General features: G+C 57.2%; 54 protein-coding genes (2 of these 54 only partly in view). 16 read left to right on the forward strand and 38 right to left on the reverse strand.

Annotated features, from left to right (window positions below; all coding sequences use genetic code 11):
• From ligA to ACYSMN_RS13190, 3 genes are all read right to left on the reverse strand, one after another.
• On the reverse strand, positions 1 to 2099 hold the 5' portion of the coding sequence (gene ligA / locus ACYSMN_RS13180) for an NAD-dependent DNA ligase LigA (RefSeq protein ID WP_488924356.1). The gene continues 40 nt to the left of window position 1, outside the view; only the first 2099 of its 2139 coding nucleotides appear in the window; the start codon lies at positions 2097 to 2099; its stop codon lies beyond the left edge, outside the window.
• A gap of 164 nt (positions 2100 to 2263) precedes the next feature.
• Positions 2264 to 2791 (reverse strand): DUF4920 domain-containing protein, encoded by a 528-nt coding sequence (locus ACYSMN_RS13185; protein ID WP_488924357.1) that lies wholly within the window; start codon positions 2789 to 2791, stop codon positions 2264 to 2266.
• A gap of 40 nt (positions 2792 to 2831) precedes the next feature.
• Complete coding sequence (locus tag ACYSMN_RS13190; protein ID WP_488924358.1) at positions 2832 to 3704, reverse strand: TapB family protein; 873 nt, start codon at positions 3702 to 3704, stop codon at positions 2832 to 2834.
• 231 nt (positions 3705 to 3935) lie between these two features.
• On the opposite strand from ACYSMN_RS13190, the gene ACYSMN_RS13195 reads away from it, so the two are divergent.
• From ACYSMN_RS13195 to ACYSMN_RS13205, 3 genes are all read left to right on the forward strand, one after another.
• The gene (locus tag ACYSMN_RS13195) at positions 3936 to 4193 is read left to right on the forward strand and encodes a hypothetical protein (RefSeq protein ID WP_488924359.1); all 258 of its coding nucleotides are present in this window, start codon (positions 3936 to 3938) and stop codon (positions 4191 to 4193) included.
• Positions 4186 to 4533 (forward strand): hypothetical protein, encoded by a 348-nt coding sequence (locus tag ACYSMN_RS13200; RefSeq protein ID WP_488924360.1) that lies wholly within the window; start codon positions 4186 to 4188, stop codon positions 4531 to 4533. Before ACYSMN_RS13195 ends, ACYSMN_RS13200 begins: the two co-directional genes overlap by 8 nt.
• Before the next feature lie 194 nt (positions 4534 to 4727).
• Complete coding sequence (locus tag ACYSMN_RS13205; RefSeq protein WP_488924361.1) at positions 4728 to 5372, forward strand: cytochrome c oxidase subunit 3; 645 nt, start codon at positions 4728 to 4730, stop codon at positions 5370 to 5372.
• A 159-nt stretch (positions 5373 to 5531) separates the two neighbouring features.
• On the opposite strand, the gene ACYSMN_RS13210 is transcribed toward ACYSMN_RS13205, so the two are convergent.
• Entirely contained in the window at positions 5532 to 7796 is a 2265-nt protein-coding gene (locus tag ACYSMN_RS13210) for a T9SS type B sorting domain-containing protein (RefSeq protein WP_488924362.1), read from the reverse strand.
• A gap of 162 nt (positions 7797 to 7958) precedes the next feature.
• On the opposite strand from ACYSMN_RS13210, the gene ACYSMN_RS13215 reads away from it, so the two are divergent.
• Positions 7959 to 9968, forward strand: a complete 2010-nt coding sequence (locus tag ACYSMN_RS13215; RefSeq protein WP_488924363.1) for a M1 family metallopeptidase — start codon at positions 7959 to 7961, stop codon at positions 9966 to 9968.
• Between the two features lie 77 nt (positions 9969 to 10045).
• Here the strand turns inward: ACYSMN_RS13215 and ACYSMN_RS13220 are convergent, their stop codons facing one another.
• The 5 genes from ACYSMN_RS13220 to ACYSMN_RS13240 form a co-directional block, all read right to left on the reverse strand.
• The gene (locus tag ACYSMN_RS13220; protein ID WP_488924364.1) at positions 10046 to 10675 is read right to left on the reverse strand and encodes a hypothetical protein; all 630 of its coding nucleotides are present in this window, start codon (positions 10673 to 10675) and stop codon (positions 10046 to 10048) included.
• Positions 10676 to 10842: 167 nt separating this feature from the next.
• On the reverse strand, positions 10843 to 11277 hold the full coding sequence (locus tag ACYSMN_RS13225; RefSeq protein WP_488924365.1) for a DUF2147 domain-containing protein: 435 nt from the start codon (positions 11275 to 11277) through the stop codon (positions 10843 to 10845).
• 134 nt (positions 11278 to 11411) lie between these two features.
• Entirely contained in the window at positions 11412 to 11852 is a 441-nt protein-coding gene (locus tag ACYSMN_RS13230; protein WP_488924366.1) for a DUF2147 domain-containing protein, read from the reverse strand.
• 826 nt (positions 11853 to 12678) lie between these two features.
• Positions 12679 to 13230 (reverse strand): C40 family peptidase, encoded by a 552-nt coding sequence (locus tag ACYSMN_RS13235; RefSeq protein ID WP_488924367.1) that lies wholly within the window; start codon positions 13228 to 13230, stop codon positions 12679 to 12681.
• A 189-nt stretch (positions 13231 to 13419) separates the two neighbouring features.
• Positions 13420 to 13635, reverse strand: coding sequence for a hypothetical protein (locus ACYSMN_RS13240; RefSeq protein ID WP_488924368.1), 216 nt, complete (start codon positions 13633 to 13635; stop codon positions 13420 to 13422).
• Positions 13636 to 13699: 64 nt separating this feature from the next.
• Here ACYSMN_RS13240 and ACYSMN_RS13245 point away from each other — a divergent pair, with 64 nt between their 5' ends.
• Complete coding sequence (locus ACYSMN_RS13245; protein ID WP_488924369.1) at positions 13700 to 15502, forward strand: M61 family metallopeptidase; 1803 nt, start codon at positions 13700 to 13702, stop codon at positions 15500 to 15502.
• A 79-nt stretch (positions 15503 to 15581) separates the two neighbouring features.
• Here the strand turns inward: ACYSMN_RS13245 and ACYSMN_RS13250 are convergent, their stop codons facing one another.
• From ACYSMN_RS13250 to ACYSMN_RS13280, 7 genes are all read right to left on the reverse strand, one after another.
• Positions 15582 to 17150: a S8 family peptidase gene (locus ACYSMN_RS13250; RefSeq protein WP_488924370.1), complete on the reverse strand. Its 1569-nt coding sequence runs from the start codon at positions 17148 to 17150 to the stop codon at positions 15582 to 15584.
• Positions 17151 to 17503: 353 nt separating this feature from the next.
• Complete coding sequence (locus ACYSMN_RS13255) at positions 17504 to 19438, reverse strand: KUP/HAK/KT family potassium transporter (RefSeq protein WP_488924371.1); 1935 nt, start codon at positions 19436 to 19438, stop codon at positions 17504 to 17506.
• A 102-nt stretch (positions 19439 to 19540) separates the two neighbouring features.
• Positions 19541 to 20083 (reverse strand): hypothetical protein, encoded by a 543-nt coding sequence (locus tag ACYSMN_RS13260; protein WP_488924372.1) that lies wholly within the window; start codon positions 20081 to 20083, stop codon positions 19541 to 19543.
• A 96-nt stretch (positions 20084 to 20179) separates the two neighbouring features.
• Positions 20180 to 20806, reverse strand: coding sequence for a BamJ family beta-barrel-assembly machinery protein (gene bamJ, locus ACYSMN_RS13265; RefSeq protein WP_488924373.1), 627 nt, complete (start codon positions 20804 to 20806; stop codon positions 20180 to 20182).
• A gap of 270 nt (positions 20807 to 21076) precedes the next feature.
• Positions 21077 to 21214 carry a hypothetical protein gene (locus tag ACYSMN_RS13270; protein WP_488924374.1) on the reverse strand — a complete coding sequence of 46 codons (138 nt, stop codon included), beginning with the start codon at positions 21212 to 21214 and terminating at the stop codon, positions 21077 to 21079.
• 179 nt (positions 21215 to 21393) lie between these two features.
• Complete coding sequence (locus ACYSMN_RS13275) at positions 21394 to 22545, reverse strand: SDR family NAD(P)-dependent oxidoreductase (protein ID WP_488924375.1); 1152 nt, start codon at positions 22543 to 22545, stop codon at positions 21394 to 21396.
• Between the two features lie 49 nt (positions 22546 to 22594).
• A complete protein-coding gene (locus ACYSMN_RS13280; protein WP_488924376.1) occupies positions 22595 to 23200 on the reverse strand; it encodes a TetR/AcrR family transcriptional regulator in 606 nt (201 codons plus the stop codon).
• A gap of 138 nt (positions 23201 to 23338) precedes the next feature.
• Between ACYSMN_RS13280 and ACYSMN_RS13285 the strand changes: the two genes are divergently transcribed.
• A complete protein-coding gene (locus ACYSMN_RS13285; RefSeq protein WP_488924377.1) occupies positions 23339 to 24478 on the forward strand; it encodes an SMP-30/gluconolactonase/LRE family protein in 1140 nt (379 codons plus the stop codon).
• A gap of 92 nt (positions 24479 to 24570) precedes the next feature.
• On the opposite strand, the gene ACYSMN_RS13290 is transcribed toward ACYSMN_RS13285, so the two are convergent.
• Together ACYSMN_RS13290 and ACYSMN_RS13295 are read right to left on the reverse strand one after the other, a co-directional pair.
• Entirely contained in the window at positions 24571 to 25065 is a 495-nt protein-coding gene (locus ACYSMN_RS13290; protein ID WP_488924378.1) for a hypothetical protein, read from the reverse strand.
• A gap of 77 nt (positions 25066 to 25142) precedes the next feature.
• Complete coding sequence (locus ACYSMN_RS13295) at positions 25143 to 25862, reverse strand: class I SAM-dependent methyltransferase (RefSeq protein ID WP_488924379.1); 720 nt, start codon at positions 25860 to 25862, stop codon at positions 25143 to 25145.
• Positions 25863 to 26015: 153 nt separating this feature from the next.
• Between ACYSMN_RS13295 and ACYSMN_RS13300 the strand changes: the two genes are divergently transcribed.
• On the forward strand, positions 26016 to 26375 hold the full coding sequence (locus ACYSMN_RS13300; protein ID WP_488924380.1) for a hypothetical protein: 360 nt from the start codon (positions 26016 to 26018) through the stop codon (positions 26373 to 26375).
• A 59-nt stretch (positions 26376 to 26434) separates the two neighbouring features.
• Here ACYSMN_RS13300 and ACYSMN_RS13305 read toward each other — a convergent pair whose 3' ends face one another.
• The 7 genes from ACYSMN_RS13305 to ACYSMN_RS13335 all read right to left on the reverse strand — a co-directional run bounded on the left by ACYSMN_RS13305 (position 26435) and on the right by ACYSMN_RS13335 (position 33274).
• Complete coding sequence (locus ACYSMN_RS13305) at positions 26435 to 27268, reverse strand: rhomboid family intramembrane serine protease (RefSeq protein ID WP_488924381.1); 834 nt, start codon at positions 27266 to 27268, stop codon at positions 26435 to 26437.
• A gap of 561 nt (positions 27269 to 27829) precedes the next feature.
• Positions 27830 to 28354: a hypothetical protein gene (locus ACYSMN_RS13310; RefSeq protein ID WP_488924382.1), complete on the reverse strand. Its 525-nt coding sequence runs from the start codon at positions 28352 to 28354 to the stop codon at positions 27830 to 27832.
• Between the two features lie 75 nt (positions 28355 to 28429).
• Positions 28430 to 29029, reverse strand: a complete 600-nt coding sequence (locus tag ACYSMN_RS13315) for a hypothetical protein (RefSeq protein WP_488924383.1) — start codon at positions 29027 to 29029, stop codon at positions 28430 to 28432.
• Positions 29030 to 29128: 99 nt separating this feature from the next.
• Complete coding sequence (locus ACYSMN_RS13320) at positions 29129 to 30238, reverse strand: OmpA family protein (protein WP_488924384.1); 1110 nt, start codon at positions 30236 to 30238, stop codon at positions 29129 to 29131.
• 205 nt (positions 30239 to 30443) lie between these two features.
• A complete protein-coding gene (locus ACYSMN_RS13325) occupies positions 30444 to 31133 on the reverse strand; it encodes an XAC2610-related protein (protein WP_488924385.1) in 690 nt (229 codons plus the stop codon).
• Between the two features lie 99 nt (positions 31134 to 31232).
• Positions 31233 to 31679, reverse strand: a complete 447-nt coding sequence (locus ACYSMN_RS13330) for a DinB superfamily protein (RefSeq protein ID WP_488924386.1) — start codon at positions 31677 to 31679, stop codon at positions 31233 to 31235.
• A 149-nt stretch (positions 31680 to 31828) separates the two neighbouring features.
• Entirely contained in the window at positions 31829 to 33274 is a 1446-nt protein-coding gene (locus ACYSMN_RS13335; protein ID WP_488924387.1) for an APC family permease, read from the reverse strand.
• A gap of 18 nt (positions 33275 to 33292) precedes the next feature.
• On the opposite strand from ACYSMN_RS13335, the gene ACYSMN_RS13340 reads away from it, so the two are divergent.
• Together ACYSMN_RS13340 and ACYSMN_RS13345 are read left to right on the forward strand one after the other, a co-directional pair.
• Positions 33293 to 33496, forward strand: a complete 204-nt coding sequence (locus ACYSMN_RS13340) for a hypothetical protein (protein ID WP_488924388.1) — start codon at positions 33293 to 33295, stop codon at positions 33494 to 33496.
• A 527-nt stretch (positions 33497 to 34023) separates the two neighbouring features.
• Positions 34024 to 34713 (forward strand): hypothetical protein, encoded by a 690-nt coding sequence (locus tag ACYSMN_RS13345; protein ID WP_488924389.1) that lies wholly within the window; start codon positions 34024 to 34026, stop codon positions 34711 to 34713.
• Between the two features lie 155 nt (positions 34714 to 34868).
• Here the strand turns inward: ACYSMN_RS13345 and ACYSMN_RS13350 are convergent, their stop codons facing one another.
• Positions 34869 to 35387: a PsbP-related protein gene (locus ACYSMN_RS13350; RefSeq protein ID WP_488924390.1), complete on the reverse strand. Its 519-nt coding sequence runs from the start codon at positions 35385 to 35387 to the stop codon at positions 34869 to 34871.
• 1435 nt (positions 35388 to 36822) lie between these two features.
• On the opposite strand from ACYSMN_RS13350, the gene ACYSMN_RS13355 reads away from it, so the two are divergent.
• A complete protein-coding gene (locus ACYSMN_RS13355) occupies positions 36823 to 37125 on the forward strand; it encodes a nucleotidyltransferase family protein (protein WP_488924391.1) in 303 nt (100 codons plus the stop codon).
• Positions 37115 to 37456 (forward strand): HepT-like ribonuclease domain-containing protein, encoded by a 342-nt coding sequence (locus ACYSMN_RS13360; protein ID WP_488924392.1) that lies wholly within the window; start codon positions 37115 to 37117, stop codon positions 37454 to 37456. Before ACYSMN_RS13355 ends, ACYSMN_RS13360 begins: the two co-directional genes overlap by 11 nt.
• 174 nt (positions 37457 to 37630) lie before the next feature.
• Here the strand turns inward: ACYSMN_RS13360 and ACYSMN_RS13365 are convergent, their stop codons facing one another.
• The 12 genes from ACYSMN_RS13365 to ACYSMN_RS13420 form a co-directional block, all read right to left on the reverse strand.
• Positions 37631 to 38176: a hypothetical protein gene (locus tag ACYSMN_RS13365; protein ID WP_488924393.1), complete on the reverse strand. Its 546-nt coding sequence runs from the start codon at positions 38174 to 38176 to the stop codon at positions 37631 to 37633.
• A gap of 151 nt (positions 38177 to 38327) precedes the next feature.
• A complete protein-coding gene (locus ACYSMN_RS13370; RefSeq protein WP_488924394.1) occupies positions 38328 to 39137 on the reverse strand; it encodes a tetratricopeptide repeat protein in 810 nt (269 codons plus the stop codon).
• A 502-nt stretch (positions 39138 to 39639) separates the two neighbouring features.
• Complete coding sequence (locus ACYSMN_RS13375; protein WP_488924395.1) at positions 39640 to 40236, reverse strand: DUF1579 family protein; 597 nt, start codon at positions 40234 to 40236, stop codon at positions 39640 to 39642.
• 472 nt (positions 40237 to 40708) lie between these two features.
• Positions 40709 to 41749 carry a Fic family protein gene (locus ACYSMN_RS13380; protein WP_488924396.1) on the reverse strand — a complete coding sequence of 347 codons (1041 nt, stop codon included), beginning with the start codon at positions 41747 to 41749 and terminating at the stop codon, positions 40709 to 40711.
• 277 nt (positions 41750 to 42026) lie between these two features.
• On the reverse strand, positions 42027 to 42854 hold the full coding sequence (locus ACYSMN_RS13385) for an Rpn family recombination-promoting nuclease/putative transposase (RefSeq protein ID WP_488924397.1): 828 nt from the start codon (positions 42852 to 42854) through the stop codon (positions 42027 to 42029).
• A 2-nt stretch (positions 42855 to 42856) separates the two neighbouring features.
• Entirely contained in the window at positions 42857 to 46348 is a 3492-nt protein-coding gene (locus tag ACYSMN_RS13390) for a methylmalonyl-CoA mutase family protein (protein WP_488924398.1), read from the reverse strand.
• Positions 46349 to 46684: 336 nt separating this feature from the next.
• Positions 46685 to 47539, reverse strand: a complete 855-nt coding sequence (locus ACYSMN_RS13395) for a carboxypeptidase-like regulatory domain-containing protein (protein WP_488924399.1) — start codon at positions 47537 to 47539, stop codon at positions 46685 to 46687.
• Between the two features lie 116 nt (positions 47540 to 47655).
• Positions 47656 to 48264, reverse strand: coding sequence for a Uma2 family endonuclease (locus tag ACYSMN_RS13400; RefSeq protein WP_488924400.1), 609 nt, complete (start codon positions 48262 to 48264; stop codon positions 47656 to 47658).
• A gap of 29 nt (positions 48265 to 48293) precedes the next feature.
• Positions 48294 to 48893, reverse strand: a complete 600-nt coding sequence (locus ACYSMN_RS13405; RefSeq protein ID WP_488924401.1) for a Uma2 family endonuclease — start codon at positions 48891 to 48893, stop codon at positions 48294 to 48296.
• Positions 48894 to 48989: 96 nt separating this feature from the next.
• Positions 48990 to 49343 (reverse strand): hypothetical protein, encoded by a 354-nt coding sequence (locus ACYSMN_RS13410; RefSeq protein WP_488924402.1) that lies wholly within the window; start codon positions 49341 to 49343, stop codon positions 48990 to 48992.
• Between the two features lie 137 nt (positions 49344 to 49480).
• On the reverse strand, positions 49481 to 49888 hold the full coding sequence (locus tag ACYSMN_RS13415; RefSeq protein ID WP_488924403.1) for a GlcG/HbpS family heme-binding protein: 408 nt from the start codon (positions 49886 to 49888) through the stop codon (positions 49481 to 49483).
• Between the two features lie 203 nt (positions 49889 to 50091).
• Positions 50092 to 50940: a hypothetical protein gene (locus ACYSMN_RS13420; RefSeq protein ID WP_488924404.1), complete on the reverse strand. Its 849-nt coding sequence runs from the start codon at positions 50938 to 50940 to the stop codon at positions 50092 to 50094.
• Positions 50941 to 51083: 143 nt separating this feature from the next.
• On the opposite strand from ACYSMN_RS13420, the gene lepA reads away from it, so the two are divergent.
• The 5 genes from lepA to ACYSMN_RS13445 all read left to right on the forward strand — a co-directional run.
• The gene (lepA, locus tag ACYSMN_RS13425; RefSeq protein WP_488924405.1) at positions 51084 to 52871 is read left to right on the forward strand and encodes a translation elongation factor 4; all 1788 of its coding nucleotides are present in this window, start codon (positions 51084 to 51086) and stop codon (positions 52869 to 52871) included.
• A gap of 109 nt (positions 52872 to 52980) precedes the next feature.
• A complete protein-coding gene (locus ACYSMN_RS13430) occupies positions 52981 to 53163 on the forward strand; it encodes a hypothetical protein (protein WP_488924406.1) in 183 nt (60 codons plus the stop codon).
• Between the two features lie 6 nt (positions 53164 to 53169).
• Positions 53170 to 54081, forward strand: a complete 912-nt coding sequence (locus ACYSMN_RS13435; protein ID WP_488924407.1) for a bifunctional 5,10-methylenetetrahydrofolate dehydrogenase/5,10-methenyltetrahydrofolate cyclohydrolase — start codon at positions 53170 to 53172, stop codon at positions 54079 to 54081.
• Between the two features lie 212 nt (positions 54082 to 54293).
• Positions 54294 to 54875 carry a 7-carboxy-7-deazaguanine synthase QueE gene (locus ACYSMN_RS13440; RefSeq protein WP_488924432.1) on the forward strand — a complete coding sequence of 194 codons (582 nt, stop codon included), beginning with the start codon at positions 54294 to 54296 and terminating at the stop codon, positions 54873 to 54875.
• A gap of 16 nt (positions 54876 to 54891) precedes the next feature.
• Positions 54892 to 56449: the 5' portion of an OmpA family protein gene (locus ACYSMN_RS13445; RefSeq protein WP_488924408.1), read on the forward strand. Its footprint extends 383 nt past the window's final position; 1558 of the gene's 1941 nt are visible here — the first part of the coding sequence; the start codon lies at positions 54892 to 54894; the stop codon falls past the right edge of the window.

Here is a 56449-nt window from a genome sequence, read left to right on the forward strand (position 1 = left end):
GTGGCCGCCGTGGTTGGCGTGTTCTGGGCGGCTTCGGTCAGCGGAGCCATATCTAGTGCTTCTTCGGCGGTATCGGTTTCCGAGGGGAGCATGGCTAGCAGGTCGGTTTCGGAGATGATGGGCACTTTGAACTCGGTGGCTTTTTCGCGCTTGGCGGGGCCCATTTTGTCGCCGGCCACCAGGTAGCTAAGCTTCTTGCTGATGCTGCCCGTCACCTTGCCGCCGTGGGCCTGAATGAGCGCCTGCAATTCGTCGCGCGAGTGCTGCTCAAACACCCCCGACAACACAAAGGTCAGCCCCTCAAACCGGTTGCTGACAGCTTTGGGCGCTTCGCCGGTGAGGGCCAGTTGCAGGCCCGCCGCTTTGAGGCGCTCCACTAGGTCGCGGTTTTCGGGTTCCTGAAACCACGCCGCCACCGATTCGGCAATGACGCCGCCCACTTCCGGCACGGCAGCCAGCTCCGTGGCTGTAGCCTGCGCTAGGCCATCGATAGTGCGGTAGTGCGCGGCCAGCTTCTCAGCCACCGTTTCGCCCACGTAGCGGATGCCCAGCCCGAACAACACTTGGTCGAAAGGCACTTGCTTGCTTTGCTCCAGCCCGGCCACGAGGCGCTGCACCGACTTCTCGCCCAGGCGGTCGAGCTGGGCCAGTTCTTGAGCCTTGCTTGGCAGATCATACAGGCTGGCAGCGTCCGTGACCAGGCCCAGGTCAAAGAAGCGGCCCACGGTTTCGGCCCCCAGCCCATCAATGTTGAGGGCCTTGCGCGACACGTAATGTTCCAGCTTGGCTTTGCGTTGCGGCGGGCAGCCCCGCTCGTTGGGGCAGCGGAAATGCGCCTCGCCCTCGGGCCGGATCAGCGGCGTTCCGCAGGCCGGACACTCAGAAGGGTACACAATGGGCTGACTGTCGGCGGGCCGGGCTGTAAGGTCGACGCCCGTGATTTTGGGAATGATTTCACCGCCTTTCTCCACGAACACCATGTCGCCGAGGCGCAAATCGAGGGCGGCAATCTGGTTGGCGTTGTGCACCGAAGCCCGCTTGACAATGGTGCCGGCCAACGGCACCGGCTCCAGCAGCGCCACCGGCGTCACGGCGCCCGTGCGGCCCACCTGGTACTGAATTTCGCGCAGCCGGGTGCGGCCCGCCTCGGCCGGGTACTTGTACGCAATGGCCCAGCGCGGACTCTTGGAAGTGAAGCCTAGCAACTCCTGCTGCCGGAAATCATCCACCTTAATCACGATGCCATCCGTGGCTACTGGCAACGTGAAACGCTTTTTGTCCCACTCGTGCACGAAATCCAGGACTTCATCCAGGCTATGGCACAGCCGCCAGGTATCCGAAACCGGCAAGCCCCAGGCACTCAGAGCTTCTAGCGAGGCACTGTGCGTGGGCACGGTGCTGCGGCCCGGCATGAGGAAGGAATACGCGTAGAAGCGCAGCCGCCGCGCGGCCACCAGCGCCGAGTCCTGGAGTTTGAGGGCCCCGCTAGCAGCGTTGCGCGGGTTGGCGAGCAGGGCTTCGCCGTTGGCTTCGCGCTCGGCATTCAGCTCCGCGAAGACCGGCAGCGGCATGAATATTTCGCCGCGCACCTCAAACTCGGCGGGCTGCCGGGCATCGGGACGCAGGTGCAGGGGCAGGTTTTTGATGGTGCGCACGTTGTTGGTCACGACGTCGCCGCGGGTGCCATCGCCGCGCGTGACGCCCTGCGTGAGTTGGCCGTTTTCGTAGCTCAAACTCATAGCCACGCCGTCGAACTTCAACTCGCAGACGTAGGCGTAGCTGGCGCCTTCCAGCCCGCGGCGCACCCGCTCATCAAACTCGCGCAGGTCGGCTTCGGAGTACGTATTGCCGAGGCTGAGCATGGGGTAGCGGTGCGCGGCCGTTGGGAACTGCTTGGTGATGGTGCCACCCACGCGCTGGGTGGGGGAGTTGGGGTGCGCAAAGTCAGGGTACTCCTTTTCCAGCCGCGCCAACTCGGCCAGCATCTGGTCGAATTCCTGGTCGGGTACTTCGGAAATGTCGCGCTGGTAATACTGATAGTTGAGGTGGTGAAGCCGCTCGGTGAGGGCGGTGATGCGCTGCTGGATGTCAGTCGTCATAGAAAAAGGGGAAGCATAAACCTTTGCTTGCGCCGTAGGCCGGTGGAAGGATAGTCCGAGAGCCCAGCGGCTCTGCAAGCTACGGTTTTATGAGTAGCTAAAACATAAAAAGCCCGCCTGATTGAGTACAGGCGGGCTTTTCTATTCACTCAACTGACTATGTGCTACAGCTTGTCGGCTACGAGCACGCCGTCGGCTTCAAAGTTGAGCTGCTCCTCGGGCTTGGTAATGGCGGCCACTTCCTTATCCGACTTACCAGCGTCCTTAGCGTAGTGCTGCAAATCGGCCACGGGTACTTCTTCGCGGTGCGCCCAGCCATTGATAACCACCGTTTTGCCGGTAATGTCTTTGGGCACGAAAAACGCGTAATCCTTGAACCGGACGCGCATTTCCTTGCCTTCGGGCGTTTTCATCGTCAGCCAGCAACCCTTCGCTTGGCACACGGCGTCGGCGGTGCCAATGAGCTTCACCTGCGCCGAATCCTGACTGCCCAGCACCTGCTTCAATTCCGACAGTGGCTTGGCACCTTCCGCATTCACACTAGCCCCGTAGGTTTTGCCGGTTAGAGCTACTGGAGCAGCTTCTGCGGCTGGCTTTTCGGTATTGGCCGTGGCGGTTTCAGTGGCGGGAGTGGATTGGCAAGCGGCCAATGAAAGCAACGCTGAAGCCAGGGCAAAGTGCTTGAACGACATAAGAATGAGTGGAAAGTTCGAAAAGAATTCAGCCCGGAAATTACGACTTTTTCGTTTTGTACTTCGCCTTCCCCTGGGTGCCCTCCGGCGTCTGCGTACGGGACGTTAGCTCGCGTACGTAGCTGAGCTTGTCGTTCTTGCCATACACTTCCGTCCGGACGATACCCACACCCGGCGCATAGTAGTCGACCTGCCGCAGGGTGGTGCGCATGGCCATGTCGGGGCGCGGAATGGTGGCTTCTTCCCGCTCGGCTTCCACTTGGTAGCAGGAGAATGTGCCGGCGGGAGTCGTAATTGACTTTGGGCCGGCCGTGATGCGTCGTTTGCGCAACATCGTTGTCACAGAAGCAATACTTACCACCGAGCTGCTCACTTTCACCGTGACGCCCCCATCGGGCAGCTCGGTTCCTACTGTGGGCTGGTTGGGCCAGGCCAGTGGCACTGGTTCGTAGGCTATTTTTCGGTCGCGAAAGGAGCGGAGACCCTCAAAATTCACTTCCGCCATACCATCGGTGAAGCAGGTATCCCGGCGGGTGCGAAAGGTGAGGTCCTGGAGGTGTTCGAGAATATTGCGCTTGTCGTAGGTGCCACTTTTGAGTGATGCGGTGTTTTCGGGCACTATCTGCTTCTTTTTCTCTTCGCGCTCCTCTTGCTTGAGCTGGACTACGCGTTGGTGCACCTCGCCAGTCGGTTTAGCATCGGCGTCGAGCAAGCGGTAGACCAGCTCCATGTTGTCGGCTAGGCCAAACGGCTGCGCGGCATTGAGGCTGGCCTGCGGGTTGGGAGCCAACGGGGCAACAGTGGAAGCTCGGCCGCCGCCCGAATCGGGCGTGGGCAAACTAGTTTGGGCGTAGCCGGGGGTAAGCGTCAACGCCGAGATCAACAAACAGATGGGAAAAGAACGGGGTACCATGCGACGAAGGCTAAGGTAGGGGATGGGCAACATACGCAACCGGACGCGGCAAGTTGGGGTACGGCGGAGGTTGCTAACGGCGGAGGTTAAGAAGAAGTGGATGGAGAAGTGCGCGCGTGTAACTTGCGGCCCAGTTTCTGGTGCTCCAGCACGCAGCCAAGCGGCGGCATTGCGCGTATGGAAGCATCATCAAACCGATTATTTTCAACGCTTCCTTTCTTGTTCTCTCCCATGCCCGATTCCAACCAACAACCCACTTCCTGGGCCGATACGGCCGCTTCCTTGCTGTCTAAACTATCGGGAGGCGTCGAACTGGCCGTGGCCTTCGACCAGATGGAATTGCAGGTGCCCAACCCGCAGAATCCCGCTGGTCCGGCTACCACGTGGCGGCTCAACGGCTCCTTGCGCATCCGCACCCGCGGCGAAAACCCACCGGCTGCCGCGCCGAGCCCAGCCTTGCCACCCGCAACGCCTTCGCCCCTTGGCTAGCGGCCTCGACCTAGAAGCCCAGCTGGTTGTTACTTTCGATGGCGACGATATTCAAATAGCCGCCTCGGGAAGCTACCTCATTCTCAATGTCCCGAGCCAGCGCGTCCTCGATAAGCTGACCAGCGGGCCCCCGAAAGACCCGAACGCCCCACCCAAACCCAAAGGTCCGCGCGGCCCCGACCCTATGCAGCAGCTCAACGATGTGGCGCTGCGGCTGGGGCTGGTGCTCGACCTGCGGGTGGGCGGCAAAACCTACGTCACGTTTGGAGCGGGCCGCAGCCCTAAAATCACGTTGCACGCGGTGCTCGGAAAAATCGGCTCTTTCTTCCGCGGCGACTAAGTACCTGGCAAGGTCGACGGTCGGAGTAGGCAACGAATTTTTCGTTGAAAATCCCCGAATCCTGCGCGTCTGGCAGGGCGGCTTTTGCGTATCTTGCTCAGTGGCCTCAGAGGTGAGTGGCGTGTGGGCGCCTGGAACTAAAGGGCTTCAGATTGGTTTGCAAAAACACTCGTTGCCTACTCCCGTCGCCTAGTATGAATTCCGATAAAGAACGCAAAGACAAGGTCGGGTCCAACCGGCCCGCTTCCGCTTTCCAGCGCATGGAGCGCGTGCCGCCGCTGCTGATGATGCTGTACCTGGGGTTGGTGTGCAGCGGGGTGCTGTTCCTATTCTTGGTGCTGGCCTACGCGCACGCCCACTACAGCGCCCAGCTGCCCGTGGGGTTGCGGCAGTTTCCTAAGTTCTTCTCCATTAGTACCATCGTGCTGCTCATCAGCAGCTACGTGCTCGGCCAAGCTGCCCGGCTCTACCGCACCGACGACGTTGATAACTTGGCCCGCTGCCTGGGCGCGACCTTGCTGCTGGGCTGCATCTTTGCGGGGTTGCAGGTGCTTGGCTGGCGGGAGCTTATGCAGCAAGGCGTATTTTTCAAGGGCCAGGCTAGCGGCACGTACATCTACCTTATTTCGGCGCTGCACGTGGTGCACTTGCTGGGCGGCATGCTGTTTCTGCTGGCTCTGCTGCTGCGCACTCTCCATGCCTCCCGCGATGCCGTGCGTACTCTGGTCTTCATTCGCAACCCGTACCGCCGGCTCCAACTCCGCTTGCTGAGCATCTACTGGCATTTTCTGGATGTACTCTGGGTGGTGCTGTTTGTGGTGTTTGTGTTCTTGTACTAGCAGTCAGACTGAGACACGAGAAGCAAGCGAGATGGAGGTACGCAGATAGTTGAATAATTGTCTTGTACTCGCTGCTTAGAATCATTAGAGCGACAAGAAAGCCCCGATACCAGCTGGTATCGGGGCTTTCTTGTCGCTCTGGGCTATACTTCTGCTAGGTTATTTCGCCAGCGTAATGGGGCCTTTGAACTTGCGGCCGTCGGTGTACTCAATGAGGTAGAAATAGACGCCGGCGGGTTGTTTACCTCCGTCCCAGCGAAAGTTGCGGGCTTTACTTTCGTACACCTGATTGCCCCAGCGAGAGAAAATCTTGACACCGGCGAAACGAGACTCGCAGAAGTCGGCGGGAAGGTCGGGAACGGTGAAGAACTCGTTGAGTTGGTTGGGGTCGTTGTTGGGGGTGAAGATGTTGGGCGGCGTGAAGGCGGCTGTATCGGGGCTGATGAGTTCGAAGCGTACTAGCCGGGTCTGGGGCTCGGGGCGGCAGGTCATTTCCTGAAGTCGGAAGGTCACGTCCAGCGCATTGTTGGGGAATTTGATACTGCTGCAATTGGCGTCCCAGCGGAAGGTGGCGGTGGCCCGGCCGTTACCGTTTTGTGCCTGAAAGCTCATGCCCACATCGGCCAGCTCAAACCCATTGCCCGTCGCCGACAGCACCAGCGGGTCGGTGTCGGGGTCGGTGCCGGTGAAGGTGGCCTCGAATCTGTCGCCTACTAGCCGTCGGACAACTACCGGCAAATCGACGGAGCTAGGCATGAGTAAGGGGCTGGAAACTAGCGTGGGAGCCGTATTAGCGTACTCTATTTGGATAGGAATGCGCAGGCTGACCGTTTGCGTCTCCCCGCAGGAACTGGAACTCACCGCGAAGTTAAACTCGTAGAGTGGACGCCCCACCGCCCGGCAGTCGACGCGCCACGAGAAACGGCCCCGTACCTGGTTGCCGCTCACCACCTGCGTGAGCGTGGCGCCCACATCAGTCGGCTGAAAGCCCTGCCCATTCATGGTGAGTGTAAGTGGGTCGTTGTCGGGGTCGGTGCCCGTTACGTCGAAGCTGATAAGGTCGCCAACGCGGGCGCGCAGGGGCAGGGCGGCGTTGCTAATAATGGTGGGCGCGCTATTAGGGTCGGGGACGGCCGTAAAAGCAATGCGTACCGTGTCGCGCTTGGGTAGGCTGCACCCATCATCGGCCACAATCACATCGAGCAGATAAACTTGGCCCCGCGTGTTGAAACAGTTCGGAAAGCACAGCTGCGACACCAGCGTATCGGGGGCGCCTGGGCTGCGCACCGTGCCCTGCGTAACACTAAACGAAGGCAGCAAGGACGCCGGAAAATTGACGGCCCGCAACGACAAAGACAGGCGCGACGGCACATCGGGGTCGGTGAAGCGCAGGGTGAGGCAGCGGTTGAAACCAGGGCGCAGCCGCAGCGTGTCGCGCCCCGGCTGGTAGGCGCGCGTGGTGCCGGGCATGGCCGCCCGTACGGTAGGCGCGCTGTTGCGCGGGCACGTTATCACCTTGAGTTGAAAGTCCCGTCGGGTTTCCCCAATCTTGCGCCCTTGCCGGTATTCCGAGCATTTGATGCCGAACACAAACAGGCCCTCGTCGGTAGGCAGTACTTGCAGTCGACCGGTGCGAGCATCGATAGTGAGGGTCGGCCGGCCCGGAATTTGGTTTAGCAGGCTCAATCCAGCATTCCAGCGAACTTCCTCGTAGGGCTGCGGCTCGGCTACGCTCGGCTTGGGCAGGCCCGGCGTGGAGTTGCCGTTGAGCGGCGTCGATAACTCATACGCCAGCGAGTCGCCATCGGCATCTTGGCCGCCGAAATCATACGTAAACAACTCGCCTAAGCAGGCATAGTCGCCGAGGGGCGGGAAAATGCGGGGCGTAGAATCGCGGAAGGGCTGGCCGTTGCGCACCACCGCCGGAAACTCCAGGTAAAACGTCTGGCCCGCATTGCCGGGGCTTTCAATGTTGCTGATACCGTTGTTGCGGCAGCAACGCTCAACCGCCGCGTAGTAACCACCGGAGTTAGTGTAAATAGTGGGCAAAAGGTCCAGCGGCGCGGTGTACACGAGCCGGCGCGTAAGCAGCGAGGTGTTCGTCGCGCAGGCCGGGTTGGTGTAGTTGACGAGTGTGTTGGCCGTGAGCGGCAATGTCAGGTTTTGTACGCGCCGGTTGCTGCCCTTTTCAAAAATGCTAACCGTCAAGTCATTGTCGAGAGCCCCGGCGTTACCATTACGAGCGTCGAAATACAGGTTGAGCGTGAATTGGTAGGTGGAGCCCTGCCGGTACTGCAAGTCCATCTCGCCGCCCACAATATGCGTGGCTTGCGCGGCAGAAACCCCGCCTAGCCAAACCAGCAGCAACAGGCAGCCAAACCATTTCCGGGCTGCTGGTATTAAATGAAGTATAGCAGAGTTCATACAAAAAGCTGAAATAATACTCCGGTGCCTGGGCAAGATACGACCTTCGCCCCGTAACCCGTTGGGTAGCCGCCCCTGTTTATGCAGAGGCCTGCGTATCTTGCCCATCTGCTGCTCTGCCAGCCGCTGGCTGGTTATCGTTCCACTACCCCCTTTCCCTTCATGTCTCGTTTCTACTGTTTGCTGGCTGGTTTGCTGCTGGCCGCGCCTAGCCTATGGGCGCAAACGTCCACTGCCGGTTCATCTTCCCTAGATGTGGCCCAGGACGCGGCCGCCACCTGCATCAAGACGCACCTGCGTACAGCGCAACGTGGCCCGGCTACCACCGTGCGCCACCGCCAGAAAATGGACCGCTACGACGTGAAATATTATAAGCTCGACATCGCCCTGGAAAATAATTCGCTGAATGTGGGCGGCAATGTGCGAATGCTAGCCCAGAACCTTGCGCAGCCCCTCGATTCGGTGGCGTTTGAGTTGTACCCAACACTCATCATCGACTCGATAGTAGTAAACGGCCGCCGCTCGCCGGGCCTGCGCCGCGCCGGCTCCGACGCTACGGCCGCGCTGCCCCAGACGGTACCCGCCAACACGCTGTTCAGCACCGTGATATACTACCGCGGTACTGCTCCGAGCGGTAACTCCGCCGCCATCGGCAATGCCCTCAGTACAAAGTTCGAAAACAACTTTGGCGTCAATGTCACGTGGAGCCTTTCCGAGCCTTTTTCGGCCCACGAGTGGTGGCCTTGCAAGCAAGTCCTGACCGACAAAGCCGACTCGCTGGACGTGTGGGTGACGACGAGCAGCGTCAACAAAGTAGGCTCCAACGGGGTGCTGGAGCGCGTTACGCCGCGGCCCGGCAACAAGAACCGCTACGAATGGAAGCACCGCGCCAAACCAATAGACTACTACTTGGTGTCAGTAGCGGTGGCGCCGTATCTCGAGTACGTGAATTACGCCAACCCTGCGGGCGGACCGCGCATTCCCATCGTCAACTACGTTTACAATCAGGCGGCGCTGAATTTTTACCGCACGGAAATTGACCGCACGCCGGGCTTCATCGAAAACTACTCCAGCCTGGTGGGCCTTTATCCGTTTGCTACCGAGAAGTACGGCCACAGCATGGCCCCCATCGGCGGCGGCATGGAACACCAGACCATGACCACGCAGGACGGCTTCAACTTCACGCTCACGGCCCACGAACTGTTTCACCAATGGTTCGGCGATAACGTGACCTGCGCTTCTTGGGAGGATATCTGGCTCAACGAAGGGTTTGCTTCCTACGGCGAATATCTCTCGCTTGCCCGGTTCCCGTTGTCCAACTTCACGGCCCGGCAGTGGATGGATAACGCTCATACCAGTGCCATGCGAAACCCCGGTGGCAGCGTCCGGGTGCCCGATACCACCGATGTAAGGCGCATCTTCAGCGGCAACTTGTCCTACAAGAAAGGCGCGACGGTAATACACATGCTGCGCTACCTGCTCAACGACGACAACAAGTTCTTCCGGGCCTTGCGCACCTATCAAACCACTTACAGTGGCCGCACCGCCCGTACCCGCGACTTGCAGCGCATTTTCGAAGCCGAAGCCGGCCGGCCGCTGCAATACTTCTTCGACCAGTGGTACAGCGGCCAAGGCTACCCCACGTTTAATGTGCGCTGGAACCAAGTGGGCCAGACTTTCTACCTCCGCACCACCGAAACGGTATCCATGCCCGCCATCACGCCCTTCTTCGATACGGAGGTGAACTACACGCTAAGCTTCAGCGATGGCACGGCGCAAACCGTGCGCTTGCGTCAGAGTCAGCCGGTTTCCTCGTTCACGGTGCCCGTAAGCAAAACGGTGGATTCCGTCGGCGTAGATGTTGAGCAATGGATACTGAACGGTAACGGCACCACGCTGCGCGATAATGCGCTGGTATTAAGCACCCATGCCTCTCGCACCGCCCGGTTCACCGTGTATCCTAATCCCTGCCGCGAAACGCTACTTCTGCCCGACCTGACCACGCGCGCTACCGCCGAAGTCACGGATGCTACTGGCCGGGTCCTGCTGCGCCAAACTGTCGACCCGCTGCACAAGCAATTGGATACTCGCGCGTTGGCGGCTGGCCTCTACCATCTGCGCCTCACGGCTGCTAATGGCGAGGTATCCCTGGCTCGTTTCGTACGGGAGTAAGGTAGCGAGGAATAAAAAAGCCTACTTCTCCAGAAGCAGGCTTTTTTTATATGAAGGAATGGTAGGTTTTCTCTACTTTACCCTCGCGCGTATTCTTTAATAAGGGCCTGCACTTCGGCGGGAGCGGCTGGCATGTCGAGCACGTCCGCCATCAGCTCATCAAAGGAGTGGGCTGGCGTGAAGATGGCATCTTGGTAGGGGTTGCTCACGAAGCGAATAAAGCCGGGCTGCCCATTTATGCGCACTAGGTCCACGGTAATGGTGCCGTAGCGTTGGTTGCAACGGCCGGTGGTGGTGCAGTCGTAGGGGCGGGGTTTAAGAAAATGCTTCTCGATGCTTTCGGTGTACCGCTCGTGGTGCAGCGTGCGGTGGTCGGAAGTGGAGACGTTGTAGCCCAGCGCCACTACTCGGTCGCGCAATAAATCGAAGAAATGGCGGAAGTTACCGGGCCCGATGCTGGGGTCGTAGAGCAGGATAACGCCGCGGCGGCCCGCCTCTTCCAGTAGCTGTACCCGCAGTCCCTGCCCCTGTATGCCGGCTTTACTGAAATGGTAGGCTTTAAAATACGGCCCGGCCCAGTTGAGGTATACCTGCTGCTCCACCCAACGGGCGTGGGCGCGCTCTTCCGCGGCCGTGCGGTGCAGCGGCCGCCACTCCGCATTCGGCTGGGGAGTAGAGGAAAAAAGGCGTTTAAAAAATTCGCGCAAGGTAATGGAGACTGTATGAGGGGACAACACCCGCCATGACAAATGGTTTGGTGGCTTGAATAGATACGAGGCTTCAAACAAAAGGCTCAAGCACCCGAATAAACGGCGAAAGGCAAGCTCCGTACCGAACTTGCCTTTCAATAGCCCCCGCAACAAAAGAATTGCTCTTATTTCACCCGTTGCCAGTAGTGCGAATTGCCGATCATGGAGAAGCCAATGTAGCCTTTCACCTCCAGCCGGTCTTTGCCGGCGGCCGCGAGGTAGCAAGAGTAGGTTTTGCCGTTTTCGGGGTCGTAGATTTCGCCGCCTTCCCACCGGTCCTTCTCGGCATTGTAGCTCAGGTTTTGCAGCACGGTCAGGTTGAGCAGGGGGCGGGTCCGGCGCTCGGGCTCGGGGTGGTGCTGGTCGAGGCGGGGCTTACCGTTGTCGTCGGTAGGGGTGCGCAGCCACACAATTCGGCCGCAGAGCTGCTCCCCGCAACGGTATAGTTCGATGTGCGAGTCGCCGGAATCATCGGCCCAGACGCCGAGCGGGGGCGCTTGGGAGTAGGCTGGCCCAAAGGCCAGGAACCAAAGTAATAGGCTTAGTAGAAGAGGTTTCAAGGAGTTGGTGGCTGGTGGAAAGGAAGAGTAGGTAGCCCATCTGGGCAGCGAGCAGAGGGGGTAAGATAGCAAAAAAGCGACGCCCCCGCCGGAGCAGGAGCGTCGCTGGTACGCTAGCAAAACAGTAGTGTGGCTTACTTAATGCGGGTCCAGGTCTGCGATTTACCAATCATAGAGAAGCCGATATAGCCTTTCACCTCCATGGTATTGGCGTTAATCATCTTCATGTAGCAAGAGTAGGTTTTGCCACTCTCCGGGTCGTAGATCTTGCCATCGTCCCACTTGTTGTCATCGTCGTACTCAAAGCCCTGCATAAATACCAGGCCCAGGCGGGGGCGGCTGCGCAGCTTGGGGTCGGGGTTCTGCGAGTCGGTTTTGGGTTTGCCCGTGGCCGGGTCGTTGGGCACGGTTAGCGTCACGATTTTGCCGCACAGCTTGGTGTCGCACTTGTAGATTTCGAACGTGGCTTTCTTTTCTGCATTCGTCCACACGCCCAGGGGAGAAAGAGTTTGGGCCGAAGCAAAGCCAGCGAAGGCGAGCAAGAAGGCAATGGAGAGAAAGAGGGTTTTTTTCATGATGAAAGAGAGTGGGGTACGATAAGTGCGGAAAAGATAGGAGAAAACTCCAAAAACCGCACGGTAACGGCCAAATAACCGCTGGTAGCGCAGTGGCAAGTTTGGGGCCAGACCCAGAACGGTTAAAATTGTAAAAAGAAAGAAACTGATCCTCAAGTGTATGGAGGCGAAAGAGGCTTTCTGCGCTAAAAAAAGCCCTTTTTATTTTGAACCATCCCATCGGCTTTTAACTTTACCAACCGTAGCGAGTGCTACAGCCCCGCCCAAGCAGCCCTAAGGTGCTGGGAAGCGCGGCCGGGGTTATGTGGAACTTAAAGAAAGGAGGTACAAAATGTCTAGTAGTCCCAAACAAATCCTGCCAAGCCTGTCGAATGTAGTCCGCTTCACCGCCGGACGCGCTTAACAACAGCTTTCGCGCGGAAAAACGCCCCATTTGGCTTTTTCCCGCATTCTGGCAAGGTCTTACACAAAGGATGACGGGGCTGTACCCCAGACTCGTCGCTTGGTAAGATTTGAAGGATTAGATGCCCGGCCCGCCCAGCAGCCTCTCAATTGAGGTTCTGCATAGGCGGCCGGGCATCGCTCTTTTTAATTAGGAATGAAGAATAAGGAGTTGGTCGGTGGTTCCGGTCTGCCCGCTTTTTCGGCGGGCTGACCGGTCGAAGGGTGCGCCGCATAGTCAATGAACAATTGTGGTAACTGAGCAGACAAACACCGTCAGCTAACGGCGACCGGTCAGCCCGCCGAAAAAGCGGGCAGACCGGCAGGTGATTGAATGAGGAATTGGCGCAACCCGGCCAGTGGTAGGTCGCGTCTTCATTCTTCATCACAGCACCCGCCGTACTTGCATGAAGCGCCGCTCGTAGTCGGTGCCTGCTACCTGGCTGAGCTTGACGCCGGACTCGCGGCGGGCCGAGGAGGAGTGGATAAAGCGCAACGGCTGGCCCGGCCCCGACACAATAATGCCCGCGTGGCCGGGCGTGGTGGCGTCGGCGGCGGTGCCCGTAAACACGATAATGTCGCCGCGGCGGGCCTGCTCGCGGGGCACGGGCTGCCCCACAGCAATGAGCAGGGCCGTGGAGTGGGGCACGGCTACTTTGAAGTTGCTGAACACGTATTGCACGAAACCGGAGCAGTCGAAACCAGTGGCGGGCGTGTTGCCGGCGTAGCAATAGTTGGTGCCTAGCTGGCGCATCGCGAAGCTGACGACGCTGTCAGGCAGAGAAGTTGAACGCGTGCTGGTGACCCAGGCGGTCGGGCGTACGGGGGCCTCGGGTGTGGGGGGCTTTGCGGGAACTCGGTTGGCGAGCTTGGGCCAGGCAAAAACGCCAAGCAGCAGCCCAACCAAGGCAATAAAGGTTATCCAGACGTAGCGCATGAGGCAGCAGGGTAGACCAGCAAACACGTAAACGGTCGGCTTTTCTAACGGCGGAGCTAGGAGCTGGGTTCTGGCGGCTGTAGCGTAAGAAACCGGGGGCGCCACAGCCGTAGCCGGAGTTTTGGCCACTGTTTGCAGCCCTGCTCGCTTTTTCCCGTTCTTTGCGCCAACAGGTTTTTGAATGAAGAATTATCTAACGGAAAGTTCTTCATGCCTCATTTCCCATTGTTGTGCGGGCCGGTCTGCTCGCTTTTCGCGGGCTGAACGGTTAAAGTATGCGCCGCTGGCAAGACCAGACAAAACAACGTCAGCTAACGGCGACCGTTCAGCTCGCCAAAAAGCGAGCAGACCGGAGCGTACGGCAATGAACAATTGGCAATGAGCAATGAACAGTTGCTGGGTCATGTGTTCAGGAAATTCCTCATTCCAAACTCCTCATTCTTCATTCCAAACTCCCTATTCCCCTTTCATGACCCATTCCCGTACTCGCCTGCTGGTGGCGGTGGTGCTGATGTTGCTGCTGAGCCAGTTTAAGGCGGCGCTGGCGGCTCCAGTGCTGCGCTACACGCTGGCCATGCCCGCGCCCCAAACGCACTATTTCGAAGTCGAAACCAGCCTCAGCGGCTTCGGCAAGACCTACACCGACCTGAAGATGCCGGTGTGGGCGCCGGGCTCGTACCTGGTGCGGGAGTTTTCGCGGCACGTGGAAGGCTTCACGGCGCAGGCGGGCAGCGAGAAGCTGCGCACTGAGAAGGTAGCTAAGAATACCTGGCGCGTGTATCACCCGAAAGCCAAGGATTTCGTGGTGCGCTACCGGGTGTACGCCTACGAGCTGAGCGTGCGCACGAGCTTCGTGGACGCGGCGCACGGCTACGTGAACGGCAGCAGCGTGTTCATGTACCCAGCCGAGAGCAAGCAGCTGGCCAGCACCCTCGAAGTGAAGCCCGCGCCGGGCTGGACGCAGGTTTCCACCAGCCTCAAGCCGGCCGGCGCCACCTTCACGTTCCGCTCCGGCAGCTATGATGAGCTGGCCGACTCGCCCATCGAGATTGGGACGCACAAGGTGCTCAGCTTCGAGGCTAACGGCACGCCGCACACCATTGCCATGTTTGGGCAGACGCAGTACGACGAAGCCAAGCTGCTGGCCGACATGAAGCGGGTGTGCGAAGAGGCGCACCGCGTGGTGGGCCGCAATCCGCTGGACCGCTACGTGTTCATCATTCACAACATCGACCGGGGCACGGGCGGGCTGGAGCACTTATTTTCCACTACGCTGTCGGTGTCGCGGAACGCGTACAGCGCCGATGGGGGCTACAAGGGCTTTCTGGGGCTGGTGGCGCACGAGTATTTCCACCTCTGGAACGTGAAGCGCATCCGGCCCATCGCGCTGGGGCCGTTCAACTATGATGAGGAAAATTACACGCGCATGCTGTGGCTGAGCGAGGGCGGCACCGAGTATTTCTCTAACCTGATTGTGCAGCGGGCCGGCTTCCTGACGCCCGACACGTATTTGTCGGATATCAGCAACGGCATCACGCGGGTGGAGAATACGCCCGGCAACAAGCAGCAGTCGGCGGCGGAATCGAGCTTCGATGCGTGGATTAAGTATTACCGGCCCAATGAGAATTCGGCCAACACCGGCATCAGCTACTACGATAAAGGCGAGGTGATTGGGGCCGTGCTGGACCTGATGGTGATCCAGGAAACCAAGGGCCAGAAGAGCCTCGACGACGTGATGCGCTACCTCTACGACGAGTACTACGTGAAAAAGCAGCGTGGCTTCACCGACGAAGAATACCAGGCCGCCGTAGCCCGCATTGCCGGCCGCCGCTTCGACGACTTCTTCCGCCGCCACGTGTACGGCACCGAAACCCTGCCCTACAACACGGCCCTGGGCTATGCCGGCCTGAAACTGACAACGACGCCCGTATCGGAAGATGCCTCGCTTGGCGCTACCGTGAGCACCAGCGGCGGCAAATACACCGTGACGAGCACCCTGCGCGAGGGCAGCGCCTGGCAGGGCGGCCTCAACGTGAACGACGAGGTATTGGCCCTCAATGGCGTGCGCCTCACCGACGACCCGAACAAGCTGCTGGCCGGCGCCCCCGCGGGCACGGAAGTGAAGCTGCTCGTCTCGCGCGATGGGCTGCTGAAGGAGCTGAGCTTCCCGCTGCTGGCCGGCACCGCCCAGCGCTACCGCATCGAGCGGCTCCCCACTCCCACGGCGGAGCAGCAAACGGTGCTCAATAAGTGGCTGGTGGTACGGAAGTAATTCGCTGGATATTCTCATGAAAAGCCCCGTCTGGATTCCAGGCGGGGCTTTTTTAATAGTGTAATGTTGACATCAACTTCTACAGCGGCTGCGCGCCCACAGCCGCCGCCGCGTTCACGCGGCCCCAGCCGAAGCTGCTGCTGCGGGCGTTGCGGTTGGAACTGGCGGCCACGAGGCGGCTCAGGATCTGGGCGCGGGTTTCGGCGGGGTACTTGGCCCACACCAGCGCCGTGAGGCCCGCCATGCTAGCCGTGGCTACCGACGAGCCACCCACGGTGCTGGGTACATCGCCGTCTTGGGCTAGCGTAAGCGGACGACGGTCGTTGGCGCCGCGCTGCATCACCACCGTAAAGTCCACTTTGGAGCCCACGTGGCACTCGTCGCAGCGGCTGGTGAGGTTGTCTTTCACGCCCGTTACGGCCACGGCTTCCGCCATCGTGGCCGGGAAGATGACGCCCACGAAGCCGGCCGTGAAGCTAAATGAGGTGCCAGCGGCGCAGAAGATGAGCTTGCCCCGGCCGTAGGCAAACCGGATGGCATCGGCAATCTGCGAAGAGTTGGTGAGGCGGCCCAGGCTCATGCTAATCACGCGCACGTCGGGGCGGTTGCCGGCCAGCAGATAGGCATCGGCTACGCCTTTGACCTCGCGGCTCTCATCCAGGAACACATCGGTAGTGGCGTGCACGGTTATCAGGTTGGCGTTGTAGGCAATGCCGACCGAGGCGCCATCGGTGCCACGCGGGGCGGCAGCAGCGCCGGCCATGCTGGTGCCGTGGCCGCAGCCATCGTTAGGTGTTTCAGCGTCGCCATACGGAATGCCGAGAATACTAGGGCGCGGCAGCGTGACGAGGCGCTCTACGGTGCGGCCGCTGCTCTGGCCTTGGTTGATGGCGGCGCCCAGGTTTTCCTGCGCGTCGGAGGAGCCGGAGTCGATGATGAGGATTTTGACTCCCTGGCCGGTGCTTTGGCTCCAGGCGGCCCGAATGCCGTGGAATTGGTCGGCCTGGTTCCACGACGATTTAGCGCCGCCGGGCAGGGTCACGTAGTCGGTGCCAGCTACTAGGCCCGCGTCGGCGTCGTTGCTGCCGCAGCCGAAGTCGAGCAGGGAGGAAGCCCCTTTGTTGGCGGTTTTCTCAGGCTGGTTGGGCTCGTAGCCCATCGGCTCAGCGTAGCGGACCAGGCCGCTGGCGCGGAGTGCTTTGATGGTGCTTAGCTCGCGCACGGTCACGTCGAGCACGGGCAGCACGTTTTCGTCGTAGGCCACCAACTGGGCCGCCGTCAGGTCGGGGCGCGACTGGCGCTCCTGGGCCAGAATCAGGTCCAGCACCTGCTGGCGGGCGGCTTGCCAGGCGGGGTTGCTGGCGGCATCGTCGGGCAGGGCGCCGGTGTGGCCCGCCGGCCGGTAGCCCACCGACAGCACGTAGTCGGAGCGGGTAAGGGCACTCCAGACGAAGTGAGCCGAAGCCTGGTTCCAGTCGAACTGCCCGGACTCCTGCAAACGGCTCATAATCTGCTCGTCGAGCTGCTGGCTGCTGAGGGCTTCGGTGGGGTCGGTCTGGGGCTGGGGGGCTTGCTGCTCATCGGCTTGGTGCTGGCAACTAGCCAAGAGCAGCGCCAGTAGCGCCGCGGAAAGGGTAGGGGTACGCATGGGGTTGTGGGGGTTTGGGTTGTGGAAAAGAACAAGGCCCCAAGGGAGAAAAAAACAGGCTTACATCCTAACTAAGATTTTGGCGTAAGCCCAAGCATACAAGTAATTTATTCGCCAATGAAACGCAAAAAAAGCCCCGCGGCGAACCAGCGGGGCTTTTCGGCATGCCGAATAAATCGGCAGATACTACAATTTCTTAACTGCTGGCGCGCATCGGCGGCCGGGCCGTAGCGCGAAGCTCCGGCTTCGCGTATCGTTGCTGACTCCCGCGCCAGAACAACGAGCATCGTTGCACGATGCCGTTGTGAGAGTCGGCAAGCGGCGCGGACGATGCGCGAAGCTAGAGCTTCGCGCTACTTCACCCGCTTCAGCGCTACTTCACGCACGGGCGTAATCACGAGCGGTACTTTCTCCACTTTCACGGAGCTGGTGTCGAGGCCAAAGTATTTGTCTTCGGAGGCGATGAACTGCTTGATGTAGAAGTAGGCCTGCATCACCAGCTTCTCCACCCACGGAAACTCGTTTTCCACCGACAGGAACTTCTCCAGAACCACAAAGCGGAAATCGCCGGTTACGTGCTGCTTGCTCAAGGATTCGTAGCGGGAGGTGATGTCCACTTCCTTGTTGCGCACGAGGTCCTCGACCACCTTGCGGAAGTACAGGTTGATGCGCTGCTCCACGCGGAAACCCAATCGGAACGTGATGCGGAAAGCATCATCGGGGGCCAGCTCGTGCACCTTGTACTCCATCGTGTACGGCTCGTCGGTGGTATCGACGTGCACGAACCAGTAGATGTCGGCTCGTTTGGGGCGCTTCTGAAAGATGGAGTAAATAATCTTCGACTCGATTTCCGAAGCCCGTTCCGCCGACGTCATGAACACGAGGTGGGTGGAGTATTTGGGCACGGTTTCATCGTTGGAAAGCTCCTTCAGGGCTTCCATGTACGGGTCAATCTTCACGAACTCCGTGAGGCGGCGCTTGATATAGAAGGCCCGCAGCCACACGTACATCACCCCCACCAGCGTAATACCAATAGCCAGCGACACCCAGCCACCGTGCGGGAACTTGATGAGGTTGGCTACTAAGAAAGAACCCTCAATAGCCCCGTACACCAGCGCGAACAGTACAATGGCCACCAAGGGCACGCGCCTGGCCCGCAGCCACATCGTGAGCAGCAGCGTGGTCATGAGCATGGTGAGCGTGATGGCCAGGCCGTACGCCGCTTCCATGTTTTCGGAGCGTTGGAAGTACAGCACCACGCCCACGCAGCCGAAGAGCAGCAGCCGGTTCATGCTGGGCACGTAGAGCTGGCCTTTCACGTCGGTGGGGTAATTGAGCCGCACTTTGGGCCACATATTGAGGCGGATAGCCTCGGCCACCAACGTAAACGAACCCGTGATGAGAGCCTGCGAGGCAATAATGGCCGCGATGGTCGCAATGCCAATGCCGATGAGCAGGAACCACTCGGGCATCAGCTCATAGAAGGGGTTGCGCTTGTTGAGCAGCTGGCCTTCGTGCGCCATCAGCCAAGCCCCTTGCCCAAAGTAATTGAGTAGCAGGCAGGTTTTTACGAAGATCCAGCTGATGCGAATGTTGCCTTTGCCGCAGTGGCCAAGGTCGGAATACAGCGCCTCGGCACCAGTGGTACACAGAAACACGGCGCCCAGCAGCCAGAATCCGCCGGGATAGTTCACCAGCAGATCATAGGCGTAGTAGGGGTTGATGGCTTTGAGAATATCGGGGTGCTGCAAGATCCAGGAGACGCCCAGCACGGCCAGCATCGAAAACCAGATGAACATGATGGGTCCGAAAGCCTTGCCCACAATCTGCGTACCGAAGCTTTGCAGCAGGAACAGCGCCGCGATAATGCCAATGACAATGGGCACCGTCGGAATGCCCGGATACACCGCCTCCAGCCCTTCGATGGCCGAGGATACCGAAATCGGGGGCGTAATCACGCCATCAGCAAGCAGGGCCGAGCCACCAATAATAGCCACGGCCGAAAGCCAGGCGCCGCGCCGCCGCACCAAAGCGTAGAGCGAAAAAATACCGCCCTCGCCGTTGTTGTCCGCGTTGAGCGTCAGGAGCACGTACTTGATAGTGGTTTGCAGCGTGAGCGTCCAGAAAACGCAGGAAATACCCCCGTACACCAGCATTGGCGTGATACGCTCCGGCACAATGGCCTTCATCACGTACAGCGGCGAGGTCCCGATATCCCCGTAGATAATGCCTAGGGCAATGAGCAAGCCAGCCGTTGAAATGGCGGTATGCGAGTGTTTGGCGTCCATAAGAGGAATTGAAGAAAAGGAGATGCCCTAAAATGCGCCCAAAGGTAGGGCGTGGCACACAAACGGAGCCGGCAACAGGAAGATGCCTGGGAGCAGTTGGTTTTATTCGGTCGAAGGCGACTCCGGCGCGTTGGCAGCATTAATATCTGCGGCCAGCAGAGCCGCAGCGGCGGCTTCGGCGGCCTCGTCGTGGCGGCGGTGAATGCGGCGGTTGGTTTCGGCCATCAGCTTTTGCCACGGCGCCAGCTCGCCGGGCAAGGCAAAATGCACCGATTCGCGGCCTAGTCGGTGCAGGCGCAGGCGGTTGGTGCCGCGCTGCCCCCAGGCCAGCAGCAACGCCCCGATCATGATGCCTAGGGCGGCGGGCATGGTGCGCAGCCAGTTTTGTAGAAAGCCCAGCAGGAAGCCCGCCAGCGTGAACCCGCCGAGCAGCAGCCACAGCAGCCAGCGCACCCGCTGCACTTCTACGGCCTCCAATTCCAGCAGCGCAAACCGCTGCCCGTTCACTTCCAGGGCATCAGCAGTAAGCATAACGCGGCCATCGTCGCTGCGCAGGGTGGGCAGGGGCGGGCGGGGCGGCAGCTGGGACGCCGGGGTTTCGGCGGGTGGCCCCGCTTCGGGCAAAAGTTCTTCGGAAGCAGCCACAACAGGCACAGACGAAGTTCGCCCGGCTGCTGTGCTGCTGCGCACCCACTACGGGGCGGCAACGGCCAAAGCAACCGGGCGGACGACCGGGTTTCCTCAGTTATTTACTTTCAGCAGCTCCACGTCGAAGATGAGCGCGCTGTCGGGGCCAATGTCGCGGCCGGCACCGCGCCGGCCATAGGCCAGGTCCGAGGGGATGTAGAGGCGCCATTTCGAGCCTTCGGGCATGAGTTGGAGAGCTTCTGTCCAGCCCGCAATAACTTGGTTGACGCCAAACGTAGCCGGCTGGCCGCGCTGGTACGAGCTGTCGAACACGTTGCCATTGATGAGCGTGCCGTGGTAGTGCGTGGTTACCTGCGAGGTAGGGCCGGGCTTGCGGCCTGAGCCTTCGGTCAGGACTTCGTACTGCAAGCCGCTGGGCAGCGTGGTTACGCCCGACTTGTTTTTGTTTTCGGCCAGAAATGCTTCGCCTTCTTGCTTGTTGTTGTTCATGGCATCGGAGTCTTGGGTTTCTTCTTCAGGGCCGCCCATTTGCTGCTGCAACAGGCTCATTACCTCATTTACTTGCGCCTGGCTCATGCGGCTGGGCTGGCCGGTCAGAAATTCTTTCATGCTGGCCGCCACGATATCGGTGTCAAGATCGAGGCCCTGCTGGGCGAAATTCTGGGCCAGGTCGCGGCCGATGATGTAGCTGACTTGTTCCTTGAGGCTACTCAGGTTCATAAATCACTGGTTTATGCTGCCGCCGGTGTACTTTGATGGTGGACGCCGCCCGGCCAGACAGCAAGTGGAAAGATGGGCCAGCCGCCCCGCCCGGGCTGCTGCTAGCGCGAAGTACCGAAAACCGCCGCGAATGGATGTAGTTTTTTTCTCGGCTCCGCGGTAACTAGCTGATTGCTAACCACGGTTTCTTCAACTGCCGGCAAACAAAACGGACTCCACTACCGAGCGGAGTCCGTTTAAAAGGGGAAGCGACCTAATAGGCTCTGCTGCTTAGCAGTAGTGCATTTCTTCCTCATCGCGGAGGTCAAAATACAGGTTTAGGTCCATCACTTGAGCGGCGAGGTAGCTCAGCGAGCCTAGGCCTCCAAGAACCAAAAGAGAAGAAACGGCGGCAGTGCGCTTTTTCATGTCGAAATATGTATGTGAATGCAAGTCAGTTTGTTGCCTGCAAAGATAATACGTAATGATTAGAGAAATGTTATGCAAGCATCATTTATTTATGAAGCAAAACCCCGTTTTCCTGAGCAGCTTGGCCGCAAAGGCTAAATTTATTTTCGCATCGAGCCAAGTAGTACAGACCCGAGAAGTTAAGCAGGCATGATGGTGTTGCGTAAGGCTGCCCAGGTCCAGAGGGCCGTGCCGGCTTCGAACAAGGCAAAAGGCACCATAATGGGCGCGGCCAGCTTTAGGAGCACGAACAGGCACAAGCCCCCGGCGAACACCAAACGCCCGGCCACGGAGGCGCGGAAAAAGGGCACCAACTGCTGGCGGGCCGCTACCATATAATAGCCCGCAGCGACGGTCGTAAACAGCCCTAGTACCTGAATCCAGATTTCTTGGGGCGCGGGCAAGCCTAGCAGCGGCAGCAGGCGGCCGGGCAGCAGCAAGAAGCCCAGACCCATGCCTAGCATGTAGAAGCTGTGCACTAGCACGGAAAGAGCGACGTTTCGCATAATGGCAACGCTTAGTGGGTACGTTCCGACATACTGCGCACCAAGGCCGTAACCATCTTGCGCGGCGTGAAGCGCACCGATTGAGCCATGAGCCAGTTCATGGTGCCGTGCACGGCTACGGTTTGTCCGCTCAGCAGGGCGCGGTAGCCATAAGCCGCTTTCAGCAGAAGTCGGCAGCTTTTTGCCTTTCACGAGCTTGGAGTCGTGGAGGGCGGCGGCATCCTGGAAGCCGGAGGCGGTAGGACCGGGGCAGAGGGCCGTAACCGTGACGCCAGTGCCTTGCAGCTCGTTGGCAATGGCTTCGGAAAAACTCAGCACGTAGGCTTTGGTGGCGTAATACACGGCCATGAGCGGACCGGGCTGGAAAGCGGCGGTGCTGGCGAGCTGCATAATTCGGCCCCGTCCGCGGCTTATCATGCCGGGCAGGAACAGCTTGGTGAGCTGCGTGAGGGCCCGGATGTTGAGGTCCAGCATCTGGTTTTCCTTGGTCCAGTCGGTTTCCGCGAAAAAGCCGAAGTTGCCGAAGCCGGCATTATTGACCAGGAAATCCACTTCCAAGCCGCGGGCCTGCACTTGCTCGAACAGCTGTTGAGCGGCTTCGGGGCGGCTGAGGTCCAGGGCTACTACCACGGCTTCGGCGCCCTGCTGCGCCAATTCGTGTTGGAGCTGCAGGAGGGCTTTTTCGCTGCGGGCAACCAGGACCACGCGGTGTTTGTCGCGGGCAAAAAGGCGCGCGAGTTCCAGGCCGATGCCGCTACTGGCACCGGTAATGAGGGCGGTTTGCATAAAAAACCAGAAGAAGAGGTTGGAAAAAGCCCCGCCGGGGCAGCCTGGGTTACTTTAGGCCGTTGAGCAGCAGAGTGAGGGTGAACGTCATTTTTTCCCGCACCGGCCCCGAGTAATCGACCTCGAAGGCGAAGGCGGTGCGAGCTTGCTGCACGGCTTCGTGCTTGACGGCATCAGCTACCGTGAGTAGCGCGTCGGCGGTGCGGGGCGCGTCGAGAGGAGCAAACTCATCGGCTTGCTGACCTTCCTGGAGCAACTGACCCAGAAAAGCCAATTCCCGGGCGCGTACCGACTGGTATACATCATCAAACATCGGTTCTAAGCGGTGTAGGTTTTCGATGGTAAGCTGGTGTAGGTTGAGCACCTGATGGTAATAGCCGAGGCGGCCGCCAAGGTAGTCCAGGATTTTGCGCGCGGCGCCGGGTAGCGGCGCCACTTGCGCCTGAAGGTCGGTGAGGTAGCGCTCCGCTTCGCGCAGTACTACCTGAATGAAAAGGTCTTCCTTGTTTTTGTAGTAGTAGTAGAGCGACGCTTTGTTGAGTCGGGCCGCATCGCCGATGTCTTGGAGCGTGGTCTTCTCGTAGCCAAAGCGGCTGAAACACTGGCCAGCTGCTTGCAGGATGTGCTCCCGCTTGTCGTCTCGTTTTGCTGCCATGATGAGGCAAAGGTAGGGGTAAAATTTATTTTTCAAACGAATTGACAAATTGTTTGAAAATGATGGAGCTTTGCGGCGACTTACGGCTTGAACTCACCGAAGAATCCGCTTGGAGCAACAAGCTACCACCTCATCACCATGAAACGTTTTTTACCCCGCTTTTTCTTGGTCCTAGCCCTGCTACTCGTTGTAGGCGCCATTTTTCTGTACCAGCGGTACGGCGGCGTGCGGCCCTACGTCGGGCCCGCATCAACCACCCCGATACTGCCGAAGGCGGCGTTAGAGTCGTTTTATGAGAGCCAAGAACCCATCGGCAACGTGGCCGCTACGCCCGACTCGGCCAGTGGCCCGCAACGAGTATTCTTCACCATTCACCCTGAAAGCCGCCCCGAAACCAACAAGCTGCTCGAAATCCGGGCGGGGGTGGCGGTGCCGTATCCCGACGCGGCCAGCCAAAGCATGCTCCGCACCCCGTTGGGCGTATTTGTGGATCGGCAGCAGCGACTCTGGGTAATCGACCACGGCAACCATGCGCTGCAAGGAGCGCGGCTGCTGGCCTTCGACCTGCGCACCAACCGCTTGGTGCACGAGTATGAGTTTCCGGTGGAAGTGGCGGAGCGAGGCTCGTTTTTCAATGACCTGACCGTGACGCCTGACGGGTGCTACGTGCTGGTGGCCGACGTGAGCTTCTTCGGCAAAAAGCCTTCGTTGGTGGTATACGACGTGGCCCGGCGCCGCTCCCGCAGTCTGCTCGACGGCCACCTGTCGGTGAAAAATCAGGGTTTCGTGCCCGTGACGCCCGCCAAGAAGATGCGCTTTTTTGGGGGCTTGGTCGACCTCATGCCGGGCATTGATGGGCTGGACGTGGACCCTACGGGGCGCTACGTGTACTATGCCGCCATGAGCCATGGCCAGCTTTACCGCGTACCGGTACAAGCCTGCGTAGACACTACGTTGTCGGCGGCGCAGGTGGCCGCGCAGGTACAGGAGGCGTCGCGTAAGCCGCTCAGTGACGGTATTCGGGTGGATGCGCAACAGAACGTGTACATCACCGACGTGGAGCACCAAGGTATTGCGGTGGTGACGCCCAGCGGGCAGCTGCGCACCTTACTTCAGGACGCGCGTATCCGGTGGGCCGATGGGTTGAGCTTTGGCGGAGACGGGTACTGCTACCTCGCCGACAGCGACATCCCGGACCAGATGCTTCAGTCCAAGACGCATATGGCGGAGCACAAGCCCTACTACATCTTCCGTTTCCGGCCGCAGCCGGCGTATTAAGAGCGGGAGATGAGACAGTAGGACATAAGAAGCGAGACAGACGTATTCTACCCCAGCCGGAAGCCACCCTGGCTGGGGTAGGGATAACCTAGTTATTTCTTCAGCACTAGTTCGGCCTTCTTGATTTGCAGCGTGGGGTTGTTGCCGGCTATCAGGCGGGCTTTGAAGGTGTATGCGGCGTTGGCGGGAATCACCACCTCCTTATTCTTGCCCGAGAAGCGCCAGTTGACTTTGCTATTGAGGGAGGTTTTGACTTCGCCGACGCTGATGTTCTTGTCGGTGGGGTCTATTTCGAGTTGCTCGAAGGGAGCACCGTCTTTCAGCACCACCATCTGAAACCAGACCGGTGCGTCGCCGTCGTAGGCCATGTCCATCTCCGACCACACGGCAATTTTATCATCCTTCTTCAGGTTGAGCGTGGCCTCCTTCATCACCTCCTGCTCCGCGGTGCTGACGGTGTTGATGGGGAGGCGGGCTACTTCTTTCCCAAATAGGCTGTCGCAGGCCCCAAGCGGAGCGAGCAGTAGCAGGGCCCAGAACGTGTTCTTTAGGCCTAGTAGTGGTAGGTTTTGCTTCATGGATTTCATACGATTATGGTTGAGGTAGCAAGCTTACGGTTTTTTCGAGAGAAATAATCTAACTATATATAAAATAAAGCTATTTGTTAGCTGCTGACAGCTAACTGATTTTCGGTAAGGACCATAATAGAATAACCCCCGAGGGTTTTGGTGCAGAACTTTGGACTGAGGCGGAATAGCGCGCGGCGGGCCGCATCGATGACGTGCTCTTTACGCGTTTTTTGCTTGTATACTGGCTCCGTGTACAGCGTGTCGAGGATGCGGAAGCCGGAGTCGGCGAGCACGCTCAGAATGAAGTCCTCGGTGAAATTATGAATGTGGCCTACGCGAGCCTTGGATTCCAGCAGCATTTGTTCGCGCAGTAAGGACCACACACTCATGTCGAGCGGAATGTGGAAGATGGTGTAGCGAGCTTTCGTGACGATGCCGCGCAGAAATTCGAAGTAGTTGTCGAGGTGCTCGATGACGTCGATGACTAGTAGCAGGTCGTAGACTTGGGTTTCGGTGGGGCTGGTGAGGTCTTTGTAGGCAAACTGAATTTGTGAGGTCTGTTTGCGGCTAGCAATAGCAAGAGCGTCCTGGGAAATATCGTAGCCAAAAAAGCGCGTAGCTGGCGGCAACTGACGGGCTAGCTGCACTAGAATTTCGCCGCTGCCGCAGCCTACCTCGCACACGGTCTGGAAATCGGAGGTGAAAGGATAGCGGCGCAGGAGTTTTAGGATCCGCTCAGTTTTAAACGGGGCATCCTCTTCATGCCAGGTGGGGTTGTTGGCGAGGTAGGTGGCGTCGTTGTAAATGTCTTTCATGCCGGGCAGTTGAGAAAGGCAAAGAACGGTGAAGCGCCGCACAATTCTGTTGGTGGTTTGAGAAGCAGGCCCGCATCGGGTAGTCCTACACAGGGGCCGTGGTACAGAGTTTGTGCATCAAGTATTTATCCCCAATTCTTATTCCTCCTCAGCATGATGAAGTCACTGCTCCTCGTCGTTTTGCTCACGGGTGCTGCCCTCCAGGGGCAGGCTCAGCAGCTGCCCACCGCCTCTGCCGGTAGCGTACGTACTGAGGAATACTGCCAACTCAAAGTCACTAAGCATAAGTCTAATGGAAAAGTGGTGATAGCAATAGACTACGGCCAGCAGCAGAAGTCATTCTCCAAGACTGTCCTTCGAGATGAGGTAGGCGAGCCAGTGGAGTTCAATTCGGTCATTGATGCCTTGAATTGGCTTAATACTCAAGGGTGGGAATTCGTGACGACCTACGTGCTGGTTGACAACGACGACAGTACTTCGCACTACGTAATGCGGCGCCGGATTACTTCTTGAAGAAGCATGAGGGGAGCGACTTTGCTGGCTCGATGCTACTAATCAAATGACTAATCAGCCTAGCGGGAAAGTTCTTCCAGCTCTTTTTTCTCGCGCGGGGTTAGGCTATCTAGGCCTTTGCGGTTGATTTTATCCAGCAGCTCATCTAGGTCGGCTTCCTGCTGCTTTTTAAGGGCTAGGTGTCGGTCTTCTAGGGTTTGATACGTAGGGGCGGCTGAAAAGAGATTACCGAGCACCAAGGCTTCGGGCTTCTTGAGCAGCAGGTAAATAAAACCTAAGGCAGGCAGTAGGATGGCCGCAATGGCGAGATAGTTCGTAGTGAGAAGCTCCGGCCGCATGACGACTACCACGCCTAGACCCACCAAACCGCCGCCCAGGTGGGCATCGTGCCCGATATTGTCGCGGCGGGCGCTGATGCCGTAGGCGGAGAGCAACACATAGAGCAGCCCGTACAGCCAGCCGGCCATAGAATACGGAATGCCAATCATGCCCACGCGCATATCGGGGTACAAAGCAATGGCCGCAAAAACGAGGCCGCTGATGGCCCCCGACGCGCCCACGGCCGAATACCTGGAGTCGTTGCGGTGCAGGAAGAGGGAGAACAAGTTGCCGCCGAGCAAGCTGGCGAAATACAGAAGCAGGAAGTTGCGGATGCCTATTGTTTCTTCGATGCTGCCGCTGAAACAGTAGAACGTGATTACGTTGAACAGCAGGTGCACCCAGCCGGTGTGCAGAAAACCAGAAGTGAGCAGCCGGTAGTATTGCTTGCCGTAGCGAATATCCTCGACCCGAAACAAATGCCGCTCGAAGTAGGCCGAGTCTTTAAACCCTTGGTAGGAAACGAGAAACGTAACCGCCAGAATAGCGAGGCCAATAATGCCTAAATCATCCATTGAATGCAAAAAAGTAAAGCGTAAGTATTAAGCGGAAAGCGGGGGGTGTGATGGAAATAACAGATTGCGGAGCGCCGAAGCGGATTACCTAGGAAAGGTAAAGCAAGTCTGGTTATTTTCAATATATAGAAAGAAACTAGAGCTTTAGCTGTGCCCAGCTTCCCAGGTCTGCAACTATGCGCAAACTCAAAAATCGTTTGAGAACGACTATTATATACAAGGCGGCGCGGTGAGCTACAGTCTTGAAGCAGAGGCTATTTTCGTTTGTATTTGATGAGCTAGACTAGGCCGCATGGAGCGTCACGGAAAAGCTGTAGTTCAGTGCGGATAAATAAGAGCTGCATCGCGCAGAAAAAAGAGCACACCCAATATGTAAGCAGTTGAGCCCTAGCGGGGCGGCATATCGGTAACAAGAATAACTAAGACCCTATTGCAAGCCCCATCGGGGCGACAATCGGCCAGGCATGTGTCGCCCCGATGGGGCTTAATAATTTTATCAGCAATGATTTTACCGATATGTCGCCTCGCTAGAGGTCGACTGCTTACACCGAAATGGAGATATTAGATATCCAGGACGATGAAAAGGAGGCTTAGGATAAACCCGCTTATGGTAGCAATTCCTGAAAATACGATAGCCAGGATAAGCAGTACGCCTTGACCTCCCGTGCGGGGCATAATAACCAGACGATCCTTGGGTCTGAATTTGTTGGCTTCGAGATTATATATTTCCAGCTCGGTGGTAGTGGCAGTGCTAAATTCCGCAACGGTAATTGTTCGTTCTCCTGCTAGGTTGGTCCTTTTGTTATAACCTAGTGGGGAGAATAAGCTCTGGGTAGCAATAGCTCTTTGCGTGTGCTTTTCCACTACCTTGAAGCGCCCATCGGTTGGTGGGAACCCCGCGAACTGCTTGCGTTTGACGGCAATTTCATAGTCGCCGGGCTTGCTCAGGCTCACCACGAAGGACTCCTGGGTGGCGTCTACCTCAACTTGGTTGTTGCTGTACAGGGCAATTAGTTTCCCAATGCTTTTAATTAAGCAAAAGAGCCCGACAAGAAAGAGCAGCGGAAAGGCAATTTTGTACAGCATAGTTTTCTGGTCTTCCGACTGAAAAATTCTAGAAGTGCATTACCTCGTGAAGCTAGGCGGAAATATGTGAGGCTGTTATGCGTGAGTTATTTTGTTCTCGAGGTAATTACGCGCAATAACTAAAAACTCCTCTTTGGTTAAATACCTGTTGAAAAAATCTTCCAGATTTCCTTCCACGGATATCTCCTGGAAATACACTTCGTGGTCGGTGCCGTAGACGGTGGGATTTTGTTGTTCTTTATCGGATAGACACACGAAATAGTGGTCGGGGAAGCCGTAGGAGGAGCAAATGCAGATAAATTCCAGGGTGTCGTAGGGGATGGTTTGCTTGATTTCTTCTGGCGTGACTAGGCCGTCTAATTCGCCGTAGTCCGGGGTGTTTTCAGTTAAGGGAGTGAATAAAAAACTTCGGTAGAAATCCTGGCCGTAGGCTAGCTCATGGTCGGAGAAGAAGTGGTTTGTGAGCTCACTATAGAAAGCCTCTTTGTTGCTGGCGTATTCGGCGCTGTGTTGCTGGTAGAACTCGTCGAGGCCGTAGGAGGCTTCCTGGTAGGTCTTGGGGTAGAGCGGGTGCGGGAAAACAATGGCTTGCAGATCTTCTTGCAGCGAGGTGCCTTTCACCGCCTCAACACTCCCGCCTAGGCGTTTGATCTGCTCCAAAATGACTGCATTCATAATTGCTATTCGTTTGCTGATGACGCGGCAAAGCTAGCAGTTGAGGCGCCACGCGTCGGGCATTCTGTCTCGCCGGAGTTACTAGCAAGCCCCGTTAGGCTACTTCACTTCTTCCACTTCCACGCGGCGGTTGCGGGCATCGGGGGAGGGGTGGAGGGGGCGGGAGTCGCCGTAGCCGATGGTGCTGATGCGCGCGGCTTCGATGCCGGCTTTCACTAAGTAGGCCTTCGCGGCTTCGGCCCGCTGCTCGGATAGGGTTTGGTTTTTTTGAGGTTCGCCAATTCGGTCGGTGTGGCCGGCTACGCGGATTTTCAGCGTGGAGCGAGTCTTGAGCTCGGTGGCTAGCTGGTCGAGGGCGGGCAGGCCTTCGGGCAGCAGCTCGGGCGTGCCGAGGCGGAACAAGACCGTGGGTAGCACCACCGGAGTGGCCGTTACGAGGGGAGCGGGGGCGGGGCGCGCGGTGTCCGCAGCGGCGGGAGCAGGAGCAGCCTGGGCTGGTTTGGGCGCGGCGCCGGCGCCCGTCACCTGAATGGTGATGGGCACTACCGGGCTTTGGCGGGTAGGGTAGTAGCTCTGGGTGAGGTAGAAAGTGGTGGTTTTGGCGAGCTTGGTGCGGTAGGTATTGCCAGTGGCTACGGGCTGCTTCAGCTCCGCATCGGCAAACCAGAGCACGTTGCGGCCCGAAACGCGCAGCGTGCTTTCCGCGTTGGCCCGCACCTTGGCGGCCGATTTCAGCTTGACGCGGTAGAGCGTAAACGTGCCGATGCTACAGTCGCCGTCGGGGCGGTAGGTGGCGCGGCCGGTCAGCTTTTCCAGTTTGGGGTCGTAGGTGAACGTGATGGAGCCTTCGCACCAGTAGGAGAGGGGCGTGCGGCCGGTTTCGTTGAGTTTGCGCACGTGGTCGAGACGCGCGCCGTCGGCCGTCCGTTCGCCTTGCATCTGGAACGTGGCCGAAACGTGGGGTTGCCCGCCTAGCTCCTGGTAGAGCACGCCAAACACATTGGTTCCTTTGCTCTTCTGTAAACGGAGCACCGCCGGCCACACGGCATCCGGCTCGTTGGTGTCACTCTCCACGCCTTGCCAAACACCCGATAGGGATTGTTGGGCCTGCACGGGGCCGGCTGCTAGCAATAGGCCCACCAGACTGTACCAAAAGCTGCGGCTCAGGTAGCGTAGGTGGAAACGGGTGTGGTTGAATAGTATGCTCATAAAGTAAGGCGATGGGGCGGTAGCTACTCCCGATACGCTATGGCGTTTGGGTTCGGGCGAATATCGGGCGCTTTGCGGTTTTGGCGCAAGAGCGCCGAACCTGCTTGTGCGGGCTCGGTGCTCTTATGCAGCATGGAAGGGAAAGTCGGCGAGACCTTGATGCCTACGTTACGTTATAGGCCAAAGAGGCTCAGATAAGCCAAGCTTACTCCTTGTAGTACTCTTTGACGCTGTACTTCTTGCTACTAGTAACCCAGCTGCCGTTCACCTTTTTGCGGGTCTTCACTAGTACGTGCTCGTCGTTGCCGGTGGCGTCTTCTTCCACAATCAGCATGGCTACCAGGCCCTGGCCGGGCAGTACGGCGTATTCGGTGGTTTGGTGCCAGCAGCAGCCACTTTTCTCGAAGGTGATGAGCCGCTGCCGCTTCTTATCAACCTGAAACATGCCGAGATTTTTGCTGGCCAGCGTTGTGAGCTCCCGGCTGCGAACGAAACGGCCGGAGCGGCTGAGGCACACGTACACGTCGTAGGAGGGGCCGTCGTAGCTGCTGTTGTTGCCGTTGCGGATGGCCAGGTCTTCGGTGCCGTCGAAGTTGAAGTCGGCGAAGATGAGGGGACTTTGCTCGTTGTAGAGTTGCACCACGTTTACGGTGGGCTGGCTCTTTTGGTCCAGGAAGAACGTCAGGTTCTCGGATGTAAAGGTTTGGGCTACGCGCTTGGTTTGCTTGTCGATGAGTTGAATGGTACCGCGGCCCTGGCACCGGTCAGCTTCACAACCGGCTACGGTGATGGTGGCCGAGTAGCGGGCCGAGCCATTGGGGACGGAAAACTTGCGTTGGCCGGCGCAAAGCGTAGCGCAGCACAACAAGGACAGCAGCAGGAGTAGACAACGCATGCGGCTAAGATAGAATCAGCGCCGCAGGTTTGGATGTGAAACCCATTTCCTGGCCCCTATTCGCGGTCCGACCCTACTATTCCCAATTGGCTATCACAGCTACGAACCGAGTAAGCGGCGGTGGTAGTTGATCTGGCCCAGGTGATAGGCAAGGTGAGTGGCCAGATGAACCAGCAAATACTCCGTGGACGTTTTGTGGTCGAAAACCAGCACGGGGTACTCCTGGGCCAGCACCTCCGGCCGCACGCGGCCCAGTGCCTCATCCACGATAGTGGTGGTTTCCGCAAGCTTATCCAGCAGCTCGCGGCGCGGAACATCTTTCAAAGAAAATTCCAGTTCCCGGTGCCAGGTGTAAACCAGGCCACCGAGCTCCACTCCAATATAGGTGTTGAGATTACCGACGAGATGCAAACACAGATTGCCGGCTGAACTGGCAATGCCTGGCGCAACCTGCCAGATTCGCTGCTCGTGCTGGTAGAGCGTGAGTTCCTGCTGTAACCGGTTCAGGTCGCGCCGGAAGAGTGAGCGTAGCGTGTCGGTCAGCATAAGGTGCACATGATGTTCGCCGGGCAAAGGTGAGCCGGTTATCCCGAATATGGCATTCCATTCTCGAAGGCTCGCCGCACTCTGGCGGATTTCCCCGGGCTGAAGCCCGGGGCTACGTAGCGGAAAGATAAGAGCGACTAGGCTTTGGTTTAAGAACCTCGCTGGGCGTCCGCAGGAGTTTCGCTCGTCAGTGGGGGACGGGCTTGCCGCCGGAAGTACGCGTAGAACGGGAGGCCAGTCAGAATCAGGGCCAAGCCCAGCAGGGACTGGGTGGGTTGGGTAAACAAGGTGTGGCCGGTGAAGGTGAGGGCGAACAGAATGACCAGAATCTGCACGTAGGGGTAGCCCGGTACCAGGCCGGGGATGCGGCCCTGGCGCTTCATTTTCAGGACTGCCACGGCCAGCAAGCCATAGAATAGGAAGGTGGCGAAGATGACCAGATCGGTGAGGCGCTCGAAGGTACCGGAAACGATGAGCAGGCTGCTCCAGGCCAGGGTGTAGAGCAGGGCGCGGTGGGGCGTGCGGTAGCGGGGATGCACCGCCGCGGCCGACGGTAAGAAAAATCCTTCCTGGGCCATGCGGAAATGCACGCGGGTGTGCGAGAGCAGCACCGAGTTCAGCGTGCCGAATACGCTCAGCAGAATCAGCACCGTGACGCCCGTTTTGCCCCACTTGCCCAGCAAGGCTTCGGCCACCACCGCCGCCCCGATTTCGTTGGGCCCCACGGCCGCCAGCTGGGCCAGGGGCAAGGTGCGCAGGTAAACGTAGTTGACCAGCACGTACAGCACAATGGCCACGGACACGCCCCCGACGATGGCCCGGGGCACGTTGCGCCGCGGATTCTTGATTTCGCCCGTCACGAAGGAAAGGTCCACCCAGCCGTCGTAGGCCCAGAACACGCTGAGCAGGGCACCGAAAAAGGCACTGGCCAGGGATACGTTCGGGGCGGGAGCAACTGCCGCCGTTTGGCTTCCTGAGCTTGGGGAAGCCAGCAGTACGCCCGCGAGAATGAGCAGGAGAATGCCTCCGATTTTGGCCGCCGTAAAGACGTTGCTAAGGCGGCCGCTGCCGCTCACGCCGCGGTAGTTTACGGCGGTGAGGGCGGCCGCGGTGCCGATGGCCAGGAGCTTGATGCCGGAGTCGGCGAAGGGGTAAATGAGCCCGCCAATGGAGAGGTGGCCCAGGTGCTGGGCGGGGTTGGGCAGCGGCAGCAGGGCGTTGACGGACTGGGCAAAAATGAAGGCTAGCGCGGCCACCGAAGCGGAGCCGATGATGGCAAAATCCGTCCACCCGAACAGGAAGGAGGCGAAATTGCCAAACGAGAGGCGCAGGTACTCGTAGACGCCGCCGGACTCTTCGGTGAGGGACGCCATGCCGGCCAAGTTCAGAGCGCCGCAGATGGTAACCAGGCCGGCCACCACCCAGGCGGCCAGAATCCATTCCGCGCTCAAGCCACTTTGCGCCAGGGGCACAATCTTTTTGAAAACGCCGGACCCAATCACGATGCCCGCCACCAGCAAGGTCCCACTGACGACGCCAAAAGCCCGAATCAGGGTTGCGGGAGCCGCGGCCGGGGGCTTTTGAGGAACGTTCATGCTCCAAGGTAACCGGTTTTGCCACCAAGCTGCGCGGGGCCGGCTTGCCGCTGGCACGGCACAGAAGGCGTGGTGCCTACTTGCGGTAAGCAGGTAGTGGGTTTGCTCGCCGCTTGCGCTGCCCAAACCAAGCAAGGAGCCGACGGTGCTACCCTGGGTTCGGCAGCAGCCTCCTTCACGGCTACGACGCCGGGCCGGATGAAGCGTTGGGTGCGCGGGTAGCGCAACGTCTGCCCACGAGAGACTTCGGCCCCGGGCTTGATGCGCCACATGCTTCGGCAGGACCAGCTGGTTGCTGACTGCCCGTACCTGCTAGTGGGGCACAGCGGCTAACGGGCGAATAGGCCGCAGCTTGAGGTTGAGGCAAGGTGTTGCGCTTCAGCCAAGGGGTGTTTCGCCTCGGTCGAATGGTGTTTTCAATTGCTCGAATCGTGTTTCGCCTCGGTCAAGGGGTGTTTTCAATCAGCCGAATGGTGTTTTCAATCAGCCGAATGGTGTTTCGCATTGGTCAAGGGGTGTTTTCGATTAGTCGAATGGTGTTTTGCGATAGTCAAGGGGTGTTTTCGATTCGTCGAGGGGTGTTTTGTCTGGGTCGAAGGGTGTTTTCGATTGGTCAAGGGGTGTTTTCGGCGGGGATATAAGAATATAACGATGGGTTGCTATTGTTGCGCTTGGCCGTTACTTTGGCGGCGGTGGGCAAGGGCTTACCACGCCGGGCGGAGCGGTTTCGCCGTGTATACAATAACAGTATGGATCAGTTCAAGGAAGACCAATTAACGATGTGCGGGCAGGTAGTGGACTATCTACGAGAACACGCCGACGAGGTAGCGGTGAGTGAGGTGGCCGCCGAGCAGGCGACGGAGGTAGCCGACTTCTACGCGCTGGTGCAGGGGGCGCGGGGCGGCACGGCCAAGCGCACCAAGAAGCTGACGAAAGAGGCCAAAAAAGTCAAAAACACGCTGCTGGAGCTGCTGCCGGCGCTGCTCGGGCCGCTGAGCCGCATTGCCACCCGCTTGCAGGACAACGACCTGCTGGCCTCGGTTACGCTCACGAGCAAGCAGCTGCGCAAGCTTCGGCCGCTGGGGTTTGTGGGCGTGGTGGAGTCGGTATTGGGCAGCGCTGCCCGCCCCGCGGTGGTGCCGAAGCTGGCCCGGCAGGGCCTCACGGCCGCGGCCTTGCAGCCCCTGCGCGACGCGCTGGCCGCCTACAAAGCCGCCCAACCGGCCACGCGTAAAACCATCAACGAGCGGGTGCTGGCCGGCGACGCCCTGGAAGATCTGGTGGACGAGCTGATGGAGGAAGTACGCCAGCTCGACTCCGACATGAAAGCCTTCAAGCTGCTCAACCGCTCAATCTTCGACGGCTACGAGCAGGCCCGCCAGCTAATCACGACCGGCGGCAAAGGCAACGGCGGCGACGAGGAGCCCCCGCAGCAATAGCTGCCCTAAGGTGCTCATGAACCGGCCCGCTCCTGACGTTCAGGGGCGGGCCGGTTTTTAGGGGTTGGAGGGGATGATGTTATGGAGACGACAGCGCAGTACTAGTTTACTATAATAGTAGGGCGTAAGTTATTATGTTGTGCCACTCTAAGTAACTAATTGTATTTGAATGATTTAAAAAATCTCATAAATTTAGCATTCATCATTTCTATATCTTCTATGGAACAGCTAGCGTGAAGTAGGTATAAATTTCCATGATTTATAAAAATATACATGATGTGATATAAATTAAATTTATTCGTGAAGCTAGTGCTAGTATAATGAATATAATAGGGGCTTTTAGGAATATTTAGGCTTACTCCTCTCTTGATAAGAGCGCCGTTGCCTGATGATTCTGTGAAGGCTGACAGTATAGTTGCATCCGAGATTTTACTCATTTCATCAGCTAAAGTACTGGGCGTTGCGCTGAGAGATACAGGCTTCACATTAACTAAAATGGAGTTTCCAAATTCATCTATGGCCTTTATATCAACTGTTTTGAACGTAGCACTTGTTTTTGAGAAGCCGGATGGTATTTCTATTGAATATTTATGTCTGGAACTACTGTATAAAGTTTGCGATTTGGCTGAATATGATACTAGTACTATGAACAGAAGAGAGACTATCTTATGCATGTTTATTGTTTTTATTTCGGTTTAGTCTTGGTTCTTAATATAAAACTTATAGGCAATCGAATAAAGATAAATTTATTACTGTTTCCGAATTCTACATGAAATTGTTTCATTATTTTTCGTCTATATTCAATCTGAATACAAAGGATTTTATTATTATATGTTTTGTCGATAAGCTAAATGTTTTAAAAATAAATTGTGATCAAAAATTTGCTAGGACTTTGTTTTAACCATATTATATAAATAATATATAATTCCACATGGTATTATAATATACACTATCAATCTGATTGCTATTTGATAAACTGTTTGTTGAATAATTCCTATTGCGCATATAGCTAAGCATGTAAATGTCATCATGGCAATTACTGTAATAAAGTCTTTCATTTTCTGACAGTATTAAAATTATCTAAAATAGAGAGGACGCGAGTACCCTAAGTGATCCGGTAAAAGGGTAAAAAATTAGCAAGATTGCTCGTTTACCCCAGTTAGAGCATTTGTGATCTACCCAAGTGAGCAGAGTCTACCATCTCCACTAACTTCTTGGAGAGGATGCTGTTTGGATAGCTACTTGTTGCCGCTTCAAGTCTTGCTCGACGGTATCAGCGTTGCTGAAGTCTAATTCAGTTTATTCGCCTTCATCCGATTTCAGGGGCAAGTTACTTACCTGATGGACCAAGTATAGCTTGCTGCACGCCTAGTAATATATTCTCTTCGGTGAGCAAGTAACATTTCTCGCCCAATATCATCTTTTCGTCTTCCAACTTTTAGTAGCGTCATTCATCTCACCAGCCCAAACCACGCTTCTTCGCGCTTCACGAAGTGGCTGGCGGCTGCGGAAGCTACGAAGTCTCCAAGCCTGAGTGCTTCTGTTAGATTCTTGGACCGGCGTTGGGGTGGCAGGGGCGGCGCAGGCGGCGCTGTATCATGGCTGGACACGAGTTGTGCGGTGATACATACGCGCTAGTACGGTGTGTTATGCGAGTTGAATGCGGAATAAACTCTACTAGCTTTGCCGCGCTGTGCGGTAGTCTCCCGCCAACCACGGCGCTTGATTCGGCCTCGGACGGAAAGAGCGAAGCCCGTGGTCGGCAAACCACGGGCTTCGAGTAAGTGGGTGATTTGTTCTACAACCTTGAAACCCATGGAGAACAAACCAAACGGTGACGATGATTACGTGGTAATCGTCGTCAGGCTCCCGGTCAAGCTGTTAACGCAGCTTAGTCGGTGGCTAGTGGTAGCTAGTAGCATTTATGTGCTGTTAAACCACTAATCTCAGCCGGGCAGGAAGGGTACAAGCCCTTCCTGCTTAGGGTTGTAACTCTGCTAGGCCGCCGGAAGTTGCGTAAAGATGCGAAAGCCTAACGAATATATTCGATAGGATTGAAGTCCAACGAAATATATTCGTTGGGCTAGGATAGCACCTATCTTCGCTCCCATGCAACTGCTAAACCTATACCTGACCGACATTAGGGCCTTGTGCCAACAGCACCGGGTGAGTCGGCTGTTGGTCTTTGGGTCGGTGCTGACCCCGGCGTTTCGCCCGGATAGCGACGTGGACTTGGTGGTCGAGTTCGAGCCAATGCCTTTAGAGGAGTACGCCGACAATTACTTTCATTTCAAATTTGCGCTGGAAGAGCTGCTTGGTCGTCCGGTGGATTTGTTGGAAGCCCAGGCCGTGCGCAATCCTTACTTCCGCCAGCAGCTGCAAGCCACTCAGCAACTCGTTTATGCTGCCTGAAATCCGCGCTTGCCTGCATGATGTGTTGCAGGCCATTGAAGAAACAGAAGACTTCTTTGCCGGGCAGCCGCTGGATTTCAGCCGTTATCAACAGGACGTGCGTACCCGCCGCGCCACGGAGCGTAACCTGGAAATCATGGGCGAAGCGGTGGGGCGGATTCTGAAGCTAGACCCCACGTTTGCCCTCGCCAATGCCCGCCAGATAGTTGCTACCCGTAACCGCATCATTCACGGATATGATACCGTGTCGGATGAACTGGTTTGGAGCATCGTAGTGCGTCATTTGCCGCAACTGAAACGGGAAGTGGCGGGGTTGTTGGCGGAGGAGTAATTGAGTCTCTTGGCCCTTGCACTGGCGCAAGAGGTATTCAACGTACCAGTTCAAACCGCACTTCTTCGCGCTTTACAAAGTGGCCTGTTACTGCGGAAGCTACGAAGTCTCCAATCCTGAGTGCTTGGGTGGTGGGGGTGGGTTTTGGAGATAATCGGAGTTGGATGCAGGAGGCTAAGCTTCCAACAGACCTTGGTCAATGAGTTTCCTCTTCTGCCTTCTCTCACGTAACGTTCTGTCCGTCTTTTCCCATTTGCCAGGCTTGCTACGATCAGTATGAAAGTGAATCTCTCCTACATAGGAATCAGCACCTTTTCTGACCATTATTCCATTGAGAGGGCAGGTGTCATAGCCACAGATATGCTTGGAGTAAGTCCCAAAACTTCGGTGTCTGATATTCTTTCTTCTGAGAATCTTCTGCTGGTTTAATTTGACTGTTTCCCATAGCTGGTGTTCGTCAGCAATAGTCAAGGTCTGACCAAGTGTTGATACAGCAATGAAAGTGTATGGGTCCTTGAGTTGCAGAAACTCAAAGCTTTTGCCGAACAATACGTGAGCGTATCCTCTTAACTCTATTTTCTCATCTATACTTAATCGTTCGTTCTCAACAATAGATCGGTACAAACCTAGCGTATTGAAGTCGGTATACTTTTTACGGTTGTCAATATAAAGGAAGTAATCATTGAGAGACATGGTGTTGAATTTCCTTCCGACTTTCATGATGTCTATAGAATTGGGGGCTTAAAAAAGCGCGCTATCTGAGCAAGATAGCGCTTCTGCAAGATCTCAAACCAGCCTGTTTGACCAATAATAATCAGATTGCCTTTGTCAAAAAAGATGAAGATGTCTTTGCCGGCTTATACACGGATTTTCACTGGCAGTATTTCCGCTGCAACTCCGCAGCTTCCTCAACTCCAGCAGAAACTGCCTTAGCTAAATCGACACAACCAATAGTTGGCTTGTTCCGAGTTTCAATAAAGTACAGGGCTTTAGCTAAGTAGCCGTAACCAATTTCTTCGCGCAGCTTACGAATGCTATCCTGCTGCAACCAATCATGTTGTGCGGATTGCTCAACACGGGCAAGCTTCCTTTGTAGTTCTGCTAAACGCAAGTCACTGGTTTGAGTGAAGCGTTCATCATCATACATCACCGCATAGGTGTTGGCCAGCTCCTGGTAAACGTCTGAACGATCGTGGTATAGCTCCACCGCCTTCTGCCCATCACGGATGGCCGCTGCATAATTGTGCTGAAGCTGGTATAGGCCAGCGCGCTGTCGGTAATAGTACCCAACTTGCTTATTTAGGGCAATGGCTCTTGACAACGATGCAACAGCTTGCGCGCTATTCTTTTGCGAACTAGCTAACCACGCCCACCCTAAATCCAGATTTGGGTGCTCGCGCAGTAATGACCGTAACCGAGTCAGCTGAGCTGCTGTGTCCTTGGCTGTACCTAACGCCAATGGACCAAAAGGAGCTATTTCGGCTAGATTATTTAATGCATCGGGTGATTCTTGTACGAGCTTTGTGGCCTCCGCTAGTGGATTGCTTCCACTTGGTTCAAGCTTGTCAACAATATAGTGAATCGCTGCCGGCTTAATCACTGGAGACAGTACCGTCAGCTGTTCCGTAAACCTCACCAAAGCGGCCTCTTTCGTAGTTGGCGCGGTTAAAGACAAGGGCATAGGGGAGGAGCATGTTGAGCACAGCAGAACCGCAAAAAGCAGACGGTAAGATTTCATTTAAATTCGGCTAAAATAAAACGGGCGCTACCTGAGCAAGGTAGCACCCGTTTGCAAGCAATTAAGCAGGTCGATTACATATTCCTTCTATACTGCCCGCCCACTTCAAACAGGGCGTTGGTAATTTGTCCAAGCGAGCAGAATTTCACCGTTTCCATCAGTTCCTCGAAGAGGTATGTCGTTAGCAACAACGGCCACTTGCTGCTGAAGCTTCAGAGCAGCCGCGGCCTCTGCCCCCTTGGCCCTCTAGTGTCTTGAAACTGTCTTGCCGCTTTTAACGGCAGTGGAGGCACAGCTTACCTGCCATAGCTGGGCACGAGTTAAGCTGCTCTAAACTCGTACTAGTTGGAGCAGATGATGTATAACTACAATAAGAATTTTAAAAACACTATTTTTCTGTCACTGTCTACCAACCCTAGTTGGAAACTAAGTTAGGGCCTGTGCGCTACTGGTTTCTCGTCCACTTCACGTTTAGGATCTTAAATTCTTGGCTGGTCTTCGGGTCCAACCGGAAGATTTCAAGAACCTCAGTATTCTCGTCTACGATGGTGTAAACTTCCTTCATATCATTGATGCGACCCGAGGAGCCCGCCTGCTTGTAGCGGAAGGTCATAGTCTTGGCGGTGGCATCCCAGGGGCCTTCCATGGCTACGCCGTTACCCCCGTCCTGAATCATGGCGCGGGTAAAGATTTTTTTGTTGGCGTCGTAGCCGGTCACGCGAATCCCGGTAATACGCTTGCCCATGATGTTGTAGTTAATTTCCGAAACCTGATAGAGCCCATCCATGGCCATGTGGTTCATCAAAGTAGACGTACTGGTCACGGGAGCAGCACCCGGGACAAAGGTCATGGTTGCCTGGCCGGTCCAGGCGCCGTTTGAGCGCGCCAGCATCTGGTGGGACACATCGTCGGTGGGGGTGGGCTGCTCCTTAGCGGCCGTAGCGGGAGCCGGGGCTTGGGCTTTGGCGGCGAGTGGTTGTTGACCCAGCGCCCCGTGGGCGAGGAAGATGCCCGAAAGGGCGGCAAGTACAGTGGTTTTCATGTTGGGGCATGGAGATATGGTGGTAGAGCTGCTGATGAGGGTCCGGGATATGGCACCTTGCTGGGGACTAGCTCAGCGGATCCGAAACCCGCCAGGCGGTTTAGCCGCACGGCGCCGAGATAGGTCCCGGCCATTCGGGTAAAGAACGGCGCCTCACTGGAGAGTGTCAATGACATAAAGATGTGATAAACAATAAATTGATTTTGTGCCTTCCAGCAGTCGCCCGAAAGGCTCATGGGCTTGAGTTGATATTGGACTACATATTCCTTCGATACTATCCGCCCACTTCAAACGGGGCATTCGTAATCTGCCCGAGCGAGCAGTATTTGACGATTTCCATCAGTTCCTCGAAGAGGTGGCCGTTATTAAGGGCTACTTGTTGCAGCTGTTTCAGGCGTTGCTCGGTGGTGCCTTCGTGGCGGGCGCGCAGGTGCTGTATAGTGATGTGGTACTGCTTGGATAGACGAAGATGTTAAACTAAGTAATAAGCCGTAGCTGGTCCTTTTCCTTGCTTTTCAAGGAGTTTTCGGGCCACCATATCAGCCAGAATACGCTTCACGGTAGGAGCCGGAATAGCCAGTTTTTCGGCAATTTCACCGGATTTACAGCCGGAATAGTTACCTATGAAGGCCAGAATAGACTTTTCACGAGGGGAATATTGCTTATCAGCTTCCTGCACGGTCAGTTTTTGTAACAGCTGTTGCTGCACATTATGCAGAGCATCGAAAAAGAAGTGTAGCCACGAGGAAATATTTTCTCCTGGCCGTTGCGACTGGCGCTTTTGTAGCTCACGGTAATATTCCGTTTTACGATTTTCGATTTCGTGTTCTAAGCTCACATATTGAATCCAGACGTAGCCGTGCCGCAGAAGTAGTAAGCTGGCAAGCAGGCGGCTCAGGCGGCCGTTACCGTCCTGGAACGGGTGGATACTCACAAAATCGTAAGCAAACAGGGCACACTTGACCAGCGGGTGCGTGGTCTTGTCTTGGTGGTACCATGCTACCAACTCGCGCATGGCATCCTCGGTGGCAAAGCCGGGCGCGGTGGTCTGGAAAATGAGCTGTTTAGTGCCGTCGGGCAAAGACGCCTCTACGGCGTTACTGTGCTGCTTGTAGTTGCCGCGGTGCCACTCGTCTTTGCGGCTAAAGTGCAGGAGGTGGTTGTGCAGTCCTTTGAGGCTGTTTTCGGTGATATCAATGTCGGTGTATGATTCCGAAATCAAATCCAGCACCTGAAAGTAACCCACTACTTCCTGTGCGTCCCGGTCTTCGAGCTTGCTGATGTCAGTGTTCCGTAGCAGTACGTCCACTTCCTCGTCGCTCATGCGGGAACCTTCGATGCGAGTGGACGCCCCCACGCTACGCACCGTGGCAATAGCTTTAAGTTGTTTCAGTGTTTGACCCTCGCGCCGTTCAATAGCCGACCAGGACGCGTCGAAGCGGTCCAGTTTGCTGATAATGCCCAACAAGGCCCAATCTAGCGTTACCTGAACAGTGTGTACTTGTTCTTCCATCTCGTAAAACTAGAGATTGATACGATTCGATACGATTTGATACGATTTGATACGGTATCGAGTCGATCCATATTAATGAGCATGTGATGAGCAGAATCAGAGAGCTGACTCTATTCGCTTTACTGGGAATGGTATAGAAAACAAAAAGCGCGCTACCTCAACAAGGTAGCGCGCTTTGGTAGGAGCCTAGATAGGGCGGTTACATATTCCTTCTATACTGCCCGCCCACTTCAAACAGGGCGTTGGTGATTACCTCGGCCGGCACGACCGTGAGCTACTAGTCGTTTAGTTTCTGTTGCAGTTCCCGCACGTAGTCTACGCTCACTTCATTGATTTCAGCGATTTGCTCCGCGGTTAAGCCTTGTTGCAGACTGCGCCGGATGATGCCGCTGAGCCGGGCTCTTTCGGCAATAACGGTTTCGGCGTTGATGGCGGTGTAGCGGGCAAACTGGGACCGTTCTTCCGGAGTCATTTTGCGGGTGTTCAGCTCGTCGATGGCACGCTGTAGCCATTCCTCGTTCCAGAACGCGGGGTACTCGGCGGGGTCAGTGGCTTCGTGTAGCGTTTTCATGGTGTAAATCAATTTGTCGAGGTCGGTATGAATGGCCGCTACTGGCTTATCGAATTTAGCGAGTTCCACCGTGATAAACGTTAGCTGATCGTCGATGGGTTCGCCCTGCTCGCTACGTAGCGTGGCTAGCGTGTGGTAGTGCGAGGTGGGCAAAATGCTTTTTTCGAGAAACGCAATGCAATAAATGCGCGGCAAGTTGGCGTAGTCGAACCGGCCACGCTCCACCACCGTGTTGAATTTGTGCAGCGCATAGAACTTCATGCGCTGCACAAAGTGGGGCATATGGCCCAGCTGCATTTCTACAATGAAGTGGTTACCGTGTACGTCGGTACAAGCCAAATCAAAAATGCCGCTGCGGCTGTCCTGGGTGAGGGCTTCAAAAGCATTCTTTTCGAGCTGCACCTGCTGAATGGGCACGGGCGACTTGATGAGTGCCTGCAAGGCCGTGCGCAGAAACAGGTCGTTGGTTTCATTGCCGAAGGTTGCCTTGAAGCCGTAGTCGGAAATCAGCGGGATAAATTGGCTTAGCCCCATCCCTACATATTCCTTCTATACTGCCCGCCCACTTCAAACAGCGCGTTCGTAATCTGCCCAAGGGAGCAGTACTTCACCGTTTCCATCAGTTCCTCGAAGAGGTTGCCGTTTTGCACGGCCACTTGTTGCAACTGTTTCAGGGCCGCATCGGCCTTGTCGCGGTTGCGGGCGTGCAGGTTTTCGAGCATCGTGATTTGGTACTGCTTCTCTTCCTCCGTGGCGCGGATAACTTCGGCGGGCACGACGGTGGGGGAGCCTTTCGAGGAGAGGAAGGTGTTCACGCCGATGATGGGGTACTCGCCGGTGTGCTTGAGCGTCTCGTAGTAGAGGCTTTCCTCCTGAATCTTGCCGCGCTGGTACATGGTTTCCATGGCGCCTAGCACGCCCCCGCGCTCCGTAATCCGGTCGAACTCGGCCAGTACGGCTTCCTCCACCAGGTCGGTCAACTCCTCGATGATGAAGGAGCCTTGCAGCGGGTTTTCGTTCTTAGCCAGACCCAGCTCCCGGTTGATGATGAGCTGAATGGCCATGGCCCGGCGCACCGACTCCTCGGTGGGGGTGGTAATGGCCTCGTCGTAGGCGTTGGTGTGCAGCGAGTTGCAGTTGTCGTAGATGGCGTAGAGGGCCTGCAACGTGGTGCGGATGTCGTTGAAGTCGATTTCCTGAGCGTGCAGGCTCCGGCCGCTGGTCTGGATGTGGTACTTGAGCATCTGCGAGCGGGCGTCGGCGCCATACTTTAGCTTCATGGCCTTGGCCCAGATGCGGCGCGCCACGCGGCCAATCACGGCGTACTCCGGGTCGATGCCGTTGGAGAAGAAGAAGCTCAGGTTGGGCGCGAAGTCGTTGACGCTCATGCCCCGGCTCACGTAGTACTCCACGAACGTGAAGCCGTTGGAGAGAGTGAGAGCCAGCTGCGTGATGGGGTTGGCGCCGGCCTCGGCAATGTGGTAGCCGGAAATCGACACCGAGTAGAAGTTGCGGACCTTATTCGTGATAAAGTACTGCTGCACGTCGCCCATAAGGCGCAGGCTGAACTCGGTGCTGAAAATGCAGGTGTTCTGGGCCTGGTCTTCCTTCAGGATGTCGGCCTGCACAGTGCCGCGCACCTGCGTGAGGGTGCGGGTTTTGATAGTCTGGTAAACGTCGGCGGGCAGTACCTGGTCGCCGGTTACGCCGAGCAGCAGCAGGCCCAGGCCATCGTTGCCGGCCGGCAGCTCGCCTTGGTAGCGCGGGCGCGCCACGCCTTTCTCCTTATAGATGGCGTCAATCTTGTCGTTGATCTCCGCTTCCAGGCCGTGCTCCTTTATATATAGCTCGCACTGCTGGTCGATGGCGGCGTTCATGAAGAAGGCGGCCAGCTGAGCGGCAGGGCCGTTGATGGTCATGGATACCGACGTCAGGGGGTCGGCGAGGTTGAAGCCGGAGTAGAGCTTCTTGGCGTCGTCGAGGCAGCACACGCTCACACCGGAGTTGCCGATTTTGCCGTAGATGTCGGGCCGATGGTCGGGGTCTTCGCCGTAGAGCGTCACCGAGTCGAAGGCCGTGCTCAGGCGCTTGGCCGGCAGGCCCGCCGATACATAGTGAAAGCGGCGGTTGGTACGCTCCGGCCCACCTTCGCCCGCAAACATGCGGGTGGGGTCTTCGCCTTCGCGCTTGAAGGGGAACACGCCGGCCGTGTAGGGAAACTCGCCGGGCACGTTCTCCTGGAGCTGCCACTTCAGCAGGTCGCCCCAGGCGGTGTAGCGCGGCAGGCTCACCTTTGGAATCTGGAGGTGGGAGAGGCTTTCGGTGTGCGTTTTGAGGCGCAGCTCCTTGTCGCGCACCTTAAACACGAACTCCGGGGCCTTGTAGGCGGCTACCTTCTGCGGCCAGGTCTCCAGAAGCTTCCAGTTCTGGCCGTCCAGCCGAAGCTTGACCTCTTCGAAGGTGCTCTCCAGGCCGGAAATGAGGTTTCTTCCTCCGTCGCCATTATTTCCGGCGTTATTTCCGGTTGCAGGCTGCCCGTTTCCGAGGCTTTCGACGGCTCCGATGGCTTGTCGGATGCCGAAGAGCTGTTGGGCCACGGCCGCTTGTTTCTCAACCCACTGGTCATACTGATGAATGGTTTCGGTGATTTCGGAAAGGTAACGGGTGCGGTGCGGCGGAATGATGTAGATTTTCTCGGAGTCCTCTTTACTGGTTTCGAGCTGGGAGGCGAAGGCCACGCCGGTTTTGGCTTCCACGGTGGCCAGCACGGCGCGGTAGAGGCGGTTCATGCCGGGGTCGTTGAACTGCGAGGCGATGGTACCGAACACGGGCATCTCCTCCAGCGGCTGGTCCCAGAGCTGGTGGTTGCGCTGGTACTGCTTGCGCACGTCGCGCAGGGCGTCGAGCGCGCCGCGCTTGTCGAACTTGTTGAGGGCAATGACGTCGGCGAAGTCGAGCATGTCGATCTTCTCGAGCTGAGTGGCGGCGCCGTATTCGGGCGTCATCACGTAGAGGCTGGCGTCGGAGTGCTCAATGATTTCGGTGTCGGACTGGCCGATGCCGGACGTTTCGAGGATGATGAGGTCGAAGTCGGCGGCGCGCACCACGTCCACGGCGTCCTGCACATACTTGCTCAGGGCGAGGTTGCTCTGGCGCGTAGCCAGGCTGCGCATGTACACTCGGGGGCTATTGATGGCGTTCATGCGAATCCGGTCGCCGAGCAGAGCCCCGCCGGTTTTGCGCTTGCTCGGGTCGACGGAGATAATGGCGATGGTCTTGTCGGGGAAGTCGAGCAAAAACCGCCGCACCAGCTCATCCACCAACGACGACTTACCCGCGCCCCCCGTGCCCGTGATGCCGAGGATGGGAGCGGTTTTAGTTGTTGGTTGTTGGTTGTCAGTTGTCAGGTCGTTCTGACGGGCGTTGTTTTCGCCCTTTTCTGACAACTGATAACTATCAACTAACAACTTCTTCACCCGCTCAAACTCCTGGGGGAAGTTTTCGGCGGCGGAGATGAGGCGGCCGATGCTGCGGGCGTCTTTTTCCTTGACATGGCGGACTTCGCCGTTGAGCTGCTGGCCGGTGGGGAAGTCGGCTTGCTGGAGCAGGTCGTTGATCATGCCCTGCAAGCCCATGGCGCGGCCGTCGTCGGGGGAGTAGATGCGGGTGATGCCGTAGCTGTGTAGCTCCTCGATTTCAGTAGGCAGAATGACGCCGCCGCCGCCGCCGAAGATCTTGATGTGGCCCGCGCCACGCTCCTTCAGCAGGTCGTGCATGTACTTGAAGTACTCGTTGTGGCCGCCCTGGTAGGAGGTGATAGCAATGGCCTGGGCATCTTCCTGAATGGCGCAGTCCACTATTTCCTGCACCGAGCGGTTGTGGCCGAGGTGAATAACCTCGGCGCCGCTGCTCTGGATGATGCGGCGCATGATGTTAATGGCGGCGTCGTGCCCATCGAAGAGGGCGGCGGCCGTGACGATGCGGACGTGGTTCTGAGGCTTATACGGAGCTACGGGAGCTGCTTGCATAGCACGGGGGAGTTGGGTGGAAATTGGGGTAGCGAAGGTACGAAAAAAGCCCCGCCGGGCTAAGCTGGGGCTTTTCAGAATGTAGCGCGGAAATCTGTTCCGCGACGAGCCGCAGGCGAGTTCCTACGCAGCCGAGCCGTAGCGCGAAGCTCCAGCTTCGCGCATCGTTGAACGATACTCGGTAGGGCCGCGCGGCTGTCAGCAACGATGCGCGAAGCCAGAGCTTCTCGCGCTACATGCGCACTAGCCGGCGGCGAGTTTCTTCGCGCTGGAATCAGGTGGCGCGGTATCCACTACTCGCTTCGCTCGTGCGCGGAACGGATTTTCGCGCTACGGTTATTCCGTCATTACGGTGAAATAGAGGCTGGGCTGCATGTTGTGGATAGTCCAGGAGGCGTGGCCGTTTTCCCGCTCCACCATCCCGCGCTTTGACTGGCGAATGACGGGGATGGAGAAGAACTTCAGCTCGGGAGCCGTTTTTTCGCTTTGTATCCACTGAATGGTGGCGGCTACCGGTTGCGCATCCAAGATGATGTTGTAGGGACGTAGATCGATGGTAAACCAGCCCTTGCTATTGGTTGGGCAAATGAGCTGAATGTCCTGCGAGAGTAAAGGCTCGGCCGGTAAATTGTTTTCTACCGTGTACAGATTTAGCCGAAAACGCAGCTGTTCGTACTTGTTGTCGGAGAGGTAGATGTGAAACTCCTCCAGATACGTCCGGCGCGCGGGTTCCAGCAAAGCACCTACTTCCCAGCCCCATTCATCATCGACGGTGGTTTTGCCACTGGAGCCGCCCACCCAGCGAAGCGAATATTTCTCGTTGGTGCGGCCCAGCAAGCTAGGGTGCAGGCGCCGGTGCTCCACCCGAACATCCTGCAACACGTGGTCCTGCGGAGCGAGCCGAAACACGCGTTGCCCGGCAGTGAGTGAGGCCGGTGGTATGAGCTGGCGTTGAAACCCCACGCAAGAAACAATCAGCGTATCGCTCAAGTCAGCGAGGCGCAGTACGTAGCGGCCCTGTTCATCGGCGGCCGTACCGATGGATTTACCCCGAATACCCAGGATGGCAAATGGGACTGGCTCGTTGGTGCGCGCGTTCAGCACCTGTCCTTCAATGGGCAGCCCTTGGGCCAGGGCTGCGGACGAATAGGAGAGGAGCAGCGCTAGGCTGAATAATAACCGATAAAGCATCAGACGGAATAGACGAAAACGCAGATAAGCACTGCTAAATAAGGAAAATTCGTCACTTAACGAATTCTCGGTAGCTTCAGAAAAGAAGAGTCAATAGTATTATGTGAAGGCCAGCGCTATTTCAACTCAGCCAGGAGCAATGTAAATCCAGGTAGCACGGCTTCACCGGACAGCTCCTTGTCGAAACCTTGTACTACTTCCGGCTCCGGTTGGCCGGCGCGGTAGATATAGGCCGTTTCCGTCTCGGGGTCGAGTAGCCAGGCTAGCTGCGCGCCGTTGCGGAGCCAGTCGAGCATCTTGGCTTTAAGATCTTTGATGGAGTCAGTAGCGGACTTCAACTCGACAACAAACTCAGGGCACACGGGTGCAAATTGCTCCTGTTGCTTTACCGTGAGTGCGCACCACTGCGAGGCAGATACCCAAGCCGCGTCTGGAGCGCGCATGGACCCGTCGGGCAGGGCAAAGCCGCCATTTGACTCGAATATCTCACCTAATTCCCTGTGCTGGCTCCACCATATATACAACTGGCCATTGAGCCGTGAATTACGTTTACTGGAGCGGCTGCCGGTAGGCGACATAATTAAGATTTCGTGATTGGCAGTCCGTTCAATGCGTAGTTCTGGGTGGTGCTGGCAGAAGTCGAAGAACTCCTCATCAGACATTAGCGCTAAGCCTGGACCACTTAGTAGGAGGGGCGCTTCTTTGGGAAGGATGCTGATATGCATGGCAGTAAAAAACGACGCTTTGGTGCGTACTACTTTAGCTCGGCCAGCTGTAACTTAAACTCAGGCAGCACGGCTTCACCCGACAGTTGCTTGTCGAAACCCTGCACTACTTCTGGCTCCGGTTGGCCAGCGCGGTAGATGTAGGCGGTTTCCGTCTCGGGGTTGAGCAGCCAGGCTAGCTTTGCGCCATTGCGGAGCCAGTCGAGCATTTTCGCTTGCAACGTATTGAGACGGTCGCTAGGCGATTTTACTTCCACCACTAACTCGGGGCAGAGGGGCAGAAATTTGCGACGCTGTTCTTCGGGCACCTGTTCCCACTTCCCAAAGGAGAACCACGAGGCATCGGGCGAAAGCACTGAGGTATCAGGCAATATGTAGCCCGCCGACGATTCACCCACTTTACCTAATCGGGTGCGCTTGTTCCAGGTTGAAAGCTGATAGTATACTTCCCCGCTGACGGAACTGGACTCAAAGCCGGCTGGTGACATAAGTAAAATCTCGTGTTCAGCCGTGCGCTCTATTCGCACGTTGCTATTGAGTTGGCAGAAATCAAAAAACTCCTCATTCGACATTTCTGCTAAATAAGGGCTACGCAGGGTAATAACATCTTCAGTGAGAGTAGGCCGCATGATGGTGAAGATTGACAGCATTTCAAGGTACGCAAAAACCAACAGCCGATCCGCTAGAAAAGCAGCCCGACCGTTGGCATTTGTCAAATCTTAGCATTACGCTGCTGCCTTCTTCTCCAGCGCTTGGAGCAGCTCGTCGGCGGCCTGCTCAATATCGGTGTAGCCTTGCTGGGCGGCACGCTCTTTGGCGGCAATCAGACCATCGCGGTGCACGGTTTTGAAGTCGCCATAGGGGAAATGATAGCGGCCCTTGGTGTCTTCGCCCTTGGCTGGGTCGAGGCCCAGGTGCCAGTTGGCGTACTCGCTTATTTCGTGACTTTCGAGAAACTTGTTTTCGGCGCCGGAGTCGGGGTTGTGTTGGCCCCAGTGACCCTGGTCGTTTTGGAGCTTGCCGTCCTGGATGAGCTGGTGGGCAAACTTGACGGCGGCCGGATTTAGGTGCATGTTCATGGAAGTAAGGAGTTAGACCAATAAAAAAGTCCAGCCGCTCGGCCGGACTTTACTTTACGCGCGTGGCTTCTCCTTCGTTGGAACGCCGCTAACCGGGCACTGAAGCCAAGCGAAAAGTGAGCTGCGAAGCAGAAGTGTTAGTGCCCTTCCACCGCGCGTACCCCGGCTTCCGCTACGGCGTGGTCATCGTCTACAGTGCTACCCGATACGCCGATGGCGCCAATAACGCGGCCGTTGTCGTCCTTGATGGGAATGCCACCGGGGAAGGTGATGAGCCCGCCGTTGGAGTGCTCGATGTTATACAATGGGCCACCAGGGTGGGAGAGTTTGCCAATTTCGCCGGTGGGAAAATCGAAGTAGCGGGCCGTTTTCGCCTTGCGAATGGAAATGTCGAGCGAGCCTAGCCAGGCATCGTCCATGCGGGCAAAGGCGGTGAGGTTGGCGCCGGCGTCTACCACGGCAATGTTCATTTTTACGCCCATTTCAAGGGCTTTTTCGTGCGCGGCTTGTATGGCCGCTTGGGCCTGCTGTAGGGTGATACCCATAAAAGTGTTGGGGTTGGTGAAAAAGCTATACCTCGACAACGTAATTTCTCCGACTTCGGCCAATCCTCACCAACAGGTTAAGACGATACAATACCGTATTTGCGACGATAGTACAGTGGAGTCCCCTTTTGCCAGCGTCATTAGCCCGCTGCCCGCAGTCCAGATAAACGCAAGACCTGCTGTTCCACCAGCTTGAATCTTGCTCAGAAGGTGATTCCCTTACTCAGTATAACCCGCCAGCTCACCAGAACTCCAGCCAACAGCACCAACAGGCCCACCGCCAGCCGGGTCCGGCCGGGCTGCCGAATCGTACCTTCGAAAGACTCTTGCATGCTGGCCAGATACATAGGGCCGAGTAGGAGCAGCATGACCACGGCGTGCAACTGCTCATTCACGCTCTGACGGGGCCAGTACAGCAACGCTAGCAGTAGGCTGCCCGCCAGCCAGGGCGCCAGCACCGCCGCCAGCAACAGGCGCCGCCGGTTCCGAAAACGCATCAGCGTAATAGAGTCGTGGCTTTGCAGAAAGGCAATAGAGGTGAGGTAGCCGAGGCCAACCTGCACTATTCCCGCCAGCAGGGCCACCAGCACATTCAGTGCGTTGCCGGCCAGAAACAGCCAGCTCGGCACGTACCACGCCCCCGATTGCGTCAGCGTATCGGCCACGAATACGCCCAGGGAAAGGTTGCCGGCGTGCAGCATCACCCACAGCAAAAACTGCTTGAACAGGCCCCGCCGATGTCGGGCCCGCTGCCAGAACCACCACCCGGCCACCAGCCCCACCATCCCGCACACCAACGGCCCAATTCCGTACACGGCCAGGACCGCCGTGCGCCACCATTCAGCGTCGGCGATGCGAAACTGCACCCGGCCTAGGTGCCACACGCCCGGAATGCCAAGTCGGGCCGCCATGCGCAAGGTCGCTACCTGATACAGGCCCTGCACCAGAAAATACGCCAGCAGGTACAACACCGTGGCATTTATTGCTACGATGGTTGTTTTACTGGAGTCGGAAGGCGAAACAGAAGAAGAGGCAGGTAAAGGTGAGTCCATGCAGGCGCGGGCTGATGCTGGCTAAGAAGGGCGTTAAAGATAGAAACGATGCCGGCTAGTTGCGTGTGGGTAGGTTGTGGGCCCGCGACCTAGCTTTTCCGGGCGGCTTTGCCTACCTTTGGAATTGCAAAAAACCGCCTCTAGTGAAGAACATCCGCAATTTCTGCATCATTGCCCACATCGACCACGGGAAAAGCACACTGGCCGACCGCCTGCTGGAATTCACCCAGACCGTGGCCAAGCGCGATATGCAAGCCCAGCTGCTCGACAACATGGATTTGGAGCGGGAGCGGGGCATTACCATTAAAAGCCACGCCATTCAGATGCAGTATCAATACAAGGGCGAGCAATACACGCTCAACCTGATTGATACGCCCGGCCACGTCGATTTCAGCTACGAAGTATCCCGCTCCATTGCGGCCTGCGAAGGTGCTTTGCTCATCGTCGACTCCTCGCAGGGCATCGAAGCGCAGACCATCAGCAACCTCTACCTGGCTATTGGCTCGGACCTGACCATCATTCCAGTCCTCAACAAAATCGACTTGCCCCACTCCATGCCGGAGGAGGTCAGCGACGAAATCGTGGACCTCATCGGCTGCGACCGGGACGAAATTATTCCTGCTTCGGGCAAGGCGGGCATTGGCATCGAGGACATTCTCAATGCTATTTGTGAGCGTATTCCAGCCCCACAAGGCGACCCGGAAGGGCCGTTGCAAGCCCTCATCTTCGACTCCGTTTTCAATTCTTATCGCGGCATTGAAGTCCTGTTCCGCATCAAGAATGGCACCATGTGCAAAGGCGACAAGCTGCGCTTCATGGCTACCGGCAAGGAGTACGGTGCCGACGAAATCGGGATTCTGGGCCTCAACCAGGAGCCCCGCCCCGAAATGGGCGCTGGCAACGTGGGCTACCTCATCTCAGGCATCAAAGAAGCCCGCGAAGTAAAGGTCGGTGACACGATTACGCACGTGGCGCGGCCTACTGCGGAGCCTATTCATGGCTTCGAGGACGTGAAGCCCATGGTATTTGCCGGTATCTACCCCGTAGAAACCAGCGAGTACGAAGAGTTGCGCGGCGCCATGGAAAAGCTGCAACTCAACGATGCAGCCCTGGTGTGGGAGCCGGAGACGTCGGCGGCCTTGGGTTTCGGCTTCCGCTGCGGCTTCCTGGGCATGCTGCACATGGAAATCGTGCAGGAGCGTTTAGAGCGGGAGTTCAACATGACCGTGATTACCACCGTGCCCTCGGTGCAGTTTCACGCCGTAGGCACCAAAGACCAGCTCCTGACCATCAACGCGCCCTCCGAGATGCCGGAGCCGAACGCCATCAAGTTCATCGAAGAGCCCTACATCAAAGCCCAGATCATCACGGCGGCCGACTATGTGGGCTCCATCATTACGCTGTGCATGGATAAGCGCGGCATCATCAAGGGCCAGAGCTACCTTACTTCCGAGCGGGTGGAGTTGACGTTCGAGCTGCCACTGTCGGAAATCGTGTTCGACTTCTTCGACAAGCTCAAAACCATCAGTCGTGGCTACGCTTCGCTGGATTACGAGCTGATCGGCTTCCGTGAGTCGGACATGGTGAAGCTGGATATCATGCTCAACGGTGAGAAGGTCGATGCCCTGTCGGCCATCGTGCACCGCAGCAAAAGCTACGACTGGGGCCGCCGCCTCTGCGAAAAGCTCCGGGAGTTGCTGCCGCGCCAGCAGTTTGAGATTGCTATCCAGGCCAGTATTGGGCAGAAAATCATTGCCCGCGAAACGGTGAAGGCCCTACGCAAAAACGTAATTGCCAAGTGCTACGGCGGCGACATCAGCCGTAAGCGCAAACTCCTCGAAAAGCAGAAGGAAGGCAAAAAGCGGATGCGCCAGGTTGGTTCCGTAGAAATTCCGCAAGAGGCCTTCTTGGCCGTCTTGAAAATCGATTAAAGCCGAAAACGCGCCCCAGCCGGGCGCGTTTTTTTGTTCTCCTTACGCACTCTCTTTTCTTCCACCTCATACACTTCTTGACACGGCGTGGTATGACTATTCCAAACAGATGTCTGACAACCTCATCAAGAACTGCACGAGCGAAGCCCAGTTAGAGAAGATTCGCAAAGGACAAGAGCGCAAATTCCGGTGGCGCGACGATTGGCCCGCCATGGAGCAAGCCCTCCTAGCGGCCGGTGCCGCCGCCATCAGCTCCCATGAAGACAACAAGCAAAAACCGGATCAGAAGTAATATCCCATGACCACTGCCCCCGACGCCACCACCTACCGCCTCATTGACGGCAAGCAAACCGCCGAGGCCATCAAAGAAGAAATTGCGGCCGAAGTAACCGAGCGGAAAGCGGCCGGCCATAAGGTGCCGCACCTAGCCGCTATTCTCGTTGGCCACGATGGCGGCTCCGAAACCTACGTGCGCAATAAGGTGCTGGCTTGCGAGCGAGTAGGTTTCGAAAGCACGCTGCTGCGCTACGAAGACGACATCACTGAGGCCGACTTGCTGGCTAAAGTAGAAGAGCTGAACCAGGACCCTAGCATTGACGGCTTCATTGTGCAGCTGCCTTTGCCGCGGCATATTTCTTCCGAGAAGGTGATTGAAGCCATTCGGCCGGAGAAGGACGTAGACGGATTTCACCCCATGAACATTGGCCGCATGGTAGCCGGGCTGCCAGCGCTGCTGCCTGCTACGCCTTCCGGCATCGTGGAGCTGCTGCGCCGCTACGAACTGCCCACTGATGGTAAGCACTGCGTGGTAATTGGAAGAAGCAATATTGTGGGTACGCCCGTTAGTATTCTGCTTGCTAAGAACTTAGAGCCCGGCAACTGCACGGTTACTTTATGCCACTCTCGCACCCAGAACCTGGCTGAAATCACCCGCACCGCCGATATTCTGGTGGCCGCCCTGGGCCGCCCGGAGTTCGTAACGGCCGACATGGTAAAGCCTGGTGCCGTTGTGATTGACGTGGGTACAACTCGCGTGGAAGACGCCACCAAAAAAGCCGGCTGGGCGCTGAAGGGAGATGTGAAGTTCGAAGAAGTAGCGCCCAAAACTTCCTACATCACGCCGGTGCCCGGTGGGGTCGGGCCCATGACCATTGCCATGCTGCTGCTCAATACCTTTCGAGCGTGCAAAGGGGAGGTGTATCCGCGTTAGAATCCAATAAAAACCGCGCTGAGCTTTTAAATTTCGGGGCGTTGTACTACTTTTAAAGTTGGGCCGACGGAAAAGGCAAAGGGTCTGCGAAGATTCAGATAGCCTGCCGTCAGCCTGGCTTTACTTGCTTACATACCGTTTTGCTGCACGAACTTCCTCTTGTATCGGCGGCCTCTCTTTCTGCTGAGGCTCCGGTTCCGGCGCTGCCCCTGATGGAGCAGTTTTATACTATTCAGGGTGAGGGCTACAACACCGGCCGCGCCGCCTATTTCGTCCGCCTCGGGGGCTGCGACGTGGGCTGCGTATGGTGCGACGTGAAAGAATCCTGGGATGCCGACAAGCACCCCCGCATTGCCATTGCCGACATTGTGGCGGCGGCCACGGCTCACGCGGGCCGCAACGTGGTTATCACGGGCGGAGAACCGCTGATGTATGATCTGGGTCCTTTGACGCAGGCGCTGCACGCCGCTGGCTGCCAGAACTGGATAGAAACTTCGGGGGCATATCCGCTGAGTGGCGAATGGGACTGGATTTGTGTGTCGCCCAAGAAGTTTAAGGCGCCGCTGCCTAGCGTACTGCAGCATGCGCACGAGCTAAAAGTCATTGTCTTCAATAAGTCTGATTTTGCCTGGGCTGAAGAGCACGCGGCACAAGTAGGCGCCGACTGCCGGCTGTACCTGCAGCCCGAATGGAGCAAAGCCCCGCAGATGATGCCGCTCATTGTGGATTACGTGAAAGATAATCCGCGCTGGCAGGTGTCGTTACAGACGCACAAATTCCTTGATATCCCGTAGGATTCCGCTCTACTCTATGCGCCGATTGTTGTTCTTACCGCTGCTAGCTTGCACGCTGTTGCTACCGCTGGGAGCCGCTGCCCAAGTCACGCTCGCCACTGCCAATGCAAAAGCCCGCAGCCTCTGGGACAAAGCCCAAACGCAAGCCAAAGAGCGTGATTTTACGAAGGCGATTGAAACTCTCACGGTGCTCAATCAGAAGTTCCCTTCGCTCGGTGAGCCTTATATGCTGCGCGGTTCCCTGCTGAAAGCTATGGGCGAAAATCGGGCTTCCTTCGAAGCCTACCGCGACGGCCTGACCAAGCTGCCAGCCGACGCCAACCGCGTTACCGACTACTACGCGTTGGGCGAGCTGGCCATGAGCTTCGGGGAGTATAAGATAGCCGCCGAAAGCTACCGGCGTCTGCTCAAGTCGGGGCCAAAGGGCCAGCGCTATGCCTCGCGGGCGCAGCTCCAACTGCTCAACTGCGAGTTTGCGGAAAAAGCCATGGCCGCGCCGGTCGGCGTGCAGCCAGAACGGCTGGGCAATCCGCTCAACACCTTCCGGTTTCAGTACTTTCCGGTCCTCACCGCCGACAACCGCTTCCTGCTGTTCACGGGCCGGCCTACGGCGGAGAGCGGCGAAGACCTGTTCGTGTCCAAGATGAACAAGGATGGCTCCGTTGCGGCCCCAGCATCCATCTCTACGCTCATCAACACCACTTACAATGAAGGGGCGGGCAGCATCTCCGGCGACGGCAAGACGCTCGTATTTGCTTCCTGCGACCGGCCCAACTCGGTAGGTAACTGTGACCTCTACATTTCCCGCCGGACCGGCAATAACTGGAGCAAGCCTCAAAATCTGGGTCGCACGGTTAACTCACCGGAGTGGGATTCGCAGCCTACTCTGTCGGCTGATGGCCGCACGCTGTATTTCACGTCTACGCGCCGCGGCGGGCAGGGCCAGGAAGACATCTACGTGACCATGCTGGACAAGGACGGCCACTGGAGTCCAGCCCGGAACCTGGGCAAGCCTGTCAATACGGCTGGCAAGGACATGGCACCCTTCATTCACGCCAGCAGCACCACACTGTACTACGTTACGGATGGCCTCGTGGGCATGGGCGGGCTCGATGTATACCGCTGCGAACAGCAAAGTGCCACCCAGTGGAGCGAACCGCAAAATCTCGGATATCCCCTTAATACACACGAGAATGAGGCTTCGCTCTTCATCTCTTCCGATAACCGCCGCGGCTTCTGTTCCCGCTCCCGCGCCGCTGAGCCTGGCGTAAAGCAGGAGCGCGACCGGCCGGTGGAGCTGTTTAGCTTTGAAGTGCCTCAACCCGTACGTTCCCGCGAAACCAGCACCTACACCCAAGGCCGCGTGTTCGACGCCATCACCAAGAAGCCGATCAAGGCCGATGTGCAGCTCTACGACCTCAACACCGATGAGCTAACGCAATATGTGACCTCCGACGCGGAAAATGGCGATTATACCGTGGTATTGAATGAGGGACGCCAGTATGCTATGTACGCCGCCGCCGACAAGTACCTAATGAAGAGTCTGAGTTTCGACTACAGCGACAAGCGCAGTT

It is taken from the genome of Hymenobacter sp. M1-2 (assembly GCF_057808495.1).

Excerpts from the sequence above, each read along its gene's own strand:
- ACYSMN_RS13325 (WP_488924385.1), bottom strand. The coding sequence starts at position 31,133 with ATGCGTTGTCTACTCCTGCTGCTGTCCTTGTTGTGCTGCGCTACGCTT.
- ACYSMN_RS13405 (WP_488924401.1), bottom strand. The coding sequence starts at position 48,893 with ATGCGGCCTACTCTCACTGAAGATGTTATTACCCTGCGTAGCCCTTAT.
- ACYSMN_RS13415 (WP_488924403.1), bottom strand. The coding sequence starts at position 49,888 with ATGGGTATCACCCTACAGCAGGCCCAAGCGGCCATACAAGCCGCGCAC.
- ACYSMN_RS13310 (WP_488924382.1), bottom strand. The coding sequence starts at position 28,354 with ATGCTGTACAAAATTGCCTTTCCGCTGCTCTTTCTTGTCGGGCTCTTT.
- ACYSMN_RS13335 (WP_488924387.1), bottom strand. The coding sequence starts at position 33,274 with ATGAACGTTCCTCAAAAGCCCCCGGCCGCGGCTCCCGCAACCCTGATT.
- ACYSMN_RS13365 (WP_488924393.1), bottom strand. The coding sequence starts at position 38,176 with ATGAAAGTCGGAAGGAAATTCAACACCATGTCTCTCAATGATTACTTC.
- ACYSMN_RS13430 (WP_488924406.1), top strand. The coding sequence starts at position 52,981 with ATGTCTGACAACCTCATCAAGAACTGCACGAGCGAAGCCCAGTTAGAG.
- ACYSMN_RS13390 (WP_488924398.1), bottom strand. The coding sequence starts at position 46,348 with ATGCAAGCAGCTCCCGTAGCTCCGTATAAGCCTCAGAACCACGTCCGC.
- ACYSMN_RS13360 (WP_488924392.1), top strand. The coding sequence starts at position 37,115 with ATGCTGCCTGAAATCCGCGCTTGCCTGCATGATGTGTTGCAGGCCATT.
- ACYSMN_RS13410 (WP_488924402.1), bottom strand. The coding sequence starts at position 49,343 with ATGAACATGCACCTAAATCCGGCCGCCGTCAAGTTTGCCCACCAGCTC.
- ACYSMN_RS13270 (WP_488924374.1), bottom strand. The coding sequence starts at position 21,214 with ATGAAAAAGCGCACTGCCGCCGTTTCTTCTCTTTTGGTTCTTGGAGGC.
- ACYSMN_RS13420 (WP_488924404.1), bottom strand. The coding sequence starts at position 50,940 with ATGGACTCACCTTTACCTGCCTCTTCTTCTGTTTCGCCTTCCGACTCC.
- ACYSMN_RS13300 (WP_488924380.1), top strand. The coding sequence starts at position 26,016 with ATGATGAAGTCACTGCTCCTCGTCGTTTTGCTCACGGGTGCTGCCCTC.
- ACYSMN_RS13255 (WP_488924371.1), bottom strand. The coding sequence starts at position 19,438 with ATGGACGCCAAACACTCGCATACCGCCATTTCAACGGCTGGCTTGCTC.
- ACYSMN_RS13380 (WP_488924396.1), bottom strand. The coding sequence starts at position 41,749 with ATGGAAGAACAAGTACACACTGTTCAGGTAACGCTAGATTGGGCCTTG.
- ACYSMN_RS13375 (WP_488924395.1), bottom strand. The coding sequence starts at position 40,236 with ATGAAAACCACTGTACTTGCCGCCCTTTCGGGCATCTTCCTCGCCCAC.
- ACYSMN_RS13205 (WP_488924361.1), top strand. The coding sequence starts at position 4,728 with ATGAATTCCGATAAAGAACGCAAAGACAAGGTCGGGTCCAACCGGCCC.
- ACYSMN_RS13435 (WP_488924407.1), top strand. The coding sequence starts at position 53,170 with ATGACCACTGCCCCCGACGCCACCACCTACCGCCTCATTGACGGCAAG.
- ACYSMN_RS13185 (WP_488924357.1), bottom strand. The coding sequence starts at position 2,791 with ATGTCGTTCAAGCACTTTGCCCTGGCTTCAGCGTTGCTTTCATTGGCC.
- bamJ (WP_488924373.1), bottom strand. The coding sequence starts at position 20,806 with ATGAACCTGAGTAGCCTCAAGGAACAAGTCAGCTACATCATCGGCCGC.
- ACYSMN_RS13370 (WP_488924394.1), bottom strand. The coding sequence starts at position 39,137 with ATGCCCTTGTCTTTAACCGCGCCAACTACGAAAGAGGCCGCTTTGGTG.
- ACYSMN_RS13305 (WP_488924381.1), bottom strand. The coding sequence starts at position 27,268 with ATGGATGATTTAGGCATTATTGGCCTCGCTATTCTGGCGGTTACGTTT.
- ACYSMN_RS13400 (WP_488924400.1), bottom strand. The coding sequence starts at position 48,264 with ATGCATATCAGCATCCTTCCCAAAGAAGCGCCCCTCCTACTAAGTGGT.
- ACYSMN_RS13210 (WP_488924362.1), bottom strand. The coding sequence starts at position 7,796 with ATGAACTCTGCTATACTTCATTTAATACCAGCAGCCCGGAAATGGTTT.
- ACYSMN_RS13230 (WP_488924366.1), bottom strand. The coding sequence starts at position 11,852 with ATGAAAAAAACCCTCTTTCTCTCCATTGCCTTCTTGCTCGCCTTCGCT.
- ACYSMN_RS13240 (WP_488924368.1), bottom strand. The coding sequence starts at position 13,635 with ATGACCCAGCAACTGTTCATTGCTCATTGCCAATTGTTCATTGCCGTA.
- ACYSMN_RS13315 (WP_488924383.1), bottom strand. The coding sequence starts at position 29,029 with ATGAATGCAGTCATTTTGGAGCAGATCAAACGCCTAGGCGGGAGTGTT.
- ACYSMN_RS13345 (WP_488924389.1), top strand. The coding sequence starts at position 34,024 with ATGGATCAGTTCAAGGAAGACCAATTAACGATGTGCGGGCAGGTAGTG.
- ACYSMN_RS13215 (WP_488924363.1), top strand. The coding sequence starts at position 7,959 with ATGTCTCGTTTCTACTGTTTGCTGGCTGGTTTGCTGCTGGCCGCGCCT.
- ACYSMN_RS13330 (WP_488924386.1), bottom strand. The coding sequence starts at position 31,679 with ATGCTGACCGACACGCTACGCTCACTCTTCCGGCGCGACCTGAACCGG.
- ACYSMN_RS13385 (WP_488924397.1), bottom strand. The coding sequence starts at position 42,854 with ATGGGGCTAAGCCAATTTATCCCGCTGATTTCCGACTACGGCTTCAAG.
- ACYSMN_RS13285 (WP_488924377.1), top strand. The coding sequence starts at position 23,339 with ATGAAACGTTTTTTACCCCGCTTTTTCTTGGTCCTAGCCCTGCTACTC.
- ACYSMN_RS13235 (WP_488924367.1), bottom strand. The coding sequence starts at position 13,230 with ATGCGCTACGTCTGGATAACCTTTATTGCCTTGGTTGGGCTGCTGCTT.
- ACYSMN_RS13395 (WP_488924399.1), bottom strand. The coding sequence starts at position 47,539 with ATGCTTTATCGGTTATTATTCAGCCTAGCGCTGCTCCTCTCCTATTCG.
- ACYSMN_RS13275 (WP_488924375.1), bottom strand. The coding sequence starts at position 22,545 with ATGCAAACCGCCCTCATTACCGGTGCCAGTAGCGGCATCGGCCTGGAA.
- ACYSMN_RS13440 (WP_488924432.1), top strand. The coding sequence starts at position 54,294 with ATGGAGCAGTTTTATACTATTCAGGGTGAGGGCTACAACACCGGCCGC.
- ACYSMN_RS13355 (WP_488924391.1), top strand. The coding sequence starts at position 36,823 with ATGCAACTGCTAAACCTATACCTGACCGACATTAGGGCCTTGTGCCAA.
- ACYSMN_RS13195 (WP_488924359.1), top strand. The coding sequence starts at position 3,936 with ATGCCCGATTCCAACCAACAACCCACTTCCTGGGCCGATACGGCCGCT.
- ACYSMN_RS13190 (WP_488924358.1), bottom strand. The coding sequence starts at position 3,704 with ATGGTACCCCGTTCTTTTCCCATCTGTTTGTTGATCTCGGCGTTGACG.
- ACYSMN_RS13250 (WP_488924370.1), bottom strand. The coding sequence starts at position 17,150 with ATGCGTACCCCTACCCTTTCCGCGGCGCTACTGGCGCTGCTCTTGGCT.
- ACYSMN_RS13280 (WP_488924376.1), bottom strand. The coding sequence starts at position 23,200 with ATGGCAGCAAAACGAGACGACAAGCGGGAGCACATCCTGCAAGCAGCT.
- ACYSMN_RS13245 (WP_488924369.1), top strand. The coding sequence starts at position 13,700 with ATGACCCATTCCCGTACTCGCCTGCTGGTGGCGGTGGTGCTGATGTTG.
- ACYSMN_RS13290 (WP_488924378.1), bottom strand. The coding sequence starts at position 25,065 with ATGAAATCCATGAAGCAAAACCTACCACTACTAGGCCTAAAGAACACG.
- ACYSMN_RS13320 (WP_488924384.1), bottom strand. The coding sequence starts at position 30,238 with ATGAGCATACTATTCAACCACACCCGTTTCCACCTACGCTACCTGAGC.
- ACYSMN_RS13295 (WP_488924379.1), bottom strand. The coding sequence starts at position 25,862 with ATGAAAGACATTTACAACGACGCCACCTACCTCGCCAACAACCCCACC.
- ACYSMN_RS13350 (WP_488924390.1), bottom strand. The coding sequence starts at position 35,387 with ATGCATAAGATAGTCTCTCTTCTGTTCATAGTACTAGTATCATATTCA.